At 70.7% G+C, this 45,035-nt stretch carries 36 protein-coding genes and 1 tRNA gene; 21 read left to right on the top strand and 16 right to left on the bottom strand.

Annotated features, from left to right (window positions below; translation table 11 throughout):
- Positions 1–318: 318 nt before the first annotated feature.
- The 3 genes from ACIGJO_RS09530 (at position 319) to ACIGJO_RS09520 (ending at position 2,050) form a co-directional block, all read left to right on the top strand.
- A tRNA-Thr gene (locus ACIGJO_RS09530) sits at positions 319–394 on the top strand.
- A 115-nt stretch (positions 395–509) separates the two neighbouring features.
- On the top strand, positions 510–1,298 hold the full coding sequence (locus ACIGJO_RS09525; protein ID WP_399954502.1) for a DeoR/GlpR family DNA-binding transcription regulator: 789 nt from the start codon (positions 510–512) through the stop codon (positions 1,296–1,298).
- 95 nt (positions 1,299–1,393) lie between these two features.
- Positions 1,394–2,050, top strand: a complete 657-nt coding sequence (locus ACIGJO_RS09520) for an NUDIX domain-containing protein (protein ID WP_399954498.1) — start codon at positions 1,394–1,396, stop codon at positions 2,048–2,050.
- Positions 2,051–2,098: 48 nt separating this feature from the next.
- On the opposite strand, the gene ACIGJO_RS09515 is transcribed toward ACIGJO_RS09520, so the two are convergent.
- Positions 2,099–4,726 (bottom strand): SpoIIE family protein phosphatase, encoded by a 2,628-nt coding sequence (locus ACIGJO_RS09515; protein ID WP_399954495.1) that lies wholly within the window; start codon positions 4,724–4,726, stop codon positions 2,099–2,101.
- A 400-nt stretch (positions 4,727–5,126) separates the two neighbouring features.
- Here ACIGJO_RS09515 and ACIGJO_RS09510 point away from each other — a divergent pair, with 400 nt between their 5' ends.
- From ACIGJO_RS09510 to ACIGJO_RS09470, 9 genes are all read left to right on the top strand, one after another.
- Positions 5,127–10,574, top strand: a complete 5,448-nt coding sequence (locus ACIGJO_RS09510; RefSeq protein ID WP_399954492.1) for a HAMP domain-containing protein — start codon at positions 5,127–5,129, stop codon at positions 10,572–10,574.
- 244 nt (positions 10,575–10,818) lie between these two features.
- A complete protein-coding gene (locus ACIGJO_RS09505; RefSeq protein ID WP_399954489.1) occupies positions 10,819–11,502 on the top strand; it encodes a two-component system response regulator in 684 nt (227 codons plus the stop codon).
- A gap of 188 nt (positions 11,503–11,690) precedes the next feature.
- Positions 11,691–14,501, top strand: a complete 2,811-nt coding sequence (locus tag ACIGJO_RS09500) for a DNA translocase FtsK (RefSeq protein ID WP_399954485.1) — start codon at positions 11,691–11,693, stop codon at positions 14,499–14,501.
- A gap of 317 nt (positions 14,502–14,818) precedes the next feature.
- A complete protein-coding gene (locus ACIGJO_RS09495) occupies positions 14,819–15,616 on the top strand; it encodes a helix-turn-helix domain-containing protein (protein WP_399954482.1) in 798 nt (265 codons plus the stop codon).
- A gap of 140 nt (positions 15,617–15,756) precedes the next feature.
- On the top strand, positions 15,757–17,241 hold the full coding sequence (gene rimO / locus ACIGJO_RS09490; RefSeq protein WP_399954479.1) for a 30S ribosomal protein S12 methylthiotransferase RimO: 1,485 nt from the start codon (positions 15,757–15,759) through the stop codon (positions 17,239–17,241).
- A complete protein-coding gene (pgsA, locus tag ACIGJO_RS09485; protein ID WP_399954476.1) occupies positions 17,238–18,026 on the top strand; it encodes a CDP-diacylglycerol--glycerol-3-phosphate 3-phosphatidyltransferase in 789 nt (262 codons plus the stop codon). Before rimO ends, pgsA begins: the two co-directional genes overlap by 4 nt.
- Complete coding sequence (locus tag ACIGJO_RS09480; protein ID WP_399954473.1) at positions 18,023–18,532, top strand: CinA family protein; 510 nt, start codon at positions 18,023–18,025, stop codon at positions 18,530–18,532. Before pgsA ends, ACIGJO_RS09480 begins: the two co-directional genes overlap by 4 nt.
- A gap of 109 nt (positions 18,533–18,641) precedes the next feature.
- Positions 18,642–19,019 carry a helix-turn-helix domain-containing protein gene (locus ACIGJO_RS09475; protein WP_266924510.1) on the top strand — a complete coding sequence of 126 codons (378 nt, stop codon included), beginning with the start codon at positions 18,642–18,644 and terminating at the stop codon, positions 19,017–19,019.
- Positions 19,020–19,392: 373 nt separating this feature from the next.
- Positions 19,393–19,656: a hypothetical protein gene (locus ACIGJO_RS09470; protein ID WP_399954469.1), complete on the top strand. Its 264-nt coding sequence runs from the start codon at positions 19,393–19,395 to the stop codon at positions 19,654–19,656.
- On the opposite strand, the gene ACIGJO_RS09465 is transcribed toward ACIGJO_RS09470, so the two are convergent.
- The 3 genes from ACIGJO_RS09465 to ACIGJO_RS09455 form a co-directional block, all read right to left on the bottom strand.
- Positions 19,604–20,368: an SDR family NAD(P)-dependent oxidoreductase gene (locus tag ACIGJO_RS09465; protein WP_399954466.1), complete on the bottom strand. Its 765-nt coding sequence runs from the start codon at positions 20,366–20,368 to the stop codon at positions 19,604–19,606. The genes ACIGJO_RS09470 and ACIGJO_RS09465 overlap by 53 nt on opposite strands.
- 36 nt (positions 20,369–20,404) lie before the next feature.
- A complete protein-coding gene (locus ACIGJO_RS09460) occupies positions 20,405–21,217 on the bottom strand; it encodes an Fpg/Nei family DNA glycosylase (protein WP_399954463.1) in 813 nt (270 codons plus the stop codon).
- 71 nt (positions 21,218–21,288) lie between these two features.
- A complete protein-coding gene (locus ACIGJO_RS09455; protein WP_399954460.1) occupies positions 21,289–25,998 on the bottom strand; it encodes a DEAD/DEAH box helicase in 4,710 nt (1,569 codons plus the stop codon).
- Positions 25,999–26,167: 169 nt separating this feature from the next.
- Between ACIGJO_RS09455 and ACIGJO_RS09450 the strand changes: the two genes are divergently transcribed.
- From ACIGJO_RS09450 to ACIGJO_RS09440, 3 genes are read left to right on the top strand one after another with little or no spacing between them, the layout of a single operon-like run.
- A complete protein-coding gene (locus tag ACIGJO_RS09450) occupies positions 26,168–27,031 on the top strand; it encodes an AraC family transcriptional regulator (protein ID WP_399954457.1) in 864 nt (287 codons plus the stop codon).
- Positions 27,032–27,041: 10 nt separating this feature from the next.
- Positions 27,042–27,899 carry an AzlC family ABC transporter permease gene (locus tag ACIGJO_RS09445; RefSeq protein ID WP_399954454.1) on the top strand — a complete coding sequence of 286 codons (858 nt, stop codon included), beginning with the start codon at positions 27,042–27,044 and terminating at the stop codon, positions 27,897–27,899.
- Positions 27,896–28,201 carry an AzlD domain-containing protein gene (locus tag ACIGJO_RS09440; RefSeq protein ID WP_399954451.1) on the top strand — a complete coding sequence of 102 codons (306 nt, stop codon included), beginning with the start codon at positions 27,896–27,898 and terminating at the stop codon, positions 28,199–28,201. The genes ACIGJO_RS09445 and ACIGJO_RS09440 overlap by 4 nt, the downstream gene beginning before the upstream one ends.
- Here the strand turns inward: ACIGJO_RS09440 and ACIGJO_RS09435 are convergent, their stop codons facing one another.
- On the bottom strand, positions 28,202–29,119 hold the full coding sequence (locus ACIGJO_RS09435) for a hypothetical protein (RefSeq protein ID WP_399954448.1): 918 nt from the start codon (positions 29,117–29,119) through the stop codon (positions 28,202–28,204).
- 80 nt (positions 29,120–29,199) lie between these two features.
- Here ACIGJO_RS09435 and ACIGJO_RS09430 point away from each other — a divergent pair, with 80 nt between their 5' ends.
- Together ACIGJO_RS09430 and ACIGJO_RS09425 are read left to right on the top strand one after the other, a co-directional pair.
- Complete coding sequence (locus ACIGJO_RS09430) at positions 29,200–29,394, top strand: DUF3046 domain-containing protein (protein WP_399954445.1); 195 nt, start codon at positions 29,200–29,202, stop codon at positions 29,392–29,394.
- Between the two features lie 147 nt (positions 29,395–29,541).
- Positions 29,542–30,810: an AI-2E family transporter gene (locus ACIGJO_RS09425; protein WP_399954568.1), complete on the top strand. Its 1,269-nt coding sequence runs from the start codon at positions 29,542–29,544 to the stop codon at positions 30,808–30,810.
- Here the strand turns inward: ACIGJO_RS09425 and ACIGJO_RS09420 are convergent.
- Complete coding sequence (locus ACIGJO_RS09420) at positions 30,801–31,793, bottom strand: SDR family oxidoreductase (protein ID WP_399954442.1); 993 nt, start codon at positions 31,791–31,793, stop codon at positions 30,801–30,803. The two genes, ACIGJO_RS09425 and ACIGJO_RS09420, sit on opposite strands and share 10 nt — an antisense overlap.
- A 268-nt stretch (positions 31,794–32,061) precedes the next feature.
- Here ACIGJO_RS09420 and recA point away from each other — a divergent pair, with 268 nt between their 5' ends.
- Positions 32,062–33,186: a recombinase RecA gene (recA, locus tag ACIGJO_RS09415; RefSeq protein WP_399954439.1), complete on the top strand. Its 1,125-nt coding sequence runs from the start codon at positions 32,062–32,064 to the stop codon at positions 33,184–33,186.
- A gap of 3 nt (positions 33,187–33,189) precedes the next feature.
- Positions 33,190–33,912 (top strand): recombination regulator RecX, encoded by a 723-nt coding sequence (gene recX / locus ACIGJO_RS09410; protein WP_399954436.1) that lies wholly within the window; start codon positions 33,190–33,192, stop codon positions 33,910–33,912.
- 36 nt (positions 33,913–33,948) lie between these two features.
- Here recX and ACIGJO_RS09405 read toward each other — a convergent pair whose 3' ends face one another.
- On the bottom strand, positions 33,949–34,647 hold the full coding sequence (locus tag ACIGJO_RS09405; protein WP_399954433.1) for a hypothetical protein: 699 nt from the start codon (positions 34,645–34,647) through the stop codon (positions 33,949–33,951).
- A gap of 218 nt (positions 34,648–34,865) precedes the next feature.
- Between ACIGJO_RS09405 and ACIGJO_RS09400 the strand changes: the two genes are divergently transcribed.
- Together ACIGJO_RS09400 and ACIGJO_RS09395 are read left to right on the top strand one after the other, a co-directional pair.
- Positions 34,866–35,624 carry an ArsR/SmtB family transcription factor gene (locus ACIGJO_RS09400; protein ID WP_399954431.1) on the top strand — a complete coding sequence of 253 codons (759 nt, stop codon included), beginning with the start codon at positions 34,866–34,868 and terminating at the stop codon, positions 35,622–35,624.
- On the top strand, positions 35,621–38,233 hold the full coding sequence (locus ACIGJO_RS09395) for an FtsX-like permease family protein (protein ID WP_399954428.1): 2,613 nt from the start codon (positions 35,621–35,623) through the stop codon (positions 38,231–38,233). Before ACIGJO_RS09400 ends, ACIGJO_RS09395 begins: the two co-directional genes overlap by 4 nt.
- Positions 38,234–38,299: 66 nt before the next feature.
- On the opposite strand, the gene ACIGJO_RS09390 is transcribed toward ACIGJO_RS09395, so the two are convergent.
- From ACIGJO_RS09390 to ACIGJO_RS09350, 9 genes are all read right to left on the bottom strand, one after another.
- Complete coding sequence (locus ACIGJO_RS09390; protein ID WP_399954424.1) at positions 38,300–38,707, bottom strand: rhodanese-like domain-containing protein; 408 nt, start codon at positions 38,705–38,707, stop codon at positions 38,300–38,302.
- On the bottom strand, positions 38,704–39,327 hold the full coding sequence (locus tag ACIGJO_RS09385; RefSeq protein WP_399954421.1) for a cysteine dioxygenase: 624 nt from the start codon (positions 39,325–39,327) through the stop codon (positions 38,704–38,706). The genes ACIGJO_RS09390 and ACIGJO_RS09385 overlap by 4 nt, the downstream gene beginning before the upstream one ends.
- A 74-nt stretch (positions 39,328–39,401) precedes the next feature.
- Positions 39,402–39,449, bottom strand: coding sequence for a hypothetical protein (locus tag ACIGJO_RS09380; protein ID WP_309506048.1), 48 nt, complete (start codon positions 39,447–39,449; stop codon positions 39,402–39,404).
- Positions 39,450–39,520: 71 nt separating this feature from the next.
- Positions 39,521–41,236 (bottom strand): FAD-dependent monooxygenase, encoded by a 1,716-nt coding sequence (locus tag ACIGJO_RS09375; RefSeq protein WP_399954418.1) that lies wholly within the window; start codon positions 41,234–41,236, stop codon positions 39,521–39,523.
- Between the two features lie 156 nt (positions 41,237–41,392).
- Positions 41,393–42,352 carry an amino acid ABC transporter permease gene (locus ACIGJO_RS09370; protein WP_399954415.1) on the bottom strand — a complete coding sequence of 320 codons (960 nt, stop codon included), beginning with the start codon at positions 42,350–42,352 and terminating at the stop codon, positions 41,393–41,395.
- The gene (locus tag ACIGJO_RS09365; protein WP_266924547.1) at positions 42,349–42,996 is read right to left on the bottom strand and encodes an amino acid ABC transporter permease; all 648 of its coding nucleotides are present in this window, start codon (positions 42,994–42,996) and stop codon (positions 42,349–42,351) included. Before ACIGJO_RS09365 ends, ACIGJO_RS09370 begins: the two co-directional genes overlap by 4 nt.
- Positions 42,993–43,136, bottom strand: a complete 144-nt coding sequence (locus ACIGJO_RS09360) for a hypothetical protein (protein ID WP_399954411.1) — start codon at positions 43,134–43,136, stop codon at positions 42,993–42,995. Before ACIGJO_RS09360 ends, ACIGJO_RS09365 begins: the two co-directional genes overlap by 4 nt.
- Before the next feature lie 64 nt (positions 43,137–43,200).
- Positions 43,201–44,124, bottom strand: coding sequence for a glutamate ABC transporter substrate-binding protein (locus ACIGJO_RS09355; protein WP_399954408.1), 924 nt, complete (start codon positions 44,122–44,124; stop codon positions 43,201–43,203).
- Positions 44,125–44,156: 32 nt separating this feature from the next.
- Entirely contained in the window at positions 44,157–44,942 is a 786-nt protein-coding gene (locus ACIGJO_RS09350) for an amino acid ABC transporter ATP-binding protein (protein WP_399954405.1), read from the bottom strand.
- Positions 44,943–45,035: the final 93 nt, after the last annotated feature.

Here is a 45,035-nt window from a genome sequence, read left to right as displayed (position 1 = left end):
CCCGGAAGCTAAGCCTTTCAGCGCCGATGGTACTGCAGGGGGGACCCTGTGGGAGAGTAGGACGCCGCCGAACAATTTTTCCGGGAAAGCCCCGTACCGCAAGGTACGGGGCTTTTCTGCGTTCACCAATCAATTCCGAACTTCCCTCCCGTTCGCCCCTGGCTCCTTTGTTCGAGCACCGTGCCGTTCCCTTGGCTCACAGCTGCGGCGGCCGGCCTGCGGGGGAGCTGGTGGAAGCCCGCGGGAATCGGTTCTTCCGATGGTTATGAGCACCCCCGGATCCAGGGTATGCTTTACCTCGTTGCCACAGCGCGACAGGCCCCAATAGCTCAGTCGGTAGAGCGTCTCCATGGTAAGGAGAAGGTCTGCGGTTCGATTCCGCATTGGGGCTCCAGCAGAGATAAGGCCCCCGCCATCAGGCGGGGGCCTTATCTCGTTTACGTACTCGGCCGTCCCGGCGACTTCACATGTTGATGTTCAAGCGAACATTCGCATGGTAGAAAGGGTTCATGGGTGTTGCCGATCGTCTGGACCTGACTCTGCGGCTGGTGCAGGGCGCCGCTGACCGTGTCTCCGTTGCCGAGCTCTCCCAGCGGCTGGGGGTGTCCGAGATGACGGTCCGCCGGGACCTCGACGCGCTGGAGCGCCAGGACCTCGTACGCCGGGTGCATGGCGGTGCCGTCGCCACCAAGGCGCGGGAAGAGGGCGCGGGCTTTGTCGCGCGGGAACCCTGGCAGGCCGCCACCAAGGACCGGCTGGGTGCACGGGTGGCCGCGATGGTCGAGCCGGGGTCCCGTGTGCTGCTGGACGCGGGGACCACGACCGTGCACGTCGCGGAGCACCTCGCCGCCCGGGGACCGCTGACGGTGGCGGTGCTGAGCCTTCAGGCGGCCGTGTGCCTGGCGGACCGGCCCGGTATTGATCTGCTCATCGTCGGCGGGCGCTCACGGCCCGGAGAACGGTCCCTGGTGGGCCCGTTGGCTCTGCGCACGCTGGAGTCGCTGGCCTTCGACTGTTTCATCATGTCCATCGGCGGAGTGCACGCCGAGCACGGCTGGTCGGAGTTCTCCCTCGACGACGCCGCCGTCAAGCAGGCCGGGCTCGCCCAGGCCACCCGTACCGTCGCGGTGGCCGATGCGACCAAGCTCGGGGTGCGGGCGTTCAGCCAGGTCGCTCCTCTCGGGGTCGTGGACGGCTTCGTCACCGACACGGGGGCCGAGGACGGCGAGACCCATCCGAACGGCCCGTACACCCTGAAGGCTCTCCGGGAGGCCGGGGTCCCCGTCCATCTCGCCTGACGCCCCACCCGCCCCCGCCCCCATCGCCATCGAGGTGCTGCCATGAACGCTCTGCCCCACCCGCCGACGGGCCCCGACCGCGCCGAGGGCGCACGATGACTGCCGGCATCGACACCCCGGACCGCCGCGGCCGTACCGGCCTGGACCGGCACGGCCAGGACCTGACCGGTAATCCGCGGGTGCGGATTCTCGACGTGGAAGTGCTCTCCTGCGACTGGTACGTCCTGCGCAGGACCACCTTCGACTACCAGCACAGCGACGGGCACTGGAGCCGGGAGCAGCGTGAGACCCACGACCGGGGGGACGGCGCCACCATCCTGCTCTACGACGCCGACCGCCGTACCGTGCTGCTGACGCGCCAGTTCCGTCTCCCCGTCTATGTCAACGGCCACCCGGACGGGATGCTCCTCGAAACGGCGGCGGGCCTGCTGGACGGGGACAGCCCCGAGGAAGCCATCCGCAGGGAGGCCGCCGAGGAGACGGGACACACCGTGGGCGCGGCCGAGCGTGTCTTCGACGTCTATATGAGCCCCGGCTCCGTCACCGAGCGGCTGCACTTCTTCGCCGCCCCGTACACCCCCGCGACCGCGACCGGCAGCGGAGGCGGGATCGCCGCCGAGGGCGAGGACATCAGCACCGTGGAGCTGCCCTTCGCCCAGGCGCTGGCGATGATCCGCGACGGGTCGATCGCCGACGCGAAGACGATCATGCTGCTCCAGTGGGCCGCACTGGACGGCCCGTTCGCTCCCTGAGCCGTGCCCCTGAGCCGTGCCCCGGGGCCGTGCCTTGGGGACTGTTCGTCAGACGAGCGGCGGTTCGGGGACACGCATGGCCAGGATGGCCATGTCGTCGGAGGCCGGCTCGGCCGCGAAGCGTTCGACGGCCCGCAGGATGCGGGAGGCGACCGCGCCGGCCGTCAGGCCCGTACAGGTGGCGAGGACGTCCGCGAGGCCGTCGTCGCCGAGCATGCGGGCACCCTCGCGGCGCTCCGTGACACCGTCGGTCACGCACAGCAGGACATCGCCCGGGTCGAGGGTGATCTCCTGCTCGTACAGTTCGAGGTCCTCGATGACGCCGAGCAGTGCCTGAGGCTCGGCGGCGGCCTCGACGGAACCGTCCTGGCGCAGACGCAGCGGGAGCGGGTGACCCGCACACACCACCTTCAGCAGTGCGCTGCCGTCCTCCTGCGGCCACAGCTCGCCGTACAGGAGCGTGAGGAAGCGGCTGCGCGCGCCCTCGTCGAGGATGGCGGCGTTGAGACGTTCCAGCACGGCCGGGCCGCCGAAGCCCTCGCGGGCCAGCAGACGCAGGGCGTGGCGGGCCAGGCCGGTGACGGCCGCGGCTTCCGGGCCCGTACCGCACACATCGCCGATGGCGAAGCCGTACGCGCCGTCGCGGATCGGGAAGACGTCGTAGAAGTCGCCGCCGACCTCGTTGCCCTCGCCCGCCGCGCGGTAGATGACCTCGATCTCGACGTTGGGTACGTCGGGGAGGCCCGGCGGCAGCAGGCTGCGCTGCAGGGACTGGCTGATCGCCATGCGCTCGGAGTACAGGCGGGCGTTGTCCAGCGCGAGTGCGGCCCGGCGCGAGAGGTCCTCGGCCAGTTCGAGGATCTCCTGGCGGAAGTGGTCGTCGGAGGGCTTCCCGAGCGTGAGCATGCCGATGACGCGGTTGCGGGCGACCAGGGGGAGCACGACGGTCTCGCCGCCCACGGCCGAGGCGGTGGCGAGGGTGGTGCGGGTGGCCATGCCCATGCTCAGGGGCGCGTCGTGATCGAGGCTGCGCATCGAGGTGCTCAGCGCCGCCCGGTGGGCCGCGTCGGACGGCGCGGCCCAGACACGGGCGCCCGGGGTCGGCACGGGGTCCGGCGGGTCGATCGAGGACAGCAGCGCCTTGAGGCCGTCGATGAGGTCCTCGTCCTCGTGGAGGACATAGGAGAGGTACGGCTCCGAGGCCTGGTCCGCGATCGTGTAGACGGCGCACCAGGTGGCGAGCGTGGGGACCGTCATCTGGGCCATGAGCGCCAGGGTCTGGTCCCGGTCCAGGGTGCCGGCGAGCAGGTCGGAGGCCTCGACGAGGAAGGAGAGGGAGCCGCGGCGCAGCCGTTCCAGTTCGCCCAGGCGGGCGGATTCGACGGCGAGCGCGATGCGGTCGGCGGCGAACTGGAGGCGCAGTGCCTCCTCGTTGGAGTACCGGCCGGCCGCTTCGGCCGCGACGCCGAGGGAGCCGGTGAGGCGGCCCTCGACCTTCAGCGGGACGGTGACGACGGAGCGCATTCCGGTGTCGCCGAGCAGGGGGACGGCGCCGGGGACGGCGGTGAGGTCCTCATGGACGGCGGGCATCCGGGCGGAGCCGTAGCGTCCTGTTCCGGCTTCGACGGGGACCCGGGCGAAGCGCTGGCGGGCGGAGGGGAGGCCGGTCGTGGCCCGGACCTCCAGTTCGGTCTCGTCGTCGGTGGCCAGCAGGAGGAAGGCGGCGTCGGCGTCGAGCATGTCCCGGGCCCGTTCGACGGTGCGCTGGAGCAGGCCGTCGAGGTCGTCCGGGGCGGGTGAGCCGATGAAGACCTCGAAGGGGTCCGCGGCGCGGTTCTCGTGGGCCGTGTCGGAGACGGGGGCGCGTACCGGGGACTGCAGGACGGCGCGTTCGTAGTCGCGGACGAGGAGACAGACGGTGGAGGGCTCGCCCTCGGTGTCGCGGACCCGCAGATGTGAGGCGTAGACCGGGATGACCCGGCCGTCGGAGCCGCGGATTCCGTAGCTGCCCTCCCAGCGGGAGAGCTGGAGCGCGTCGGCGATGCCGGTGCTGGTGCCGGGGGTGTGCGGCCAGGCCGCCAGGTCGGTGAGCTGTTTTCCGGTGACCTGGTCGGCGGTGTGACCGAAGAGGAACGCGGCGTCGTCGTTCCAGGCGGAGATGGAGCCGGAGCGGTCGATCTGTACGACAGCGACCCGTACGCGTTCGTCGGTGACCGGGAGGAGAGCCGTGGGCAGGAGCGGGCCCGCGGAGCGGATGCCCACCGGCCGCTCGGGGAGGTCGAGCTGGAACCAGACGTGCTTGCGCGTGGGGGTGTACTCGACGCCCCAGCGGGCGGCGAGCGCGGCGCAGAGCAGCAGACCCCGGCCGCTCTCACGGTCGGGGCTGCCGTAGTCCAGGCCGGTGCTCTGGAGCGGGACCTCGCGCTCCGGATAGTGGTCGGAGACCTCGACGCGTACGCCGTCCTCGGTGCGCAGGCACAGGACGTCGGCGGCGGTTCCCGCGTGTACGACCGCGTTGGTCACGAGCTCGCTGGTGAGGACGACCGCGTCGTCGACGACATCGGTGTAGCCCCACCCCTGGAGGGTGTCACGGACGAAGGCGCGGGCGGTCGCGACAGAGCGCCCGACCGGGTCGAAGGTGGCAGCCGCGCGCGCGGTGATCACAGCACTCCCCATATGGTGTCTCGTCGCTTCCCCGAGTCCTGTGCCCGTTTCTCGCCGCTTCGATTCGCTTGCCAGGCTAGACGCTCGTTCACCGTCCCGGGTACACGAGGGCCGACTTCGGTACGGGATGCCCCGGCAGTTGTGCGCGGGCGCACCACCATGACTTCCCCAAGGGGCGGTTGTACGGAGTCCATTGGAGCTTCCACCCCGACCAGTTCCGGCCTGGTACGTTTCAACGATTTGACGTCCGCATGGTCACCCGTCGACGGTGTGCAGTGGCGGTGAGTCAAAGTAGAACTGGGCAAGCTTCCGGATAGGCCCGAGCGATACGGTCAAACCCTGCGGGAGGGACACGGTGGAGTCTGGCGTGGCGGCGCGGGGTTCAGGAACGCGCACAAAAGGCGGACAGTCCGTGAAAAAACAGCGCAATGGGACCATCGATGTGGACGCGGCAGCTCTGAACAGACTGCTCGCGGCCCTCGTGGCGATGCGGGACGGCAACTTCCGCAGGCGGCTGACCGTCTCGGGCGACGGCGTGATGACGGAGATCGCGGCGGTCTTCAACGAGGTCGCCGACCGGAACCTCCACCTCACCGGTGAGCTGGCACGCGTACGGCGCGTGGTGGGCCGTGAGGGGAAGCTCACGGAGCGCCTGGAGACAGGGGCCTGCGAAGGCTCCTGGGCGGCCGCCATCGATGCCTCCAACGAGCTGGTCGACGATCTCTCGCGGCCGGTCTCCGAGGTCGGACGGGTGCTCGCGGCGATCGCCGACGGTGATCTCGAACAGCGGATGGAACTGCGCTCGCACACGGCGGACGACACGGTGCGGCCGCTGCGCGGCGAGTTCCTGAAGGTCGCCCGTACGGTCAACAACCTGGTCGACCAGCTGTCCGCGTTCACCGAGCAGGTGACCCGGGTCGCGGTCGAGGTCGGGACCGAGGGCAAGCTCGGCGGGCAGGCCCAGGTGCGCGGGATGTCCGGGTCCTGGAAGGACCTCACGGACTCCGTGAACACCATGGCGTACCGGCTGACGGCACAGGTGCGGGACATCGCCCTGGTGACGACGGCGGTCGCCAAGGGTGATCTGTCACGGAAGGTCACCGTCCATGTGGCCGGTGAGATGCTCCAACTGAAGAACACCGTCAACACGATGGTCGACCAGCTGTCCTCGTTCTCCTCCGAGGTGACCCGGGTCGCCCGTGAGGTGGGTACGGAGGGTGAGCTCGGCGGTCAGGCGACGGTGCCCGGTGTGGCCGGGGTGTGGAAGGACCTCACCGACTCCGTCAACACGATGGCGGGCAACCTCACCTCCCAGGTGCGTGGCATCGCGGAGGTGACGACGGCGGTCGCCAACGGCGACCTGTCGCAGAAGGTCACGGTGAGCGCACGCGGCGAGGTCGCGCAACTGGCCGAGACGATCAACCAGATGACCGAGACGCTGCGCACCTTCGCGGACGAAGTGACGCGTGTGGCCAGCGAGGTCGGCGGTGAGGGGCTGCTGGGCGGGCAGGCCCAGGTGCCGGGCGCGGCGGGAACGTGGAAGGACCTCACCGACTCGGTGAACACGGTCTTCCGGAACCTGACGACCCAGGTGCGCGACATCGCCCAGGTGACCACGGCGGTGGCCAGCGGTGACATGACCCAGAAGGTCACCGTCGATGTGGCCGGCGAGATGCTGGAGCTCAAGAACACCGTCAACACGATGGTGGACCAGCTGCAGTCGTTCGGTTCGGAGGTGACCCGGGTCGCCCGGGAGGTCGGTGTCGAGGGCCGGCTCGGCGGGCAGGCCGAGGTCCCGGGGGCGGCGGGGACCTGGAAGGACCTCACCGATTCGGTGAACACAGCGTTCCGGAACCTGACCGGTCAGGTGCGGGACATCGCTCAGGTGACCACCGCGGTCGCCAACGGGGACCTGTCGCAGAAGGTCACCGTCGATGTCGCGGGCGAGATGCTGGAGCTGAAGAACACCGTCAACACGATGGTGGCGCAGCTCTCGTCCTTCGCCGACCAGGTGACGCGGATGGCGCGGGACGTGGGCACGGAGGGCCGTCTCGGCGGCCAGGCGCGGGTCGACGGTGTCCTGGGGACGTGGAAGGAACTCACCGACTCCGTCAATTTCATGGCGGGGAACCTGACCTCGCAGGTACGCCAGATCGCCCAGGTGACCACGGCGGTGGCGCGGGGCGACCTGTCGCAGAAGATCGATGTGGACGCCCGGGGCGAGATCCTTGAGCTGAAGAACACCATCAACACGATGGTCGACCAGCTCTCCGCCTTCGCCGAGCAGGTGACGCGGGTCGCCCGCGAGGTGGGCACGGACGGGCGGCTCGGTGGCCAGGCGCAGGTGCCCGGGGTGGCGGGCGTGTGGCGCGATCTGACCGACTCGGTGAACGGCATGGCGGGGAACCTCACCGCTCAGGTCCGTAACATCGCGCAGGTCGCCACGGCGGTGGCGCGCGGTGACCTGTCGCAGAAGATCGATGTGGACGCCCGGGGCGAGATCCTTGAGCTGAAGAACACCCTCAACACCATGGTCGACCAGCTCTCCAACTTCGCGGAGCAGGTCACCCGGGTCGCCCGTGAGGTGGGTACCGAAGGCATTCTCGGCGGCCAGGCCGAGGTGCAGGGCGTGTCCGGTACATGGAAGGACCTCACCCAGTCCGTCAACGGCATGGCGAACAACCTGACGCTTCAGGTCCGCAACATCGCCGAGGTCACCACCGCGGTCGCCAAGGGTGATCTCTCCAAGAAGATCACCGTGGACGCCAAGGGCGAGATGCTCGAACTGGTGACGACGGTCAACACCATGGTCGACCAGCTGCTGAACTTCGCCGACGAGGTGACGCGCGTGGCCCGTGAGGTGGGCACCGAGGGCATCCTCGGCGGTCAGGCCCGGGTGCGCGGTGCGACCGGCATCTGGAAGGACCTCAGCGACAACGTCAACCTGATGGCCAGCAATCTCACCAGCCAGGTGCGCAACATCTCCCGGGTCTCGTCCGCGGTCGCCAACGGCGATCTGACGAAGAAGGTGACCGTCGAGGCGCGCGGCGAGGTGGCCGAACTCGCCGACACCGTCAACACGATGGTCACGACGCTCTCCTCGTTCGCCGACGAGGTGACGCGTGTGGCCCGCGAGGTGGGGACCGAGGGCGCGCTGGGCGGACAGGCCAGGGTGCCGGGTGTCGCCGGTACGTGGAAGGACCTCACCGAGTCCGTGAACTCGATGGCCTCCAACCTGACCGGCCAGGTGCGCCAGATCGCCACGGTCACCACGGCGATCGCCAGGGGCGACCTCACCAAGAAGATCGACATCGATGCGCGCGGCGAGATCCAGGAGCTGAAGAACACCATCAATACGATGGTCGACCAGCTGTCCTCGTTCGCCGAGGAAGTCACCCGGGTGGCCCGTGAGGTGGGCACGGAGGGGCAGTTGGGCGGTCAGGCCCGCGTCCGGGACGTCAATGGGACCTGGCGCGACCTCACCGAATCGGTGAACGAGATGGCCGGGAACCTGACCCGTCAGGTGCGTGCCATCGCGGCCGTCGCCACGGCGGTGACGCGCGGTGATCTGAACCTCAAGATCGACGTGGACGCGGCCGGCGAGATCCAGGTGCTGCAGGACAACGTCAACACGATGATCGCCAACCTGCGTGATACCACGCTCGCCAACAAGGAACAGGACTGGCTCAAGGGCAACCTGGCCCGGATCTCCGGTCTGATGCAGGGCCGCCGCGATCTGGACGATGTCGCCTCGCTGATCATGAGCGAGCTGACCCCGGTCGTTTCCGCGCAGCACGGCGCGTTCTTCCTGGCCATGGCACCCGGCGACACGGGCGAGGTCGGTTCGGACAGTGACGCGGAGAGCCTGTACGAGCTGCGTATGCGCGGCAGTTACGGCTATTCGGCGGGCTCGATGCCGACCTCCTTCCGTCCCGGCGAGACACTGATCGGCACGGCGGCCGAGGAGAAGCGCACGATCCAGGTGGACAACGTGCCGCCCGGCTATCTGAAGATCTCCTCCGGGCTCGGTGAGGCGCCTCCCGCGCATGTGATCGTGCTGCCGGTGCTGTTCGAGGGCAAGGTCCTCGGCGTGATCGAGCTGGCCTCCTTCCAGCCGTTCACGCACATCCAGCGGGACTTCCTCAACCAGCTCGCCGAGATGATCGCGACGAGCGTCAACACCATCAGTGTCAATACGAAGACCGAGAAGCTCCTCGAACAGTCCCAGGAGCTGACCGAGCAGCTCCGGGACCGCTCGCAGGAGTTGGAGAACCGGCAGAAGGCCCTCCAGGAGTCCAACGCCGAACTGGAGGAGAAGGCCGAACTGCTGGCCCAGCAGAACCGCGACATCGAGGTGAAGAACACCGAGATCGAAGAGGCCCGGCAGGTCCTGGAGGAGCGTGCCGAGCAGCTCGCCGTCTCGATGCGCTACAAGTCCGAGTTCCTGGCGAACATGTCCCACGAGCTGCGCACCCCGCTCAACTCGCTGCTGATCCTGGCCAAGCTGCTCGCGGACAACGCCGAGGGCAACCTCTCGCCGAAGCAGGTCGAGTTCGCCGAGACGATCCACGGGGCCGGTTCCGATCTGCTCCAGCTGATCAACGACATCCTCGACCTGTCGAAGGTCGAGGCGGGCAAGATGGACGTCAGCCCGACCAGGATCGCGCTGGTCCAGCTCGTCGACTATGTGGAGGCGACGTTCCGCCCGCTCACCGCGGAGAAGGGGCTCGACTTCTCCGTACGGGTCTCCCCGGAGCTGCCCGCCACGCTGCACACGGACGAGCAGCGGCTGCTCCAGGTGCTGCGCAACCTGCTGTCCAACGCGGTGAAGTTCACCGACAGCGGTGCCGTGGAGCTGGTGATCCGGCCGGCCGGGGCGGATGTGCCGAACTTGATCCGGGAGCATCTGCTGGAAGCGGGCTCGCTGCGGGACGCGGACGCCGATCTGATCGCCTTCTCGGTCACGGACACCGGCATCGGCATCGCGTCCAGCAAGATGCTGGTGATCTTCGAGGCGTTCAAGCAGGCGGACGGGACGACCAGCCGGAAGTACGGCGGTACGGGCCTGGGCCTGTCCATCAGCCGGGAGATCGCCCGGCTGCTGGGCGGTGAGATCCACGCGGCGAGCGAGCCCGGCCGCGGCTCGACCTTCACGCTGTATCTGCCGCTGCACGCCAGCGAACTGCCGCCGCAGGGCTATCCGCAGGTGGGTCCCGGACCCGTCGAGATCCATGGCATGGCGGCCGAGAGCGCCCTGAACGGGGAGGCGGTCCGCGGCACCGACCAGGCGCCACTGGGTGATCCGGCCAACTCCGCCGGGCTGTTCCGGCGTAGGCGCAAGGCGCTGGGGGACACGGCACGGCGGCCCGCGCTGCCCGCCCGCCCGAACACGGGCGTCGGTGGCGGTACGGGCGCGGGTGCCGCGCGGGAGGAGTGGGTCCAGGGATCCCAGGAAGAGCCGGAGGCACGGCGGACGTTCCGGTTCCGCGGTGAGAAGGTGCTGATCGTCGACGACGACATCCGCAATGTCTTCGCCCTCACCAGCGTGCTGGAGCAGCACGGCCTTTCGGTGCTGTACGCGGAGAACGGGCGGGAGGGCATCGAGGTGCTGGAGCAGCACGACGATGTGACGGTCGTACTGATGGACATCATGATGCCCGAGATGGACGGCTACGCCACGACGACGGCGATCCGCAGGATGCCGCAGTTCGCCGGTCTGCCGATCATCGCGCTCACCGCGAAGGCGATGAAGGGCGACCGGGAGAAGGCCATCGACTGTGGTGCTTCCGACTATGTCACCAAGCCGGTCGACCCTGATCATCTGCTTGCGGTGATGGAGCAGTGGATGCACGGAGAGTGATCGAGGAGTGAATGAATCACGGTGAATTGCTGACCGACTGTGCCCGAACGGGTGTGAGTGCGGGTTTTTCGGGGAACCTTCCTGTCTCCCACCGCGTTTGCGCTATGTGCACAGTGACATCGCGGTGACAGGGTGTGGTGACGGGCGGGGTGCGGCTACCATGACCGGCACAAGGACGGACGGCGTATGGGAGTCGTCCCCTGGGGCGGCACCCGGTGTGATTCCGGGGCGAGGAGGACGGGCCATGGTGCAGAAGGCCAAGATCCTCCTGGTCGATGACCGGCCGGAGAATCTGCTGGCGCTGGAGGCCATCCTCTCTGCGCTCGATCAGACACTGGTACGGGCATCGTCAGGGGAGGAAGCGCTCAAAGCGCTGCTCACGGACGACTTCGCGGTCATTCTGCTGGACGTCCAGATGCCGGGCATGGACGGTTTCGAGACCGCCGCGCACATCAAGCGCCGGGAGCGGACCCGGGACATCCCGATCATCTTCCTCACCGCGATCAACCACGGTCCCCATCACACCTTCCGGGGATACGCGGCGGGCGCGGTGGACTACATCTCGAAGCCGTTCGACCCGTGGGTGCTGCGCGCCAAGGTCTCGGTCTTCGTCGAGCTGTACATGAAGAACTGTCAGCTCCGCGAGCAGGCCGCGCTGCTGCGGCTCCAGCTCGAAGGCGGTGGCCACGCGGCCGGGGAGCACGAGAGGGAGCCGGCCGGTCTGCTGGCCGAACTCTCCGCACGGCTCGCGGCGGTCGAGGAGCAGGCGGAAGCGCTGTCCAAGCAGCTCGACGACGAATCCGCGGACGCCGGCGCGGTGGCGACCGCCGCCCACCTCGAACGCAAGCTCACCGGGCTGCGTCGCGCGCTCGACGCGCTGGAGCCGGGGGCGAACGGCAACGCCGGTGTCCTGCCCGCGCAGAGCTGAGGACCGGTCCGTAACTCCCGGCGGGCGCACGGCAACGGGCGTCCGCCGCTTCGCTGTTGCCCGTGGGCGGCCGGGTGCCGCCCGCCGCGGTGAGCGCGCGTCAGCTTCCGGCCCCGGTACGGCGACACGGTCGGGTGAACCAGTAGGCACGCGTGTTCACCGGCGTCGGCAACGGTAACCTCGGTCCCATGGCCTCACGTACGTCCGGCAAGGGTTCCCAGGGCACGGCGGGCACCGCGAAGAGCGTCGGCCGTACCGCGGGCCCGGCGAAGAAAGCCGCGCCCGCCAAGAAGAAGTCCCCGGCGAAGAAGTCCGCGTCCGCGCCCGCCGGGAAGGCGCCCGCGAAAAGGGCGCCCGCGAAGAAGACCGCTGCCAGGAAGCCCGCGCCCAAGCCCGCCCCGTCTCCCACCGGGGGCGTGTACCGGCTCGTGCGAGCCGTCTGGCTCGGTGCCGCGCACGGCGTCGGTGCGCTGCTGCGCTCGATAGGGCGTGGCGCGAAGGGACTCGACCCCGCCCATCGCAAGGACGGCCTCGCGCTCCTTCTGCTCGGCCTGGCGCTGATCGTCGCCGCGGGCACCTGGTCGAACCTGCGCGGACCGGTCGGCGACCTCGTCGAGATGCTGGTGACCGGGGCGTTCGGCCGGCTGGATCTGCTCGTGCCGATACTGCTGGGCGCCATCGCCGTACGGCTGATCCTGTACCCGCAGAAGCCGGAGGCCAACGGCCGCATCGTCATCGGTCTCTCCGCGCTCGTCATCGGCGTCCTCGGACAGGTCCACATCGCCTGTGGCTCGCCGGGCCGTGAGGACGGTACCGAGGCGATGCAGGACGCGGGCGGCCTGATCGGCTGGGCCGCCTCCAAGCCGCTCATCTTCACGATGGGCGAGGTGCTCGCCGTACCGCTGCTCGTGCTGCTGACCGTGTTCGGACTGCTCGTGGTCACGGCCACCCCCGTCAACGCCATTCCGCAGCGGCTGCGGGCGCTCGGCGTCAGGCTGGGCGTCGTCGAGCCGGCGTACGAGCCCGGCGCGGACGGCGGGAGCGACGACGACCGCTACGACGAGCAGTGGCGCGAAGCGCTGCCCGACCGCTCGCGCCGCGGCTCCGCCCGCCGCTCGGAGGCGGACACGGAGTACTACCCCGACCAGGCCGAGTCGGAGGCGCTCTCGCGGCGCGGGCGGTCGCGCAGGCCGTCCGTGCAGCCCGCGATGAACCGCACCATGGACGCCGTCGATGTCGCGGCGGCCGCCGCCGCGGCGCTCGACGGCGCGGTGCTCAACGGCATGCCCCCCTCGCCGCTCGTCGCCGACCTGACCCAGGGTGTCTCCGTGGACCGGGACCGTACGGGCGCGGGCACCCCCGTGCCCGGGGCCCGGGAGGCGGAGAAGGGCCGGGCCGGGGTGAAGGGCCGGGGCGCCGGAGCGCCGGGCGCGCCCGCCGGCGGCGTACCGGATCTGACGAAGCCCGCCCCGGAGCACTCGCAGCCGCTGCCCGCGCGGGCCGAGCAGCTCCAGCTCTCCGGGGACATCACGTATGCGCTGCCCTCGCTCGACCTCCTGGAGCGCGGCGGGCCGGGGAAGACCCGCAGCGCCGCCAACGACGTGGTCGTCGCCTCCCTGACGAACGTCTTCACGGAGTTCAAGGTGGATGCCGCCGTCACCGGCTTCACCCGCGGTCCGACGGTCACGCGGTACGAGGTCGAACTGGGGCCGGCCGTGAAGGTGGAGCGGATCACCGCGCTCACCAAGAACATCGCGTACGCCGTCGCCAGTCCGGACGTCCGGATCATCTCCCCGATCCCCGGCAAGTCCGCGGTGGGCATCGAGATCCCCAACTCCGACCGCGAGATGGTCAACCTCGGCGACGTACTGCGCCTCGCGGACGCGGCGGAGGACGACCATCCGATGCTCGTGGCGCTCGGCAAGAATGTCGAGGGCGGCTACGAGATGGCCAACCTCGCGAAGATGCCGCACGTCCTGGTCGCCGGTGCGACCGGATCCGGCAAGTCCTCGTGCATCAACTGTCTGATCACCTCGGTCATGGTGCGGGCGACCCCGGACGACGTCCGGATGGTCCTGGTCGACCCCAAGCGGGTCGAGCTCACCGCGTACGAGGGCATCCCGCACCTGATCACGCCGATCATCACCAACCCGAAGAAGGCCGCCGAGGCCCTCCAGTGGGTCGTACGGGAGATGGATCTGCGCTACGACGACCTCGCGGCGTACGGCTACCGGCACATCGACGACTTCAACCACGCCGTGCGCAACGGCAAGGCCAAGGCCCCCGAGGGCAGCGAGCGGGAGCTGTCGCCGTACCCGTATCTGCTGGTCATCGTCGACGAGCTGGCCGACCTGATGATGGTCGCCCCGCGCGACGTCGAGGACTCGATCGTCCGCATCACCCAGCTGGCCCGCGCCGCAGGCATCCATCTGGTGCTCGCCACCCAGCGGCCCTCGGTCGACGTGGTGACCGGTCTGATCAAGGCCAATGTGCCCTCCCGGCTGGCCTTCGCGACCTCCTCGCTCGCCGACAGCCGCGTCATCCTCGACCAGCCGGGTGCCGAGAAGCTCATCGGCAAGGGTGACGGGCTGTTCCTGCCGATGGGGGCGAACAAGCCCACGCGTATGCAGGGCGCCTTCGTCACCGAGGACGAGGTCGCGGCCGTCGTCCAGCACTGCAAGGACCAGATGGCCCCGGTCTTCCGCGAGGACGTCGTGGTCGGCACGAAGCAGAAGAAGGAGATCGACGAGGACATCGGCGACGACCTGGATCTGCTCTGCCAGGCCGCCGAGCTGGTCGTCTCCACACAGTTCGGGTCGACCTCGATGCTCCAGCGCAAGCTCCGGGTCGGTTTCGCCAAGGCAGGCCGGCTGATGGACCTCATGGAGTCCCGCAACATCGTGGGGCCCAGCGAGGGGTCCAAGGCGCGCGATGTGATGGTGAAACCGGATGAGCTCGACGGGGTGTTGGCGCTGATCCGGGGGGAAACTGCTCCGTAAAGGTTTTGTAGGCAACCGTTCCGGCGGGTCGTACGTCAACTTGAGAGGAGGGACAGTAGATGCTTCTCCATCAGCAGTTCCGGCGGCCCGGATTCCGGCTCCGCCTCCTACCCCGTCCTCAGCTCCTCCCGTTGCTCAGTCGAGTGCTCGGTGTGCCCAGTTCCGTGCTCCGCCCCGCGGGCCGACCGCGGAGCCGTCCATGGGGCTGTCCGGCGAACCCGATGGCGTACAAAGTCGTCCCTCCCGGTTGCCCCACCCTTTCGTACCCCCCCTAGACTGAACATCCAGCAGGTGGCTCACGCTCGAAAGGCGCCCCCGTGTCCATCGGCAACTCCCCCGAAGACGACCGGCCTTCGATCGGTCGCGTGCTTCAGCAGGCTCGTATCGCCGCAGGTCTGACGGTCGAGGAAGTCAGCAGCTCCACCCGGGTGCGCATCCCCATCGTGCACGCGATCGAGGAGGACGACTTCTCGCGCTGTGGCGGCGACGTGTACGCGCGCGGCCACATCCGTACGCTCGCCCGTGCCGTCGATATCGACCCGGAACCCCTGGTCGAGCAGTACGACGCCGGACACGGCGGCCGTCCTGTGCCCACACCGGCGGCACCGCTGTTCGAGGCGGAACGCATCCGTTCCGAACCCCGACGGCCCAACTGGACCGCGGCCATGGTCGCGGCCATCGTCGCCGTGGTCGGCTTCGTCGGCTTCACGCTCTTCAACGGCGACGAGCAGGTACCGAGCACCGCCCAGGTGGCGGAGGGCCCGACGCCCGACAAGACCGGCAAGCCGGCCGCCAGCAAACCGGCCGACCCCAAGCCCGTGCCCTCCGAGAGTGCCATCGCCGCTGCCCCCCGGGACAAGGTGACGGTCAAGCTCAGCGCGACCCGGGGCAAGAGCTGGATCTCCGCCAAGGACCACAACGGCCGGCTGCTCTTCGACGGCCTGCTGCTCCAGGGCGAGTCCAAGACCTTCCAGGACAGCGATCGGGTCGATCTCGTCCTCGGCGACGCCGGGGCGACCGACCTCTTCGTGAACGGCAAGAAGGTCGAGGACCAGTTCGAGCCGGGTCAGGTCGAACGGCTCTCGTACACGAAGGGCGACCCCGAGGCCGGCTGAGCCGTCGGCTCGGCTTCTCGGTTTCCGCTCCTCCCGCGATGGGCGCCCGGCACGAGTGCCGGGCGCCCATCGCTGTTACTCGCTGTAGCAGGCAACCCTGCACGGCAGGGCGGGCGCCGCGACAAAGTAGTCTTGAGCCCATGCCCGAACGCCGTACCGTCGCCCTTGTCACTCTCGGCTGCGCCCGTAACGAGGTGGACTCGGAGGAGCTTGCAGGCCGCTTGGCAGCGGACGGCTGGGAGCTCGTCGAGGACGCCTCCGACGCCGATGTCGCCGTCGTCAACACCTGTGGCTTCGTCGAAGCCGCCAAGAAGGACTCCGTCGACGCCCTGCTCGAAGCCAATGATCTGAAGGACCACGGCAGGACCCAGGCCGTCGTCGCCGTCGGCTGCATGGCCGAGCGCTACGGCAAGGACCTCGCCGAGGCCCTGCCGGAGGCGGACGGAGTCCTCGGATTCGACGACTACGCCGACATCTCCGACCGGCTGCAGACCATCCTCAACGGCGGTATCCACGCCTCGCACACCCCGCGCGACCGGCGCAAGCTGCTGCCGATCAGCCCCGCCGAACGGCAGGACGCCGCAGTGGCCCTGCCGGGCCACGCGCAGGAGACCGCACCCGCACCGGCCCCCGCGGACCTTCCGGAGGGTGTCGCCCCGGTCTCCGGGCCGCGGGCGCCCCTGCGCCGGCGCCTGGGCACCAGCCCGGTCGCCTCGGTGAAGCTCGCCTCCGGCTGCGACCGCCGCTGCTCCTTCTGCGCCATCCCGTCCTTCCGCGGCTCCTTCATCTCGCGGCGTCCCTCCGACGTCCTGGGGGAGACCCGCTGGCTGGCCGAGCAGGGCGTCAAGGAGGTCATGCTCGTCTCCGAGAACAACACCTCCTACGGCAAGGACCTCGGCGACATCCGGCTCCTGGAGACGCTGCTGCCGGAGCTCGCGGGCGTCGAGGGGATCGAGCGGATCCGGGTCAGCTACCTCCAGCCCGCCGAGATGCGGCCGGGGCTGATCGACGTACTCACCTCGACCCCGAAGGTCGCCCCGTACTTCGACCTCTCCTTCCAGCACTCGGCCCCCGGTGTGCTCAGGGCGATGCGCCGGTTCGGCGACACGGACCGCTTCCTGGAGCTCCTGGACACCATCCGCGGCAAGGCCCCGCAGGCCGGTGCCCGGTCCAACTTCATCGTGGGCTTCCCCGGCGAGACCGAGGCCGACCTCGCGGAGCTGGAACGCTTCCTCACCGGAGCGCGGCTGGACGCCATCGGCGTCTTCGGCTACTCCGACGAGGAGGGCACCGAAGCGGTCGGCTACGAGAACAAGCTGGACGCGGACGTCATCGCCGAGCGGCTGGCGCACATCTCCCAGCTGGCCGAGGAGCTGACCTCGCAGCGGGCCGAGGAGCGGCTCGGTGAGACGCTCCAGGTTCTCGTGGAGTCCGTCGACGCCGAGGAGGACGGCCAGGTCGCGGTGGGCCGCGCCGCCCACCAGGCCCCCGAAACGGATGGACAGGTGGTCTTCACCACACGCGAGGGGCTCGTACCGGGCCGTATGGTCGAGGCAAAGGTAGTGGGCACCGAGGGAGTGGACCTGTTGGCCGAACACCATGAGCTCGCGGAGGTGGCCAGATGACCGGAGTCCCGGCATCGGCGGCAGGCGGCTCCGGCGCTAAGCCGGTCCGCAGCGGCAAGCTGGGTACTGCGGCCGTCAACCAGGCCAGCCTGTGGAACATCGCCAACATCCTCACGATGCTGCGGCTGCTCCTCGTCCCCGTCTTCGTCCTGCTGCTGCTGCACAACGGCGGCGACGACCCGGTCTGGCGCGCGTTCGCCTGGGCGGCGTTCGCCGTCGCCATGATCACGGACGTCTTCGACGGGCATCTCGCGCGTACGTACAACCTGGTCACGGACTTCGGAAAGATTGCCGACCCGATCGCCGACAAGGCGATCATGGGCGCGGCGCTGATCTGCCTCTCCTCGCTCGGTGACCTTCCGTGGTGGATCACCGGAGTGATTCTCGCGCGTGAGCTCGGGATCACGCTGATGAGGTTCTGGGTGATCAGGCATGCGGTGATCCCGGCCAGCCGCGGCGGGAAGATCAAGACACTGGCGCAGGGCACCGCGGCCGGTATGTACGTTCTGGTGCTGACCGGACCGCTGGCGACGATGCGCTTCTGGGTGATGATGGCCGCCGTCGTGCTGACGGTCGCCACCGGGCTGGACTACGTGCGTCAGGCCGTCGTCCTGCGCCGCAGGGGCCTCGCAGCCGAGCGTGCGGCCGCCGGGGACGCGGGCGCGGCCGGCGGGTCTCATCTGGCGAGTGGTTCCGGTGTTGCGCGCGGTTCCGGCACTGCGGATATGGCGGGGGATACCCGTACCACCGCTGATGCCCGTGGTGCGGCGGAGGCCGAGCGGTGACAGCCGCAGCCCTGGTGCTGCGGAGGCTCGTGGAGCGCGGTGAGACGCTCGCCGTCGCCGAATCGCTGACCGGCGGGCTGGTCGCGGCCGAGCTGACCTCCGTTCCCGGGGCCTCGCAGTCCTTCCGGGGCTCGGTGACGGCGTACGCCACCCCCCTGAAGCAGGACGTGCTCGGTGTCGACGGGACCCTTCTGGCGGAGCGCGGCGCGGTCGATCCCGAGGTGGCACGGGGGATGGCGGCCGGGGTGCGACGGGTCCTGGGCGCGGACTGGGGGATCGCGACCACCGGTGTCGCGGGCCCCGGACCGCAGGACGGCAAGCCCGTCGGAACGGTTCATGTCGCGGTTTCGGGACCGTCCGGCACCGAGAAAGTCGCCTCACTGCGGTTGAACGGCGAACGGGCGGACATCCGTAGAGAGACGGTGCGGAGCGTGCTCAAGCTGCTCGCGAGCGAACTCGGTGAAAATGTGAGGGCACAGGATACGGAACAGAACGGGGAGAATTGATGTTTGCAGCCCTGAGTGAACACGACATCGCTCCCCGCACGGCCGCAGCGCAAGGCGGTACGGTAGGGCGTGAAGGATGCGGCTACGCGGTCCGAGGAGGGAGCCACCGATGATTCTGCTCCGTCGCCTGCTTGGTGACGTGCTGCGTCGGCAGCGCCAGCGCCAAGGCCGTACTCTGCGCGAAGTCTCCTCGTCCGCCCGGGTCTCGCTCGGTTATCTCTCCGAGGTGGAGCGGGGGCAGAAGGAGGCATCCTCCGAGCTGCTCTCCGCGATTTGCGACGCGCTTGACGTACGGATGTCCGAGCTCATGCGTGAAGTGAGCGACGAACTTTCCCTGGCTGAACTGGCCGAGTCGGCGGCAGCCAGCGATCCGGTACCTGTGCCGGTACGCCCCAGGCTCAATTCCGTCTCCGTGTCTTCGGTGGCAGCTGTGCCGACGGGACGGGTGACCATCAAGGCGCCCGCGGAAGCGGTCGCCGCTGCCTGACCGGCGCGGTTCGGTGTGATCGGGAGCCCCGGTCGATCCCTTGGAGGGGTTGTCCGGGGCTTTTGCGTGCGAGGGGCGGTGGCCGGTGCCCCGCTTCCTCGGACGCCCGGTTCCCGGCTGCCTGCTTTCCGCTGCGGGGCGTCTGTTCTCCGCGTCCGGGCTCCTGTCTTCCGGCCTTTCGCTCTGGATGCAGCGGGGGCGGTGCCAGGGGAAACTGCCGGGGAGGGCCCCGATCGCCGGGGCCGCGTCCGAACGGTGTGCCGGCAGCGGGAGCGAGAGTGTCCGTAGCCCGTGCTGTGCGCGCCGCTCCTGCACCGGTGCGCCCTCCCCCTGGGTGCGCGAGCCGGTCTAGCGTCGGCCGGAGGAGGCAGCCATGGTGCGGCGATGGGTGCCGGCGCTGGTCCTCGGTGGGCTGTGGTGGTGGGCGGTGCTACGGCTGGCACTGGAACCGGACCACGCCGGTGTGGTGGAGGGTGCGGTGGCGGCGGGAGGGTGGGGGCTGAGCCTGCTGCCCGTCCATGCGGCGGCGTCGGTACGGCCGCCGAGGGCGCCGACCGGAGCGGGGCGTGCCGGGCGGCGGCCGGTCACCACGGCATGGCGACGCCGCCGTTGGGGCGGAGAATCTGACCGGTCATGAAGGCCGACGCGTCCGATGCGAGGTGCAGCACCGTGTGCGCGACGTCTTCGGGCTCGCCGACCCGTCCGAGCGGCGAGGCCCGCACCATCACGGCCTCTGCCCGATGCTGCTGCTCCGCGTCGTGGCGGTCGGTCATCGGCGTGCGGATCCAGCCGGGTGCGATGGCATTCACGCGAATGGAGTGCGGGCCGAGTTCCGTGGCGAGGGTCTTCGTCAGCTGGACGACGGCGGCCTTCGCGGCGCTGTAGCAGAGCAGGCCCGGACTGGCTGCGTCCACGGCGCCCGATGCCATGGTGATCAGCGAACCGGGGGCGGAGCGGGCGATCATGCCGCGGGCCACCTCCTGGCAGGCGTACAGCACCCCTTTGAAGTTGACCGACAGGACCCGGTCGAGATCGTCGTCGGCCGTCTCCAGGACGCTGCTCGTATGCATGATTCCGGCGACCGCGACCAGGATGTCGATGTCCCCGGCCTCGGTCACCGCTCGCTGGACCTGGCCACGGTCCGTTACATCGAGCGGGTGGGCGATCGCCGTGCCGCCCGGCCCGGTGATCAGCCGGCAGGTCTCCGCCAGGCCCTGCTCGTCGCGGTCCGCGCAGTGGACCGTGGCTCCTGCCTCGGCGAGCAGGACCGCGCCGGCCCGGCCGATGCCGCTGGCGGCGCCGGTGACGAACGCGGACCGGCCGGTGAGGTCGTACGCGGAGAGGGGCATGACCGGACCGTACGACTGGATCTGATGATGCGTCAACTATGGTGTGGGGCCTGATTGGCAGCGCGGACACCAGTAGGCGGGGCGGATGTCCTGTCCGGTGGCGCGGATCGGTGTGCCGCAGCGCAGACAGGGGCGCCGGGCGCGGCCGTAGACGAAGAGGCGGTCGGGGGACCGGGTACGGGCGGGGGCCGCGCCGGGGGCGAGAGCGGTGGTGGTCCGCGTCGGGCGGTCACGGTTGGCTTCGAGGAGCCGTTTCGCGGTGGCCACCAGCCGGGTGAGGACCGTCGGCGGGAGATCGCCCACGGCGAGCCAGGGGGTTGACCGGGCCAGGAAACAGAGCTCGCACATGTAGACGTTGCCGATACCGGCCAGATTGCGCTGGTCCAGGAGAGCTTCGCCGAGGGGACGGCGGGGGGTGGCGAGCAGATTGCGCAGGGCGGTTCTGGGGTCCCAGTCGGGGCCCAGCAGATCCGGGCCGAGATGGCCGACGGCCCTGTCCTCGTCCCGGGTACGGAGGAGTTCGAGCACGGGAAGCCGGTAGCCGACGGCGGTGTGCTCGGTGTTGGCCAGGACGGCGCGGATCTGATGGGTGGGGCCGCCGCGCCAGTGCTCGCCCGGGTCGTAGACGCGCCAGGCGCCGTCCATCCGCAGATGGCTGTGGAGGGTGAGGCCGTCGTCGAGGCGCGTGAGCAGATGCTTGCCGCGCGCGGTGACACCGGTCACGGTGCGGCCGGTGAGGTCGGCGGTGGCGAACCTGGGCACGCGCAGGTCGGCATAGGTCAGGGCCCGGCCTGCGAGCGCTGCGTGCAGCCGCTCGGCGGTCCGCAGCACGGTGTCTCCTTCAGGCATGCCTCCATGATGCGCGGTGCGGATGGCGGGTGCCGGGAGACACGGAGGGCGCCGGGACGCCCTCCGGTGGCTCAGGCGCGCAGACGCAGGCCTCTCGGGGTGGCGAGGAATCCGGCGGCTTCCAGCGTGCGGCCCAGCGGCGAGGTGAGGGAGGAGGCGCCGTTGGTGCGCTCCACCGTGACGGTGCCGAGCGCGCCCGCGCCGGCCGCCGCGGCCAGCGCCTGGGCCGCCGCTCTCAGCGCCGGGGACTCGGGGTCGGACGGCCAGGCCAGCAGCGTCTTCCCGCCGCGCTCCATGTACAGCGTCAGCTCGCCGTCGACCAGGACCACCAGGGCCCCTGCCTTGCGGCCCGGCTTGTGACCGGCCCCATCGGGGGACTCGGGCCAGGGCAGCGCGGCCCCGTACGCGTTCGCCGGGTCGGCGGCCGCGAGGACCAGGGCGTGGGGGGCGGTCCCGGGATCCGTCCGGTCGCGGGCCGTGGACGCCGCCCGCAGCCGGTCGACGGCGCCGTCCATCGCGAACTGGGCCGCCCCCAGGCCCTCGACGACATAGCCCCTGCGGGCCTGGCCGTTGTCCTCGAAGGCGGCGAGGACGCGGTACGTCGCGGAGAAGCCGCCCTCGACGCCCTCCGCCTGCACCGCCCCCCGGGTCACCACGCCGTGGCGGTCGAGCAGCGTACGGGCCAGGGCATGCGCGCGGTGGGTCGGTTCCGGTTCGGCCGGGGGCAGCAGGGACCAGCGGCCCGACACGGTGGGCGGGCCGGTACGGGAGGCGGGGCGGGCCGCCGCGGTGAGCGATCCGTACCGGCCGCGCGGAACGCTGCGTCTGGCGCGGTGGGCGGTCGAGCCCGCGGTGCGCCCGGAGCCCAGGAGCGAGCGCAGCGGGGCGAGGGTGTCGTTGGTGAGACGGCCGGACCAGGCCAGGTCCCACAGGGCGTCGGCCAGCTGCGGATCGGTGCAGTCCGGGTGGGTGGTGGCACGCACCTGATCGGCGATCTGCCGGAAGAAGAGCCCGTATCCGCCGGAGAGAGTGGTGAGGACCGACTCGTGCAGCGCGGACTGCTCCAGCGGGTGCGGGGGCGGCAGGAGCAGGGGTGCGCTGTCGGCCGGGTAGAGGGAGAGCCAGCCGTCCTTGCCGGGCAGGGAGCCCGCACCGGCCCAGAGGACCTCACCGGTCGTCGTCAGCTCGTCGAGCATGGCGGGGGTGTACCCCATGACCCGGCTCGGCAGGATCAGCTTCTCCAGCGCGGACGCGGGAACCGGGGCCCCCTGCAACTGCTCGACGGCGCGGGCCAGTCCGTCGATTCCGCGCAGGCTGCTGCTGCCGGCGTGCTGCCACTGCGGGAGGAAGGCCGCGAGCGCGGCGGGCGGAACGGGCTCCAGCTCATGGCGCAGAGCGGCGAGCGAGCGACGGCGCAGCCGGCGCAGAACGGTCGCGTCGCACCACTCCTGCCCGATGCCCGCCGGATGGAACTCGCCCTGGACGGTCCGGCCCGACGCGGACAGCCGGTGGAGTGCTCCGTCGGTGACGGCGGTGCCGAGCCCGAAGCGATCGGCCGCCCGGGCCGAGGTGAACGGACCGTGCGTACGGGCGAAGCGGGCGAGGAGATCGCCGAGGGGGTCCTTCACCGGTTCGGTGAACGCCTCCGGCACGCCGACGGGCAGGGCGGTGCCCAGCGCGTCGCGCAGCCGGCCCGCGTCCTCGATCGCCGCCCAGTGGTCGGCGCCGGCGATGCGGACTTTGATGGCCCTGCGGGCGGCTGCCAGTTCGGGTGCCCACTGCGGCTGTGCGCCCCGGTCGGCCAGCTCGGCGCCGGTGAGCGGGCCGAGGACCCGAAGGAGGTCGGCGACGCCCTCGACGTCCTTGATCCTCCGGTCCTCGGTGAGCCACTGGAGCTCCCGCTCCAGCTCGGTCAGCACATCGGCGTCGAGCAGTTCGCGCAGCTCCGCCCGGCCGAGCAGCTCGGCCAGGAGACGGGAGTCGAGGGAGAGCGCGGCGGCCCGGCGCTCGGCGAGCGGGGAGTCGCCCTCGTACAGGAACTGGGCGACGTACCCGAAGAGGAGCGAGCGGGCGAACGGTGAGGGCTCCTGGGTGGTCACCTCGACCAGCCGGACGCGCCGCGCCTCCAGATCGCCCATCAGTTCCGTGAGTCCGGGAACGTCGAAGACATCCTGGAGGCATTCGCGGACCGCTTCGAGGACGATCGGGAACGAACCGAACTCGGAGGCCACCTGGAGCAGTTGGGAGGCGCGCTGGCGCTGCTGCCAGAGCGGGGTGCGCTTGCCGGGGCTGCGCCGGGGCAGCAGCAGCGCGCGGGCGGCGCACTCGCGGAACCGGGAGGCGAACAGCGCCGAGCCGCCCACCTGATCGGTGACGATCTGCTGGACCTCGCCCTTGTCGAACACGACGTCGGCCGCACCGATCGGGGGCTGGTCGCTGTCGTACGCCATGTCCGGTGCCGCCGGAGCCGGTCGGGCGCCGGCGGACTCGCCGTCCGCTCCCGGGGCCGGATCGAAGTCGAGCAGGTCGAGGCCCATCAGATCGGCGTCGGGCAGCCGCAGCACGATGCCGTCGTCGGCATGCATGACCTGGGCGTCCATTCCGTACCGCTCGCTGAGGCGGGCGGACATCGCCAGTGCCCAGGGGGCGTGCACCTGGGCGCCGAAGGGGGAGTGCACGACGACCCGCCAGTCCCCGAGCTCGTCCCGGAAGCGTTCGACCAGGATCGTGCGGTCGTCCGGTACATGGCCGCAGGCGCGGCGCTGCTCGTCCACGTACGACAGGATGTTGTCCGCGGCCCAGGCGTCGAGACCGGCGGCGAGCAGCCGGAGCCGGGCGTCCTCCTGCGACAGCCCGCCGATCTCCCGGAGGAACGCGCCCAGCGCACGGCCGAGCTCCAGCGGACGTCCCAGCTGGTCGCCCTTCCAGAACGGCAGCCGTCCCGGAACCCCCGGGGCGGGCGAGACGAGCACCCGGTCACGGGTGATGTCCTCGATCCGCCAGGACGTGGTGCCCAGCGTGAAGACATCGCCGACCCGGGACTCGTACACCATCTCCTCGTCCAGCTCACCGACCCGGCCGCCGCCCTTCTTCGGGTCGGCCCCGGCGAGGAAGACGCCGAAGAGCCCGCGGTCGGGAATGGTGCCGCCGGAGGTGACCGCGAGCCGTTGGGCGCCGGGGCGTCCGGTGACCGTTCCGGCGACCCGGTCCCACACCACCCGGGGGCGCAGCTCGGCGAAGGCGTCCGACGGATAGCGGCCGGCGAGCATGTCGAGCACGGCGGTGAAGGCCGATTCGGGGAGCGAGGCGAACGGGGCCGCCCTGCGGACGAGGGCCAGCAGATCGTCCGCCTGCCAGCTGTCCAGCGCGACCATGGCGACCAGCTGCTGGGCGAGCACGTCCAGGGGGTTGGACGGGATGCGCAGCGCCTCGATGGCACCTCGGCGCATGCGCTCGGTGACGACGGCTGCCTGCACCAGGTCGCCGCGGTACTTCGGGAAGACCACTCCGGTGGAGACCGCGCCCACCTGGTGTCCGGCCCGGCCGACCCGCTGGAGCCCGGAGGCGACGGACGGCGGGGACTCGACCTGGATCACCAGATCGACCGCACCCATGTCGATGCCCAGCTCCAGGCTGGAGGTGGCGACGACCGCGGGCAGCCGGCCCGCCTTGAGGTCCTCCTCGACCTGGGCCCGCTGCTCCTTGGAGACCGAGCCGTGGTGTGCGCGGGCGAGCAGCGCCGGAGCGCCCTTCGCGGCGCCGGACTGGGCCATGATCTCGGCGGGGGAGTGAGCCTCCGGGAGGGCTTCCCCCGGGGCCGGGGCGGATCCGCTTCCGTCGGACACCGCGCCGGTCGCGCGCTCGTACGCGATCTCGTTGAGGCGGTTGCACAGGCGCTCCGCCAGCCGCCGGGAGTTGGCGAAGACGATGGTCGAGCGGTGCGACTGGACGAGATCGGCGATGCGCTCCTCGACATGCGGCCAGATGGACGGCTTCTCCGCCTGGTCGCCACCGCCGTCGGTGGCGGGGGAGCCACCCAGCTCACCCAGATCCTCGACGGGGACGACCACCGACAGGTCGAACTCCTTGGCGGACGTCGGCTGGACGATCTCCACCTTCCGCTGCGGCGAGAGGAAGCGGGCCACCTCGTCGACCGGCCGGACCGTCGCGGACAGGCCGATCCGCCGCGCGGGCCTGGGCAGCAGCTCGTCCAGCCGCTCCAGCGATACGGCGAGATGGGCGCCCCGCTTCGTACCGGCGACGGCGTGCACCTCGTCGAGGATCACCGTCTCGACACCCGCGAGGGCGTCCCGGGCCGACGAGGTGAGCATCAGGAACAGCGATTCGGGCGTGGTGATCAGAATGTCCGGAGGCCTGGTCACCATCGAACGCCGCTCGGCCGGCGGGGTGTCCCCGGACCGGATCCCCACCCGCACCTCCGGCTCGGGGAGCCCGAGCCGCACCGACTCCTGCCGGATTCCGGTCAGCGGTGAGCGGAGATTGCGCTCCACATCGACGGCGAGGGCCTTGAGCGGTGATACGTACAGCACACGGCAGCGCTTCTTCGCCTCGGCGGCCGGCGGGACCGCGGCCAGCCGGTCCAGCGAGGCGAGGAACGCGGCGAGGGTCTTGCCGGAACCGGTCGGCGCGACGACCAGCACATCGCTGCCCTCGCCGATGGCGCGCCAGGCGCCCTCCTGCGCGGCTGTCGGCGCGCGGAAGGCCCCCGCGAACCAGCTGCGGGTCGCGGGCGAGAACGAGTCGAGTGCGGAGCCGGCCATGTCCCCCATCGTGCACCCCGCCACTGACAACGGCCGGTGACGCGAGCGGCGGGGGCGCCCGGCCGGGCGTACGGGAGGGTGTGGGCCGGGGCGGGGAAAGGGGTCCGGTGAGGGCGAGGTGGTCCCTTCGGATCTGCGGGACACGGACGGGACCTGCGAGAATTCGACCATGGCGGGAGTGGACGGGGCGAAGGAGTGGGCGAGGTACTGGCAGTACGCGGAACTGCCCGACCTCGATCTGCTGCGTGCCCGGTACGTCCGCCACACCTTCCCCCGCCACAGTCACGAGGGCTATGTCTTCGGCACCATCACCCGCGGTGTCGAGGACGTCGGACTGCCCGGCGGAACGGTGCACGCGGGGCCCGGCATGGTCGTCATGATCAATCCGGAGGTGGCGCACACCGCCCGCGCCGGAGTGCCCGAGGGCTGGGTGTACGCGACGCTCTATCCGTCGGCCCAGGTGATCAACGACATCGCGGCCGATGTGACCAGCCTGCGCGGAACGGTCGGGTTTGCCGAGACCAGTGCGACCGATCCGCCGGCCGCCCGGCTGATCACCGAGATCCACCGCGCCGCGGAGGAGGGCAACGCGCTGGCCACCGACAGCCTGCTGAGGGTCATGGTGGTGCGGCTGCTCAACCGGCACGGCAGCCCCCTGACCACCCCGGCGCTCCGCACCGCCGGAGCCCGGGACGCCGCCCGCGCGCGGGCCGTGCTGGAGGATCGGATGGAGGGGCCGCCCACCCTGGAATCGCTGGCCGCCGAACTGGGAACCAGTCCGTTCGCGCTGCTGAGGGCCTTCAAGAAGCAGTACGGGATGCCGCCGCACACCTGGCTCACCGACGCCCGCGTACGCCGGGCGCGCCGCATGCTCGACCGGGGGACCGCCCCGGCCGACGCCGCGGCCGCCGTCGGCTTCACCGACCAGCCGCATCTCAACCGCCATTTCACCCGGATCGTGGGAGTGCCGCCCGGCGCGTACCAGCGCGAACGCGCAAGAACGTACAAGACCGGCCCGGACCGCTCCCCGTAGCGTTCCGGGCGTGGCAGAACAGACAGCAACCTCTGAGAGCGCCGGTGCGGCCGGCCTCATACCCGGTGGGCGGACCGGCCGGGCGGACACCGGGGCCGCGCCCGGGAAGCCGGACGAGGCCGTCGTACGGGACGCGCTCGGCGTCGGCATCGCCGTCGGGCTCTCCGGCTTCGCCTTCGGCGTCACCTCGGCGGGATCGGGACTCACGCTCCTGCAGACCTGCGCGCTCAGCCTCCTCGTCTTCACCGGGGCCTCCCAGTTCGCCCTGGTGGGCGCCCTCGCGGCGGGCGGGAACCCGTACACCGCGGCGGCCGGGGCGTTCTTCCTCGGCGTACGCAACGCGTTCTACGGCCTGCGCCTCTCGCAGCTGCTCGCTCTTCCGCGAGCGGTACGGCCCTTCGCCGCCCATTGGGTCATCGACGAGACGACCGCCGTGACGCTGCCCCAGCCCACCCGGCGGGCGGCACGGCTCGGCTTCACGGTCACCGGGCTCACCCTGTACGTGCTCTGGAACCTGACCACGCTGGTGGGCGCGCTGGGTGCCGAGGCGCTCGGCGACACCGAAGCCTGGGGCCTGGACGCGGCGAGCCCGGCGGTGTTCCTGGCGCTGCTCGCGCCGATGCTGAAGAGCACCACCGAACGCGTCACAGCGGCACTCGCGGTGCTGCTGGCGCTCGGCCTTCTGCCCGTGCTGCCCGCGGGCGTGCCCGTCCTCCTGTCCGCGCTCGCCGCACCCGTGGTCCTGTTCCTGATGGGACGCGCCAAGAAGGCGGAGAAGGCGGAGAAGGCGGAGAGGGCGGACGGGGCGGGGGACACGGGGAGAGCGGAGAAGGCCGAGAAGGCCCAGAAGACGGGGGAGCACCGATGAGCATCTGGATCGCCATCGGACTCACCGCGGTCGGCTGCTACCTCGCGAAGCTCCTGGGACTCCTGGTTCCCGCCGGAGCACTGGAACGCCCCCTCGTGCAGCGGCTGGCCGCACTCCTTCCCGTGGCGCTGCTCGCGGCCCTCACCGCGCAGCAGACCTTCGGGGACGGGCGGCAGCTGATGCTCGACGCCCGGAGCGCGGGCCTCGCCGCCGCGGCACTGGCGCTGATGGTGCGGGCGCCGTTCCTGGTGGTCGTCGGCGCCGCTGTCGCGGTCACGGCGGGCGTACGGGCACTGGGCTGATCAACTGAGGCGGCGGCCGTACGCCCGCAGGGTGTGCAGGGCCTTCAGCGTCACCAGGGGCCGTCCCTCCAGCCCCGTCCCGGGGGCCCACCGGCGCCAGTTCACCGGCCAGCCGCCGTCCTCCTGCTGCTCGGCCGCCAGGTGGTCGAGCGAGCGGTCCAGCTCCTCGTCGGTGAACCAGCGCCGGGCCAGCGAGCCGGGCGTACGGGCGTAGTCGTACGGGAAGTGGTGCTCACCCGGTGCGTAGCCGGGCGAGCCCGGGTACTCCGCGCGCCGCTCCGGATCCAGCACCGCCAGCCGCTGCTCGCGCACCAGCCGTCCCAGCCGTCCCGCCGCCGCCTCGGCGCGGGGCCGGTCAGGGGCGCCGTCCAGGAAGGCGACGGCCGCCTCGATCTCGTACGGATGCGACTGCTCCAGGGCGTCGACGGCGGCCCAGCAGAAGTCCGTGGCCCGGAAGAGCCAGGCGTGCCACACCTGGTTGCGGTGCAGCAGCCCGACGACCGGACCGGTGGCCAGCAGCTCGGCGGGCGGGTTGTCGACGATCGGGATGAACGGGGCGGCGGGGTAGCCGCGCTGGGTGGGAAGGAGCGCGGGCAGAGCACCCTCCTTGGTCGATACATCGGTCAGATACCGACAGATTCGCTCCACCCGCAGTCCGTTGCAGCGGCCGATCGAGTCGAGAACGCTCAGGGCGTGCGCGGTGGGCAGCGGCTGGCTCACCGGGCCCCGGAGGTCGGGTTCGAGGGCGTGGCCGTATCCGCCGTCCTCGTTCAGGTAGGCGGCGAGTGCGGTCTCGACGGCGTCCGGACTCCCGTCGAGGAAGTCGTGGGCGAACCGCCGCTGTTCGAGGACGCGGGCGGTGAGCCAGATGAACTGTTCGGCGCGGGCGAGTGGGGGGTTAGCTCCGGTTCCAGCCATGGACCGACCGTAGAGCGGAAAGTGCTGCCGGCAGATGCGTAGCGGCCGGGCTGCACTCTCAGGAGCGCGATACTGGTGGCATGCGGTTGACGATTTTCTGGGAACGGATGGCGGACCACTTCGGCGAGGGGTACGCGGATTCGTTCGCGCACGACCATGTGATGGCCGAACTCGGCGGCCGTACGGTCCACCAGGCACTCGCCGACGGATGGGATGCCAAGGACGTCTGGCGCGGGGTCTGCACCGCTGTGGACGTCCCCGCCCGCAAGCGCTGACGGGGCGGGCGGAGGGCTGTCACCGGCGTAGGCGAGACTTGTTCCGTGGCACCGACAGACGAGACCGCCCCGACCCAGCCGTCCACCTCCCCGCCCGTCCCGCCGGCCGCGCCCCCCGCGCCGCCGAACGGGAACGGTCCGGTCCGCATGCCCGGCTGGCTGCCGCGTGCGATGGTGCTGGCCCTGGCGCTCTATGCCTGTTTCCGGCTCGGCAGCTGGGCGTTCGACCAGCTCATCGGGCTGTTGATCAACGTCCTCATCTCGTTCTTCCTCGCGCTCGCCATCGAGCCCGCGGTCAGCCGGATGTCATCCCGCGGTATGCGCCGGGGCCTCGCCACGTTCCTCGTGTTCCTCGGTGTGCTGATCGCCGGGATCGGCTTCATCGTGCTGCTCGGCTCGATGCTCGCGGGCCAGATCGTCGACATGGTCGACGAGTTCCCCAAGTACCTCGACTCGGTGATCAGCTGGGTCAACCAGACGTTCAACACCGACCTGTCCCGGGTCGAGGTCCAGGACAGCCTGCTGCACTCCGACTGGCTGCAGAAGTACGTCCAGAACAGTGCGACCGGCGTGCTCGACGTCTCCACCACGGTGCTCGGCGGCCTGTTCCGGCTGCTGACGATCTTCCTGTTCTCCTTCTACTTCGCGGCCGACGGCCCCCGGCTGCGGCGCGGGCTGTGCTCCGTGCTGCCGCCGGCCCGGCAGGCCGAGGTGCTGCGGGCCTGGGAGATCGCGGTCGACAAGACCGGCGGCTATCTCTACTCGCGCGGCCTGATGGCCCTGATCTCCGGCATCGCGCACTACATCCTGCTGGTGATCCTCGGAGTGCCCTACGCCCCGGCGCTCGCCGTCTGGGTCGGTCTGGTCTCGCAGTTCATCCCCACCATCGGTACGTATCTGGCGGGGGCCCTGCCGATGCTGATCGCCTTCACGGTCGATCCCTGGTACGCGCTGTGGGTGCTCGGCTTCGTCGTGGTCTACCAGCAGTTCGAGAACTATGTGCTCCAGCCCAAGCTCACCTCGAAGACCGTCGACATCCATCCCGCGGTCGCCTTCGGTTCGGTGATCGCAGGCACGGCGCTGATGGGCGCTGTCGGCGCACTGATTGCGATTCCGGCGGTTGCCACGCTGCAGGCGTTCCTCGGCGCCTATGTGAAGCGGTACGACGTGACGGACGACCCGAGAGTGCACGGCGGCAGCCGTCGGCAGCGTGGTGAACCGGTGCTCTCCCGGATCCGCCGCGCGATGGCCACTCCCGGAAACGGGGTACCGGACGGCCAGGACGGGCCGGGGGCATCGGACGGGCCGTCCTGCTCGGACGGATCGGGATCGGGATCGGGCGGATCGGGATCGGACGGATCCGGGGGCGCGGACGGCTCGGGCGGATCCGGGGGCGCGGACGGGCGTCAGCGGTAGCCGGTGACGTCGGCCGGCAGTCCCGGGTCCTGGACCTCGGTCATGTACCGCCAGGCGTCGGGTCGGCTGCCGTCCAGGTCGGTGAAGCCGTAGACCCGCGCCAGCTGCCCGCTGGACAGCGACTTCCCGTTCCAGCGCGCCACCTCGGGGTCCTGGGCGAGTGCGGCCACGGCCCGGCCGATGAACGCCGGGGTCTCGGAGACGGCGAAGTGCGGCGAGTGCTCGACCGCGTCACGCCAGGTCGCCTCGGTGACCCCGTGGGCCTGGAGCATGGCCTCGGACCTGAGCCAGCCGGGGGTGAGCGACACCGCGGTCGCGCGATGAGGCGCCAGTTCGTGCGCGAGGGCGAAGGCCATCCGGTTCACCGCGGCCTTCGCCAGGTCGTAGAAGAACGAAACCCGGTAGTGGGTGGCGTTGTACTCGTCCGTCCCGTCGGTCACCTCGACGACCAGGCCCCCCGGTGTCTCGATGAGCAGCGGGAGCGCGAAGTGGCTGGTGATGGCATGCGTGTCGACGGCCAGCCGCAGGGTGTGCAGTCCGGTGTCCAGGGACGATTCCCACACCGACCTGTTCCACTCGATCGCGGCGCCCCAGATGTCGTTCACCAGAAGGTGCAGGGCTCCCTGCTCGCTGGAGATGCGGGCCACCAGTGCCCTCACCTGGCCGGGAACCAGGTGATCCGCCTGTACGGCGATCCCGCGGCCGCCCGCCGCGTCGACGAGCGCCGCTGTTTCCTCGATCGTCTCGGGCCGGTCCATCTCGGAACGCCCGGACCCGCTGGTGCGGCCAGTGACGTACACGGTCGCTCCGGCGGCGCCCAGCTGAACGGCGATTCCCCGGCCCGCGCCGCGGGTGGCGCCCGCGACGAGCGCGACCTTCCCCGCGAGGCCGCGGTCTGCGGGGCCGTGGCCTGCGGGGCCGGAGTCCGTGTGGCCGGAGTCCGTGCGGCTGGAACCTGAAGAGGCCGAGCGAGATGTCCGCATATGGCAGGAATCTAGCATGGGTCGCAGGGGATTTCATTGACTTGATCATCGCTGGCTGCTATAAGGCGCTACTCTCGGCCGTGTGGGCCCGGCGTGGTGCGCTTGACACTGAAATCGAACATCCATTCTCATGGGATTCCGGCCGGGTTTTCCCGGGCCCGACCGTGGAGTTGTCCACAGGCCGGGAGGACGTCGAGGCCCATTGTCAGTGGCAGGGGTTAGCGTCTTTGACGTGAAGCGATCGACTCAAGCAAATCGGGTGGAACCCATGGCAGGAACCGACCGCGAGAAGGCGCTGGACGCCGCACTCGCACAGATTGAACGGCAATTCGGCAAGGGCGCGGTGATGCGCCTCGGTGAGCGGCCGAACGAGCCCATCGAGGTGATTCCCACCGGGTCGACCGCACTCGACGTCGCACTCGGCGTCGGCGGCCTGCCGCGCGGCCGTGTGGTGGAGGTGTACGGGCCGGAGTCCTCCGGCAAGACGACGCTGACGCTGCACGCCGTGGCGAACGCGCAGAAGGCCGGCGGCACGGTGGCGTTCGTCGACGCCGAGCACGCCCTCGACCCCGAGTACGCGAAGAAGCTCGGTGTCGACATCGACAACCTCATCCTGTCCCAGCCGGACAACGGTGAGCAGGCACTGGAAATCGTGGACATGCTGATCCGCTCCGGTGCCCTCGACCTGATCGTCATCGACTCCGTCGCGGCCCTGGTGCCCCGTGCGGAGATCGAGGGCGAGATGGGCGACTCGCACGTGGGTCTGCAGGCCCGTCTGATGAGCCAGGCCCTCCGTAAGATCACCAGCGCGCTCAACCAGTCCAAGACCACCGCGATCTTCATCAACCAGCTCCGCGAGAAGATCGGTGTGATGTTCGGCTCCCCGGAGACCACGACCGGTGGCCGGGCCCTGAAGTTCTACGCCTCGGTGCGCCTCGACATCCGCCGGATCGAGACGCTGAAGGACGGCACCGACGCCGTCGGCAACCGCACCCGCGTCAAGGTCGTCAAGAACAAGGTCGCGCCGCCCTTCAAGCAGGCCGAGTTCGACATCCTCTACGGCCAGGGAATCAGCCGCGAGGGCGGTCTGATCGACATGGGCGTGGAGCACGGTTTCGTACGCAAGGCGGGCGCCTGGTACACGTACGAGGGTGACCAGCTCGGCCAGGGCAAGGAGAACTCCCGGAACTTCCTCAAGGACAACCCCGATCTCGCCAACGAGATCGAGAAGAAGATCCTGGACAAGCTGGGAGTCGGCGTGCGGCCGGACGCGGCGGCATCCGAGCCGGCCGCGGACGCTGCGGGAGCCGCCGCTTCCGACGCCGCGGCGAAGCCCGCGCCCGCTTCGGCCACCAAGGCCAAGTCGGCCAAGTCGGCGGCGGCCAAGAGCTAGGCCGTGACGCGTCGTACGGAGTGGCCGGGCGGCGCAGACCCTGGCGCGGGCCCCGGTCCGGAGTTCGCCGAAGGGGCCGCGCCGGAGCCGGGCGACGGCTCTGCCGGACGGTCCCGGTCCCGCCGTGGAGCGGGAGCGGGGTTCGGCGAGGGGGCGGGGCGCCGCGCCCGCTCCGACACCAAGAGCAGCGGTTCCCCCTCCTCGTCGAGGGCCGAGAAGGGGGAGCCGCGAGACCCGGTCGAGCAGGCCCGCAACATCTGTCTGCGGCTGCTCACCGGGACACCGCGCACGCGTAGGCAGCTCGCGGACGCGCTGCGCAAGCGGGAGATCCCGGACGAGGCGGCGGAGGAAGTGCTGTCGCGCTTCGAGGATGTCGGGCTGATCGATGACGCGGCGTTCGCGGGCGCCTGGGTGGAGTCCCGGCACCACGGCCGGGGACTCGCGCGCCGCGCACTCGTCCGCGAACTGCGCACCAAGGGCGTGGACTCCGCCCTCATCGACGAAGCGGTCGGCCGGCTCGAACCGGAGCAGGAGGAGGAGACGGCCCGCGAGCTCGTGGCGCGCAAGCTCCGCTCCACGCGGGGCCTGGACCGCGACAAGCGTCTGCGCCGCCTGGCCGGGATGCTTGCGCGCAAGGGATACGGGGAGGGCATGGCCCTGCGCGTGGTGCGGCAGGCGCTGGAGGAAGAGGGCGAGGACACGGAGGGCCTGGACGAGCCCTTCTGAACCGGGCGCCGGGGGATCCGCCGCACGGGGGGCCGGTCAGTGTCCGGCGACGGATGCCCGGCGGATCGTCGCGTCGATCAGTGCCAGGGCGTCGGTGGCAGTGCGGCCGGGGTGCCGGTTCCAGGGGCCGATCAACCCGGGCCAGCCCTGGGAGCGGAGCTCGGTGATCAGCCAGGCGCCGGCCCGGTTCACGGTGTCGAGGGAGCCGTAGCCGAGCCGGTGCGCGGTGAGCAGGGCACCGCAGATACAGCGCGCGCCCCTGGCGTTACGCAGCCGGTACGGGGTGTTCTGCCAGCCCCACTCGGTCAGCACCTGACGTGCGTAGCCGAGCTGGGTGGAGGGGCGCAGGTCCGGCTGCCCGACGCGCCGCCAGGCATGGAGACGGTCGGGCAGGACCGCGCCGAACCGTCCGGGGAGCGGACGTTCGTCCGGCGGGGCGGCGGGCAGCGTACGCATCGAGTCGTCGATGAGCTGCTCGACGGGTACGGACAGCAGGTTTCTCCAGTCGGACCCGTCCCGCGACACCGCGCCGTGCGGTGAGCGGCCTGCAGCCGCCGGGACCGCCGTCGCGCCCGCCGCCGGTTTTTCGGGTGACCGGCCGGCCGGGGGAGAGGTGGGCCCTGGGGCAGGGGCTGTGTACTCCCAGCCTGCGACGATCTGCTGCCACGCCTCCGTGTCATGGAGGAGGGAAGCCTGGCGGTCGAGCTGATCGGGGGTGGGAGCCGTGGTCTCCATCAGTGCGCATCTCCGTACATTTCGGTCCTCTGTATGAGGCGAATGTGGGTCGCGCGCGGCGATTGCTCCACTGGAGTGTGGCGTTCGGGTGTGCTGACAAGCGTCCGCGGCGGCCCCGGCGGCGTACGGGGAACGCGTCGGACGGGGGTTAACCCCCGTATCAAGAAGCGGGCAGGCTTCAGTGCACAGACATCTGTGCACAGAGCAGTGTGTACGTCATGGCAGACAGGCCCCGCGGAACCGGGATCACCGAACTGGCGGCGCTCAAGGCGCTCGCCCAGCCACGGCGTCGGCAGATCCTTGAGCACCTCACCCAGTACGGTCCGGCGACGTCCGCGAGTCTGGCCCGGGACCTCGGCCTGAACACCGGGGCCACCAGCTATCACCTGCGTGAACTGGCCCGGTACGGATTCGTCGAGGAGACCGGCCCCCAGGACCCCGGGCCCCGGGCAGTGACGGCGTCCCGGGGCGCGGAGGACGCGGGTTCCGGGACGGAGGATCTCGCGGCCCGCCGCCGCAGATGGTGGCGGGCGATTCCGGGCGACCGGCGATTCCCGCCCCGGTCCCGACAGAACCCCGAGACACGGCTCGTCATGGACGAGCTCAACCGCCGGACGTATGCGGAGGATCTCGCGCTCTTCGAGCGGCTTCAGCGCGACGCCCCGGAGCGGGAGCAGCCGGCGGCGCGGGAAGGGCAGGAGGGACGGGACCCGCGGGAAGCGCCGGACGAGGACGAGTGGGCCGACGCCTTCGCGTACTCGCGCGGTTCCCTCCGGCTGACCCTCCCCGAACTCCGTGAGTTCTTCGAGGAGTACATCGCCCTGATGAACCGCTACAAGCGGCCCGAGGGCGACAGCCCGGCCGCCTCCCGCACGGTCCACACCCGCCTGCTCGCCTTCCCGGACCCCGCCCTCCCGGATGCCGGCTTACCCGCCCGCGCCTTCACGGACAACCGAACAGAGACGGACGCACGATGATGCTGCGCTACGCATTCCAGACGATCCGGGACCGGAAGGGGGGTTTCCTCGGCGCTCTGCTGGCCCTGATGTGTGCCGCCGCACTCATCACCGCCTGTGGCACGCTCCTGGAGACCGGACTGCGCGGAAGGATCACCACCGAGCGCTACGCGGCCGCCCCGCTGGTCGTCTCGGCCGACCAGAACGTCCATCGGACCACCGTCAAGCACAAGGGCAACGGAAAGACCAAGACCAAGCACAAGGCGAAGCCCGTCGCCGAGCGCGCCTGGCTGCCCGCCGCCACCGCCGACCGGGTGCGCGCGGTCGAGGGGGTCCACCGGGTGGTTCCCGAGCTCACGTTCCTCGCCGAGCCCCTGGCCGGCGGTACGACGGCCCGGTCGGCCGACCGGCCCTCGTACGGCCACTCCTGGACCTCCGCTCCCCTCACGCCGTTCAGGCTTGTCGTGGGCAGGGCTCCCTCGTCCGCCGACGACGTGGTGATCGACCGTGGGCTCGCCGAGCGGGCCGGACTCACGGCGGGGGACCGGCTGACCGTGCAGTCCACCGGTACCCCGCGCCCGTACCGGGTCAGCGGAATCGCCGCTCCCGCACCGTCCGGAGCAGCCGCGGGCCCAGGCGCAGGCACAACCGCGGGCACAGGCACAGGCGTTGACCTCACGCACCAGACCTCGCTCTTCTTCACCGACGCGGAGGCCCAGCGGCTCGCCGCCCGTCCCGGCCGGGTGGCCGCCCTCGGTGTGATCCCCGCACCCGGCACGGACCTCGGACAGCTGGAGCAGCGGGTCGAGGAGGCGCTGAGCGGTACGACGGCACAGGTCTCCACGGGGGACGACCGGGGCCCGGTCGAGTTCCTGAATGCCGCCGGGGCGCGTATCAAGCTCATCTCCATGGGCGGGGCGATGGGCGGAACCGCGCTGCTGGTCGCCGTACTCGTGGTCGTCGGTACGTTCGCACTCTCCATCCAGCAGCGTCACCGTGAGCTGGCCCTGCTGCGCGCCATCGCCGCCACTCCGCGTCAGGTCCGCCGACTGCTCGGCCGCGAAGCACTGCTGGTGGGTGCCGTGGCCGGGGTGATGGGAGCGCTCGCCGGGCTGCCGCTCGCCGCCTGGCTGCACGGCCGGTTCATCGGTCTGGGCGCCGTCCCCGCCTCGCTGGAACGCACCGCCGGTGTCTTCCCCGCCCTCGCCGCGGTGGCCGTCACCCTGGCCGGTTCCTGGGCGGCGGCCCGGATCTCCGGCCGCCGGATCTCCCGTATCCGGCCGGCCGAGGCCATGGCCGAGTCGGCGACCGGGCCGGACCGTCCGGCGTGGGGCCGGATCGCGGCGGGCCTGGCGCTGCTGGCGGGCGGCCTCGTCCTCGTCGCCGTGCTGGGGATCCTGCGCACCGAGGCCGCCTCGACCCCCGTCACCTTCCTCGCCGTGGTGGTCCTGGCCACCGCCGTGTCGCTGCTGGGTCCGCTCCTGGTCAGATCGGCGGCCGCGCTGCTCACCCGGCCGCTGCGGTCGGCGGGGCCGGGCGGAGCGCTCGCCACCGCCAACCTGCGTGGTCATGCCGCCCGGATGGCCGCGGTCGTCACCCCGCTCACCCTGCTCATCGGGATGACCTGCACCGTTCTCTTCCTCCAGCCGACTCTTGACTCCGCCGCCCGTACCCAGGCCCGCGAAGGCCTCCGTGCCACCGCCGTCGTGGTCGGGCAGGGCCCCGGCATCCCGTCCGCGGCCGCCGAGAAGATCCGGACGACGCCCGGGGTCGTGGCGGCCACCGAAGTCGTACGCACCACCGTGCGGGTCGGCCTCGACAAGTACACCGTCCAGGGCGTCACCCCGGCGGGCCTCAGCAGCACCTGGGATCCCGATGTCACCCGCGGTTCGCTCGCGGAGTTCACGGCCGACGGCGCGGCGATCAGCGAACTGGCCGCGGACCGGCTGGGCCTGGGCCCCGGTGACGTACTGAGGCTGCACCTCGGCGACGGCACCCCGGCCGCCTTCACCGTCGCCGCCGTGTACGCCAGGGGACTGGGCTTCGGCGATCTGACCCTGCCGCACGACCAGGTCGCCCGGCACATGGACAACCCGCTCGCCACCACCGTCCTGGTCGCCTCGGACCTGGCCCGCGACGAACTCGCCGCCGAGGTGAAGGGGTTCGAGGAGTTCCCCGGGCTCGCCGTCCTCGCACCGGCGGCCGTCGACCGGCTCCAGGCCGACCGGCAGCAGGCGAACGCCGAGGTCAACTATCTGGCCATGGGCCTCGTGCTCGCCTTCACCGCCATCGCCGTCGTGAACACGCTCGCCATGTCCGTCTCCGAACGCGTCAGGGAGTTCGCGATGCTCCGGCTGGCCGGGGCGACCCGCCGCCAAGTGCTGCGGATGCTCCGGATCGAGGCCCTGGCGGTACTGCTGCTGGCGGCGGTCCTCGGCACCGGCATCGCCCTGGCCGTACTGACCGCGTTCAGCGTCGGGATGACCGGCGGCGCCGCGCCCGCCGTGCTTCCCCTCGTGTACGCGGCCGTGGTGGGGGCGGCGGCCCTGATGGCCCTGGTGGCCACCGCTCTACCCGGCCGGATGGCGCTCAGGACCCGCCCGGTGGAGGTCGCCACGTCACGCGGGTAGCGACAACCGGTCCGCCGCGCGACCCCGGTCCGCCGTGCGTGGGCTCCGCCGTCCGAGGGCTTCCGGTCAGACGTCGACCGGGAGCCCTCGTGCGCGCCATGCCTGGAATCCGCCGATCAGGTCGGTGGCCCGGTGCAGCCCCAACTGCCGCAGGGAGGCGACGGCGAGACTGGAGGCGTACCCCTCGTCGCAGATCACCACGATCCGCAGGTCGTGGCTGACCGCCTCGGCCGCACGGTGGCTTCCCCGCGGGTCGAGCCGCCACTCCAGCTCGTTGCGCTCGACGATCAGCGCGCCCGGAATGAGGCCGTCCTTCTTCCGCAACGCCGCGTAGCGGATGTCCACCAGCAGTGCCCCGTCGGCCGCGGCGTCCGCCGCCTCCCGCGGGCCGATCCGGTCGTAGCCGGCCCTGACCCGCTCCAGCAGTTCGTCGATGCCCACCCGTTCCGCACCGTCGACGGCGTCGTCGCTCACTGCCAGTCCTCCGGACGCTCGGTCTGCTCCAGCCGGAGCACCGCGCCGGTCCGGCTGAACCGGCGGATCCGCGGCAGTGGCGGATAGTACGCGTGCACCGAGACGGCATGCTCGTCGTCGGACTCGTTGAGCACCTCGTGGACATGGTGCTGCCCGAATGCCCGGCCCTGACCTGCCGGCAACTGCCGTGAGCGGTCCACTCCTTCACTCAGTTCCAGGGTCTTCCAGCCGTCGGTGGGAAGCCTCGCCGCCAGCGAGTGTTCCCTGAGCGTGCCCGACGCGGTGGTGAAGGCCCCGATGGACTCGGCGTGGTCGTGCCACCCGGTGCCAGAGCCGGGGGGCCAGCCGATGAGCCAGGCCTCGCTGCCGCCGGGACCGTCGAGCCGTACCCAGGTACGGCCCTCGGGGTCGAGCGGGAGGGAGGCGATGAGGTCCGCGTCCCGAGCGGTACGGCGCACGAATTCGAGCAGGTCCGCGACGTTCGGACCGGCCGGGGTTCCGGCAGCCACGGAGACGGCAGAGGCCGGGGAGCCACCCGGGGAAGCAGGGGCACCGGGGGAAACGGAGGCAGCCGGGGATACGGACACACCCGGGAACACAGAAGGGGAAGGTGCAGACACAGGGACCGTCCTGAGAGTTCGCGTGAAGGCACGGCCGCGCGGAAGACCAGCGCGGACCGGCGGAGAAAGGCGATTCAGCAGGACGGGCGACACACGCAGCCCGCGTAACGGACGAGGTCCATATGGACCCTCCGCCACAGGCGCACATCGGTGTCGGTCATGATCTGGAGTACACCATGTGCGCCCGTGAGGGTCAATTGATGCCCGCGGTCCGGCCGGAGCGAAGGGAGCCCGGGCGAAGGGGGTCCGGGCGTGCGGCGTCGGAGCGAACGAGCTCGGAGCCGCCGGCGTCCGCGGGACCGGCCCCGCCCTCCCCGTCGGCGGCAGCCGTGCCGGTACGCCCCGTCCCGCCCCGTACGGCGTCAGCCGCCGCGGACAGTTCCGCCGGCCGTACTCCGCCGAAGGACGCCACCAGATGTCCGTCCGGCCTGACGAGCAGCACGCTGTGGGCCGAGGCGCCCGGATAGCTCTCGGCCACCAGCAGTTCGCCCTTCATCGGCAGTGCCTCCACCGCCTCCGCCAGCCGTGGCATGACACCCGCGGTCAGCCAGTGACGCCGGTCCCACACACCGGTACCCGGCGCGATCAGGATGACCAGAAGACGCCCCCGCCCCATGCGCTCGCGCAGGGGCACGGTCTTCCCGTCCGGCGCTGTCACCCGCACATCTGCGACCGGCGCACCGAGGGGCGTGCCCACAGGAGTGTGTGCGTCAGTGCGCGGAGGCGCGAGGGGGGAGTGCGTGTACGAAGGGGGCGCGCCCAGCGGGCCGCACCCCAGATGACCGTCCGCGAGCAGGCTGTCGTGCCCGCGCGCGCCCTTGGGCACCAGCGTCCGCAGGCCCCCGCCGCCGCGAAGCACCGGCAGGGACTGGTCCGCGGCGCGCAGCCGTGCCGCGACGGCGGCCCGGCGCTCGGCCTGGTAACTGTCCAGCAGCAGTTCACCGGCGCTGTGGTGCCAGGCCTGGGCCAGCTTCCAGGCGAGGTTCTCGGCGTCCCGGAGCCCCTCGTCCAGGCCCTGGGTGCCCAGCGCCCCCAGCAGGTGCGCGGCGTCCCCGGCCAGGAAGGCCCGCTTCTCCCGCCAGCGCAGGGCGAGCCGGTGGTGCAGTGTGTACACCCCGGTGTCCAGCAGGTCGTACGCGGGTGTCTCGCCGCACCAGCCCGCCAGGGTGTCCCGGATCCGGGTGATGAGGGCATCGGGGGTGACCAGTTCGCCACGCGGCGGGAGGAGCCAGTCCAGCCGCCAGACGCCGTCCGGCAGCGGTCGCGCCGTCACCTCGGCGCCCCCGGTCCGCCACGGCGGCAGCCGGTGCAGCACGGCCCGGCCGGGCCACGGGAGTTCGACGCGCAGCGCGGCGACGGCGTGCCGTTCCACGGCCGTACGACCGGGAAACCTGATGTCCAGCAGCTTGCGCACGGTGGAGCGTGCGCCGTCGCAGCCGACCAGATAACTCCCGCGCCACCAGGTCGAACCGGGCTCTCGGGTGTGCACCGTGACCCCGTCGGGGTCCTGCTCCAGTGTGTCGATCCGGCTGAGTGGCACCAGCCGCACCAGGTCCTGTGCGGCGACGGCGTCCCGCAGGCCGCGGGTGAGGTCGTGCTGCGGGAGATGGACCGGGGCGGGCAGCTCGGTGCCGCCCTCCTCCTCGCCCAGCGGGACATCGCGTACCAGTTGCTTGCGCCGCATCGAACGCCAGCCGGTCCACCGCAGGCCCGCCTCGTCCAGGAGGGGCCCGGTGAGCCGTTTTACCAGGCCGGCGGTGTCCTCGCGCAGCACGACCGTGCGTGCCGGGCGCGGCTCCTCCTTGCCCGGTCCTTCGTCGAGGACGACGGAGGGGACACCCTGAGCGGCGAGGGCGAGCGACAGCGTCAGACCGACGGGTCCGGCGCCGACCACGATCACCGGGTCCACGGCGCGTGCCCTCCGGCCCGTACGGTTGTGCGGAACGTGGCAGTGGAAGCCGGGTACGTGATCACAGAACGTATGCAACCCACTGGGGGTGCGTGCGTCAAGTGACCGAGGCAGCGACGCGTGCGCCGCTGCCTCGAATGCTCCTGGTGAAGAGGGTCAGTTCTTCGCCACACCGGTCCCGTCGGACCCGTTGGACCCGTCGGTACTGCCCTTACCCGTGGCTTCGGCGGATCCTGCGCCCCCTGCGCCCCCCGTGCCGCCGGGCGCGGTGAGAACGTCCGCGGTTCCGGCGGCGGCCACGACCGGGATGCCGGTCTTGGCACGCCGTCCGCGCTTCTCGATCCAGGTGGCGAGCGCCGACAGCAGCAGACACATCGCGACGTAGATGGTGCCGATCACGGCGATCGTCGAGACGTACGGGTACTGGCCGTTGACCTGAGTGTTGGAGGCGATCAGCCGGGCCGTCTGGAGCAGCTCCGGGTACAGGATGATGAAGCCCAGCGAGGTGTCCTTGAGGGTCACCACGAGCTGGCCGATGATCGTGGGCAGCATGGCCCGGACGGCCTGCGGGATCAGCACGCTGACCATGACCTGGGTCTTGCTCATGCCCAGGGCGTAGGCCGCTTCGCTCTGTCCCTTGGGCACCGAGTTGATGCCGGCCCGCAGCACCTCGGCCTGCACACAGCCGTTGTAGACGGACAGGCCGAGCGCCAGGGCCCACATCGAGTAGTCGGTGAGGAACCCGACCCAGATGGCGTAGATGGTGATCAGCAGCGGGATCGAGCGGAACAGCTCGATGAACGTGGTGGCCGCCCAGCGGACCGGCGCGTGGTCGGAGAGCCGGGCGACGGCGAGCACCACACCCAGGATCAGTGAGCCGACCGCGGCCAGACCGAAGGCCTTCAGGGTGGCGACGAGGGAGTCGGCGATGTTCTGCCGGATGCCCGAGTAGTTGAAGATGTCCCACATCTCGGGGGCCAGATGCCCCTTGTCGGACAGCCGCACGACGCTGACGGCGAGCAGCGCCAGGATGGCGAGAGTGCCGATGACCGCGTAGATCCGGTTGCGTACGGCGGCCTTGGGACCCGGCGCGTCGTAGAGAACGCTGGCGCTCATCGGGCGACCTCCATGCGACGCTCCAGCAGCCGGAACAGGCCGCTGATGACAAAGGTGACGACCAGGTAGCCCAGGGCCACCCAGATGAAGACGGGAGCGATCTCGTAACCCCGGTCACTCATCAGCTTCTGCCAGCCGAACAGTTCGGTGACGCTGAAGGCGCCCGCGATCGCGGAGTTCTTCGTGAGCGCGATGAAGATGCTGCTCAACGGCGGGATCACGGTCCGCGTGGCCTGCGGGAGCACGACGATCCGCAGCGTCTGGGCGAACGTCATACCGATGGAGCGCGCGGCCTCGGCCTGTCCCAGCGGCACGGTGTTGATGCCCGAACGGACCGCCTCGCAGACGAACGACGAGGTGTAGAAGCCGAGGGCCAGCGAGCCGAGCAGGAACGGACTCATGCCCGGGAAGAGGATCTCCGGGACGACGAAGAAGAAGATCAGGAAGAGCAGGGTCAGCGGGGTGTTGCGCAGCAGCGTCACCCAGGCGGTGCCGAAGAACCGCAGCGGCGGCACGGGCGAGACCCGGAATCCGGCGATGGCGACACCGAGAACCAGGGCGATAACCGAGCTGACGGCGGTGATCGACACTGTTCCTATGAAGCCGTCGCGGAACTCTGGGAAATTGTCGAGCAGTACGTTCATGAGGTCTCCGCGTCGGCGGTCAGCGGCATCAGGGCAGGGGAAGGGGCGCCCCGTACGCACACCGTGCCCGGCGGGAGCGGCAGCGGTGGCGTACGGGACGCTTCGGTCACGGGCACGGCGTCGGTCTCGGACGCACGCACGGCATCAGTGACGGGACGGCGGGGCGGCCTCGGCGGCGGGGCCGCCTTCGGCCGCGGCTCCGCGTCAGTAACGCTCGATGGCCGGCGGCTCGGTGTACTCCGCGTCGGACAGACCCAGCGTCGCCTCGTAGATCTTCTTGTACGTGCCGTCCTTGACGTGCGCCTCCAGCGACTTGTTGATCGCCTCGCGCAGAACCTTGTCGTCCTTGTTCATGCCGACGCCGTAGGGCTCTTCGGTGAACGGCTGACCGACGACCCTGAGCTTGCCGGAGTTGGCGGCGGCGTAGCCCTTGAGGATCGAGTCGTCGGTGGTGACGGCGTCGATCTGCTTCGTCAGCAGCTGCTGCACGCAGTCCGAGTACTTGGCGAGCTCGACGACGCTCGCACCGTACTCCGGCTTCTTGATCTCCTGGAGGGGAGTGGAGCCGACGATCGAGCAGACCTTCTTGCCCTTCACCGAGTCCTTGCCGGTGATGGACTTCTCGTCCTTGCGCACCAGCAGGTCGGCGCCCGCCTTGTAGTACGGACCCGCGAAGCCGACCTGCTTCTTGCGCTCGTCGTTGATCGTGTACGTGCCGACGAAGTAGTCGACCTGGCCCTTGGAGATCGCCGTCTCGCGGATGCCGGAGTCGACCGTCTTCCACTCGATCTGCTTGGCGGAGAAGCCGAGGTCGGCGGCGATCATCTTGGCGATCTCGATGTCGAAGCCGGAGCGCTCCTTGGTCGACTGGTCCTCGAAGCCCAGGTACGGCTGGTCGGCCTTGGCACCGATGACCAGCTTGCCGCGCTTCTTGGCCTCCTTGAAGACCGGGGAGTCCAGGTCGATGCCCGTCGCGACGGTGTACGTCGGCAGCTCGGGAGCGTTGGAGGCGCCGGGCTTGGTCCCGGACGGCTTGTCACCGGCCGAGCCCTCCTTGCCACCGCAGGCGGTCGCGGTCAGGGCGAGCACGGCGATGGCCGCGACGGCGGCCGACTTGCGGAGCTTCATCTGAACAGTCCTTATGTCGTTGGTCGTTGTCGTCAGTGGTGAAGGATCTTCGACAGGAAGTCCTTGGCCCGGTCGCTGCGCGGATTGCTGAAGAACTGGTCGGGCGAGGCCTCTTCGACGATCTTCCCGTCCGCCATGAAGACGACACGGTTGGCGGCGGACCGGGCGAAGCCCATCTCGTGGGTGACCACGATCATCGTCATCCCGTCCCGGGCCAGCTGCTGCATGACTTCGAGGACCTCGTTGATCATCTCCGGGTCGAGCGCCGAAGTGGGCTCGTCGAAGAGCATGACCTTGGGGTCCATCGCCAACGCCCGTGCGATCGCGACGCGTTGCTGCTGACCGCCGGAGAGCTGCGCCGGGTACTTGTCGGCCTGCACGCCGACGCCCACCCGGTCGAGCAGGGTGCGGGCCTTCTCCTCCGCGGCCTTCCTGTCGGTCTTGCGGACCTTGGTCTGGCCCAGCATGACGTTCTCCAGCACGGTCTTGTGCGCGAAGAGATTGAACGACTGGAAGACCATGCCCACGTCGGCGCGCAGCCGGGCCAGCTCCTTGCCCTCCTGGGGCAGCGGCCTGCCGTCGATCGAGATCGCTCCCGAGTCGATCGTCTCCAAGCGGTTGATGGTGCGGCACAGCGTGGACTTGCCGGACCCGGAGGGCCCGATGACGACCACGACCTCGCCACGGGCGATGGTCAGGTCGATGTCCTGGAGCACATGCAGCGCGCCGAAGTGCTTGTTGACGTTGCTCAGTACGACAAGGTCGTTCGCCGCAGGGGCGGCATCCTCGGCGGCCTTGGTCACTGAAACTCCGCTCATCGGCTTCTTGCTCCGTCCTCCTCGGTTGGCAAGGACACTAGTGACGCAGTGCGACCAGCGTCATTACATCTGAGCGGAAATTGAGCATAACGA

Origin of the sequence: Streptomyces sp. NPDC079020 (assembly GCF_044542225.1) — a bacterium.
Lineage (GTDB): Bacteria > Actinomycetota > Actinomycetes > Streptomycetales > Streptomycetaceae > Streptomyces.
Note: the sequence above shows the minus strand (reverse complement) of the source record. Positions and strands in the feature narration are given on the sequence as shown.

Bases quoted from the DNA above. Each gene is read 5' to 3' on its own strand.
- ACIGJO_RS09395 (WP_399954428.1), top strand. From the start codon at position 35,621: ATGATGCTGCGCTACGCATTCCAGACGATCCGGGACCGGAAGGGGGGT.
- recA (WP_399954439.1), top strand. From the start codon at position 32,062: ATGGCAGGAACCGACCGCGAGAAGGCGCTGGACGCCGCACTCGCACAG.
- ACIGJO_RS09435 (WP_399954448.1), bottom strand. From the start codon at position 29,119: ATGGCTGGAACCGGAGCTAACCCCCCACTCGCCCGCGCCGAACAGTTC.
- ACIGJO_RS09400 (WP_399954431.1), top strand. From the start codon at position 34,866: ATGGCAGACAGGCCCCGCGGAACCGGGATCACCGAACTGGCGGCGCTC.
- rimO (WP_399954479.1), top strand. From the start codon at position 15,757: ATGCCCGAACGCCGTACCGTCGCCCTTGTCACTCTCGGCTGCGCCCGT.
- ACIGJO_RS09470 (WP_399954469.1), top strand. From the start codon at position 19,393: ATGGTGCGGCGATGGGTGCCGGCGCTGGTCCTCGGTGGGCTGTGGTGG.
- ACIGJO_RS09500 (WP_399954485.1), top strand. From the start codon at position 11,691: ATGGCCTCACGTACGTCCGGCAAGGGTTCCCAGGGCACGGCGGGCACC.
- ACIGJO_RS09440 (WP_399954451.1), top strand. From the start codon at position 27,896: ATGAGCATCTGGATCGCCATCGGACTCACCGCGGTCGGCTGCTACCTC.
- ACIGJO_RS09350 (WP_399954405.1), bottom strand. From the start codon at position 44,942: ATGAGCGGAGTTTCAGTGACCAAGGCCGCCGAGGATGCCGCCCCTGCG.
- ACIGJO_RS09405 (WP_399954433.1), bottom strand. From the start codon at position 34,647: ATGGAGACCACGGCTCCCACCCCCGATCAGCTCGACCGCCAGGCTTCC.
- ACIGJO_RS09515 (WP_399954495.1), bottom strand. From the start codon at position 4,726: ATGGGGAGTGCTGTGATCACCGCGCGCGCGGCTGCCACCTTCGACCCG.
- pgsA (WP_399954476.1), top strand. From the start codon at position 17,238: ATGACCGGAGTCCCGGCATCGGCGGCAGGCGGCTCCGGCGCTAAGCCG.
- ACIGJO_RS09455 (WP_399954460.1), bottom strand. From the start codon at position 25,998: ATGGCCGGCTCCGCACTCGACTCGTTCTCGCCCGCGACCCGCAGCTGG.
- ACIGJO_RS09365 (WP_266924547.1), bottom strand. From the start codon at position 42,996: ATGAACGTACTGCTCGACAATTTCCCAGAGTTCCGCGACGGCTTCATA.
- ACIGJO_RS09370 (WP_399954415.1), bottom strand. From the start codon at position 42,352: ATGAGCGCCAGCGTTCTCTACGACGCGCCGGGTCCCAAGGCCGCCGTA.
- ACIGJO_RS09465 (WP_399954466.1), bottom strand. From the start codon at position 20,368: ATGCCCCTCTCCGCGTACGACCTCACCGGCCGGTCCGCGTTCGTCACC.
- ACIGJO_RS09355 (WP_399954408.1), bottom strand. From the start codon at position 44,124: ATGAAGCTCCGCAAGTCGGCCGCCGTCGCGGCCATCGCCGTGCTCGCC.
- ACIGJO_RS09430 (WP_399954445.1), top strand. From the start codon at position 29,200: ATGCGGTTGACGATTTTCTGGGAACGGATGGCGGACCACTTCGGCGAG.
- ACIGJO_RS09450 (WP_399954457.1), top strand. From the start codon at position 26,168: ATGGCGGGAGTGGACGGGGCGAAGGAGTGGGCGAGGTACTGGCAGTAC.
- ACIGJO_RS09420 (WP_399954442.1), bottom strand. From the start codon at position 31,793: ATGCGGACATCTCGCTCGGCCTCTTCAGGTTCCAGCCGCACGGACTCC.
- ACIGJO_RS09525 (WP_399954502.1), top strand. From the start codon at position 510: ATGGGTGTTGCCGATCGTCTGGACCTGACTCTGCGGCTGGTGCAGGGC.
- ACIGJO_RS09425 (WP_399954568.1), top strand. From the start codon at position 29,542: ATGCCCGGCTGGCTGCCGCGTGCGATGGTGCTGGCCCTGGCGCTCTAT.
- ACIGJO_RS09475 (WP_266924510.1), top strand. From the start codon at position 18,642: ATGATTCTGCTCCGTCGCCTGCTTGGTGACGTGCTGCGTCGGCAGCGC.
- ACIGJO_RS09460 (WP_399954463.1), bottom strand. From the start codon at position 21,217: ATGCCTGAAGGAGACACCGTGCTGCGGACCGCCGAGCGGCTGCACGCA.
- ACIGJO_RS09520 (WP_399954498.1), top strand. From the start codon at position 1,394: ATGACTGCCGGCATCGACACCCCGGACCGCCGCGGCCGTACCGGCCTG.
- ACIGJO_RS09505 (WP_399954489.1), top strand. From the start codon at position 10,819: ATGGTGCAGAAGGCCAAGATCCTCCTGGTCGATGACCGGCCGGAGAAT.